At 71.9% G+C, this 55,611-nt stretch carries 52 protein-coding genes and 1 pseudogene (1 of these 53 only partly in view); 23 read left to right on the top strand and 30 right to left on the bottom strand.

The window, feature by feature from the left end; genetic code table 11:
* The 5 genes from ACLJQZ_RS38620 to ACLJQZ_RS38600 form a co-directional block, all read right to left on the bottom strand.
* A protein-coding gene (locus ACLJQZ_RS38620) for a GH12 family glycosyl hydrolase domain-containing protein (protein WP_410625446.1) crosses the window boundary here: on the bottom strand, window positions 1-20 show its 5' portion. Its footprint begins 742 nt before the window's first position; only the first 20 of its 762 coding nucleotides appear in the window; its start codon is at window positions 18-20; its stop codon lies off the left edge, out of view.
* Between the two features lie 82 nt (window positions 21-102).
* A complete protein-coding gene (locus ACLJQZ_RS38615; protein WP_410625444.1) occupies window positions 103-1,899 on the bottom strand; it encodes a glycoside hydrolase family 6 protein in 1,797 nt (598 codons plus the stop codon).
* A gap of 30 nt (window positions 1,900-1,929) precedes the next feature.
* Window positions 1,930-3,471 carry a cellulase family glycosylhydrolase gene (locus tag ACLJQZ_RS38610; RefSeq protein WP_410625442.1) on the bottom strand — a complete coding sequence of 514 codons (1,542 nt, stop codon included), beginning with the start codon at window positions 3,469-3,471 and terminating at the stop codon, window positions 1,930-1,932.
* A 10-nt stretch (window positions 3,472-3,481) separates the two neighbouring features.
* Window positions 3,482-6,397, bottom strand: a complete 2,916-nt coding sequence (locus tag ACLJQZ_RS38605) for a glycoside hydrolase family 48 protein (protein ID WP_410625441.1) — start codon at window positions 6,395-6,397, stop codon at window positions 3,482-3,484.
* A gap of 589 nt (window positions 6,398-6,986) precedes the next feature.
* Window positions 6,987-7,982: a LacI family DNA-binding transcriptional regulator gene (locus ACLJQZ_RS38600; RefSeq protein ID WP_326951552.1), complete on the bottom strand. Its 996-nt coding sequence runs from the start codon at window positions 7,980-7,982 to the stop codon at window positions 6,987-6,989.
* 249 nt (window positions 7,983-8,231) lie between these two features.
* Between ACLJQZ_RS38600 and ACLJQZ_RS38595 the strand changes: the two genes are divergently transcribed.
* The 6 genes from ACLJQZ_RS38595 (at window position 8,232) to ACLJQZ_RS38570 (ending at window position 15,100) form a co-directional block, all read left to right on the top strand.
* Window positions 8,232-9,533 carry an ABC transporter substrate-binding protein gene (locus tag ACLJQZ_RS38595; protein ID WP_410625439.1) on the top strand — a complete coding sequence of 434 codons (1,302 nt, stop codon included), beginning with the start codon at window positions 8,232-8,234 and terminating at the stop codon, window positions 9,531-9,533.
* 4 nt (window positions 9,534-9,537) lie between these two features.
* A complete protein-coding gene (locus ACLJQZ_RS38590) occupies window positions 9,538-10,527 on the top strand; it encodes a carbohydrate ABC transporter permease (RefSeq protein WP_410625437.1) in 990 nt (329 codons plus the stop codon).
* The gene (locus ACLJQZ_RS38585) at window positions 10,524-11,381 is read left to right on the top strand and encodes a carbohydrate ABC transporter permease (RefSeq protein WP_410625435.1); all 858 of its coding nucleotides are present in this window, start codon (window positions 10,524-10,526) and stop codon (window positions 11,379-11,381) included. Before ACLJQZ_RS38590 ends, ACLJQZ_RS38585 begins: the two co-directional genes overlap by 4 nt.
* A 2-nt stretch (window positions 11,382-11,383) precedes the next feature.
* Entirely contained in the window at window positions 11,384-12,805 is a 1,422-nt protein-coding gene (locus ACLJQZ_RS38580; protein ID WP_410625433.1) for a GH1 family beta-glucosidase, read from the top strand.
* Window positions 12,806-12,932: 127 nt separating this feature from the next.
* The gene (locus ACLJQZ_RS38575) at window positions 12,933-14,699 is read left to right on the top strand and encodes an IlvD/Edd family dehydratase (protein WP_410625431.1); all 1,767 of its coding nucleotides are present in this window, start codon (window positions 12,933-12,935) and stop codon (window positions 14,697-14,699) included.
* A gap of 98 nt (window positions 14,700-14,797) precedes the next feature.
* A complete protein-coding gene (locus ACLJQZ_RS38570; protein WP_410625429.1) occupies window positions 14,798-15,100 on the top strand; it encodes a DUF3040 domain-containing protein in 303 nt (100 codons plus the stop codon).
* 48 nt (window positions 15,101-15,148) lie between these two features.
* Here ACLJQZ_RS38570 and ACLJQZ_RS38565 read toward each other — a convergent pair whose 3' ends face one another.
* Together ACLJQZ_RS38565 and ACLJQZ_RS38560 are read right to left on the bottom strand one after the other, a co-directional pair.
* Window positions 15,149-16,090: a Ku protein gene (locus ACLJQZ_RS38565; protein WP_410625427.1), complete on the bottom strand. Its 942-nt coding sequence runs from the start codon at window positions 16,088-16,090 to the stop codon at window positions 15,149-15,151.
* Between the two features lie 52 nt (window positions 16,091-16,142).
* On the bottom strand, window positions 16,143-16,340 hold the full coding sequence (locus ACLJQZ_RS38560; protein WP_410625426.1) for a hypothetical protein: 198 nt from the start codon (window positions 16,338-16,340) through the stop codon (window positions 16,143-16,145).
* A gap of 182 nt (window positions 16,341-16,522) precedes the next feature.
* On the opposite strand from ACLJQZ_RS38560, the gene ACLJQZ_RS38555 reads away from it, so the two are divergent.
* A complete protein-coding gene (locus ACLJQZ_RS38555; protein WP_410625425.1) occupies window positions 16,523-16,729 on the top strand; it encodes a hypothetical protein in 207 nt (68 codons plus the stop codon).
* 49 nt (window positions 16,730-16,778) lie between these two features.
* Here ACLJQZ_RS38555 and ACLJQZ_RS38550 read toward each other — a convergent pair whose 3' ends face one another.
* The gene (locus tag ACLJQZ_RS38550; RefSeq protein WP_410625423.1) at window positions 16,779-17,510 is read right to left on the bottom strand and encodes an ANTAR domain-containing protein; all 732 of its coding nucleotides are present in this window, start codon (window positions 17,508-17,510) and stop codon (window positions 16,779-16,781) included.
* A 301-nt stretch (window positions 17,511-17,811) separates the two neighbouring features.
* Complete coding sequence (locus tag ACLJQZ_RS38545) at window positions 17,812-18,792, bottom strand: TIGR03557 family F420-dependent LLM class oxidoreductase (RefSeq protein WP_410625421.1); 981 nt, start codon at window positions 18,790-18,792, stop codon at window positions 17,812-17,814.
* 106 nt (window positions 18,793-18,898) lie between these two features.
* On the opposite strand from ACLJQZ_RS38545, the gene ACLJQZ_RS38540 reads away from it, so the two are divergent.
* The 3 genes from ACLJQZ_RS38540 to ACLJQZ_RS38530 all read left to right on the top strand — a co-directional run bounded on the left by ACLJQZ_RS38540 (window position 18,899) and on the right by ACLJQZ_RS38530 (window position 20,525).
* Window positions 18,899-19,228: a plasmid stabilization protein gene (locus ACLJQZ_RS38540; protein WP_410625419.1), complete on the top strand. Its 330-nt coding sequence runs from the start codon at window positions 18,899-18,901 to the stop codon at window positions 19,226-19,228.
* Between the two features lie 62 nt (window positions 19,229-19,290).
* The gene (locus ACLJQZ_RS38535) at window positions 19,291-19,737 is read left to right on the top strand and encodes an anti-sigma factor (protein WP_410625418.1); all 447 of its coding nucleotides are present in this window, start codon (window positions 19,291-19,293) and stop codon (window positions 19,735-19,737) included.
* The gene (locus tag ACLJQZ_RS38530; protein WP_410625416.1) at window positions 19,734-20,525 is read left to right on the top strand and encodes a SigB/SigF/SigG family RNA polymerase sigma factor; all 792 of its coding nucleotides are present in this window, start codon (window positions 19,734-19,736) and stop codon (window positions 20,523-20,525) included. The genes ACLJQZ_RS38535 and ACLJQZ_RS38530 overlap by 4 nt, the downstream gene beginning before the upstream one ends.
* A 45-nt stretch (window positions 20,526-20,570) precedes the next feature.
* Here ACLJQZ_RS38530 and ACLJQZ_RS38525 read toward each other — a convergent pair whose 3' ends face one another.
* Window positions 20,571-22,088 carry a CHAD domain-containing protein gene (locus ACLJQZ_RS38525; RefSeq protein WP_410625414.1) on the bottom strand — a complete coding sequence of 506 codons (1,518 nt, stop codon included), beginning with the start codon at window positions 22,086-22,088 and terminating at the stop codon, window positions 20,571-20,573.
* 124 nt (window positions 22,089-22,212) lie between these two features.
* Between ACLJQZ_RS38525 and ACLJQZ_RS38520 the strand changes: the two genes are divergently transcribed.
* Window positions 22,213-22,749, top strand: a complete 537-nt coding sequence (locus ACLJQZ_RS38520) for a hemerythrin domain-containing protein (protein WP_410625412.1) — start codon at window positions 22,213-22,215, stop codon at window positions 22,747-22,749.
* A 103-nt stretch (window positions 22,750-22,852) separates the two neighbouring features.
* A complete protein-coding gene (locus ACLJQZ_RS38515; RefSeq protein WP_410625411.1) occupies window positions 22,853-23,659 on the top strand; it encodes a GAF and ANTAR domain-containing protein in 807 nt (268 codons plus the stop codon).
* A 59-nt stretch (window positions 23,660-23,718) separates the two neighbouring features.
* Here the strand turns inward: ACLJQZ_RS38515 and ACLJQZ_RS38510 are convergent, their stop codons facing one another.
* Window positions 23,719-24,183, bottom strand: coding sequence for a hypothetical protein (locus ACLJQZ_RS38510; protein ID WP_410625409.1), 465 nt, complete (start codon window positions 24,181-24,183; stop codon window positions 23,719-23,721).
* Window positions 24,184-24,253: 70 nt separating this feature from the next.
* Complete coding sequence (locus ACLJQZ_RS38505) at window positions 24,254-25,093, bottom strand: aldo/keto reductase (protein WP_410625407.1); 840 nt, start codon at window positions 25,091-25,093, stop codon at window positions 24,254-24,256.
* 167 nt (window positions 25,094-25,260) lie between these two features.
* Here ACLJQZ_RS38505 and ACLJQZ_RS38500 point away from each other — a divergent pair, with 167 nt between their 5' ends.
* The 3 genes from ACLJQZ_RS38500 to ACLJQZ_RS38490 are packed head-to-tail and all read left to right on the top strand — an operon-like array spanning window position 25,261 to window position 26,236.
* A complete protein-coding gene (locus ACLJQZ_RS38500; RefSeq protein ID WP_410625405.1) occupies window positions 25,261-25,674 on the top strand; it encodes a phage holin family protein in 414 nt (137 codons plus the stop codon).
* On the top strand, window positions 25,671-25,976 hold the full coding sequence (locus ACLJQZ_RS38495) for a DUF3618 domain-containing protein (protein ID WP_410625403.1): 306 nt from the start codon (window positions 25,671-25,673) through the stop codon (window positions 25,974-25,976). The genes ACLJQZ_RS38500 and ACLJQZ_RS38495 overlap by 4 nt, the downstream gene beginning before the upstream one ends.
* The gene (locus tag ACLJQZ_RS38490) at window positions 25,973-26,236 is read left to right on the top strand and encodes a DUF4235 domain-containing protein (protein ID WP_247052183.1); all 264 of its coding nucleotides are present in this window, start codon (window positions 25,973-25,975) and stop codon (window positions 26,234-26,236) included. The genes ACLJQZ_RS38495 and ACLJQZ_RS38490 overlap by 4 nt, the downstream gene beginning before the upstream one ends.
* Window positions 26,237-26,278: 42 nt before the next feature.
* Here the strand turns inward: ACLJQZ_RS38490 and ACLJQZ_RS38485 are convergent, their stop codons facing one another.
* Complete coding sequence (locus ACLJQZ_RS38485) at window positions 26,279-26,665, bottom strand: STAS domain-containing protein (RefSeq protein ID WP_410625401.1); 387 nt, start codon at window positions 26,663-26,665, stop codon at window positions 26,279-26,281.
* 167 nt (window positions 26,666-26,832) lie between these two features.
* Here ACLJQZ_RS38485 and ACLJQZ_RS38480 point away from each other — a divergent pair, with 167 nt between their 5' ends.
* Window positions 26,833-28,119 carry an NAD(P)/FAD-dependent oxidoreductase gene (locus ACLJQZ_RS38480; protein ID WP_410625400.1) on the top strand — a complete coding sequence of 429 codons (1,287 nt, stop codon included), beginning with the start codon at window positions 26,833-26,835 and terminating at the stop codon, window positions 28,117-28,119.
* A gap of 16 nt (window positions 28,120-28,135) precedes the next feature.
* On the opposite strand, the gene ACLJQZ_RS38475 is transcribed toward ACLJQZ_RS38480, so the two are convergent.
* A complete protein-coding gene (locus ACLJQZ_RS38475; RefSeq protein WP_326949969.1) occupies window positions 28,136-28,330 on the bottom strand; it encodes a DUF2630 family protein in 195 nt (64 codons plus the stop codon).
* Window positions 28,331-28,389: 59 nt separating this feature from the next.
* Complete coding sequence (locus tag ACLJQZ_RS38470) at window positions 28,390-29,271, bottom strand: LysR family transcriptional regulator (protein WP_410625398.1); 882 nt, start codon at window positions 29,269-29,271, stop codon at window positions 28,390-28,392.
* 81 nt (window positions 29,272-29,352) lie between these two features.
* Here ACLJQZ_RS38470 and ACLJQZ_RS38465 point away from each other — a divergent pair, with 81 nt between their 5' ends.
* Both ACLJQZ_RS38465 and ACLJQZ_RS38460 read left to right on the top strand, forming a co-directional pair.
* The gene (locus ACLJQZ_RS38465) at window positions 29,353-30,681 is read left to right on the top strand and encodes a diaminopimelate decarboxylase (protein ID WP_410625397.1); all 1,329 of its coding nucleotides are present in this window, start codon (window positions 29,353-29,355) and stop codon (window positions 30,679-30,681) included.
* Window positions 30,682-30,721: 40 nt separating this feature from the next.
* Window positions 30,722-32,221, top strand: coding sequence for an ArnT family glycosyltransferase (locus ACLJQZ_RS38460; protein WP_410625395.1), 1,500 nt, complete (start codon window positions 30,722-30,724; stop codon window positions 32,219-32,221).
* 89 nt (window positions 32,222-32,310) lie between these two features.
* Here the strand turns inward: ACLJQZ_RS38460 and ACLJQZ_RS38455 are convergent, their stop codons facing one another.
* Window positions 32,311-34,662 (bottom strand): alpha-L-fucosidase, encoded by a 2,352-nt coding sequence (locus ACLJQZ_RS38455; protein WP_410625393.1) that lies wholly within the window; start codon window positions 34,660-34,662, stop codon window positions 32,311-32,313.
* 217 nt (window positions 34,663-34,879) lie between these two features.
* Between ACLJQZ_RS38455 and ACLJQZ_RS38450 the strand changes: the two genes are divergently transcribed.
* Both ACLJQZ_RS38450 and ACLJQZ_RS38445 read left to right on the top strand, forming a co-directional pair.
* Window positions 34,880-35,143, top strand: coding sequence for a hypothetical protein (locus tag ACLJQZ_RS38450; RefSeq protein WP_247052192.1), 264 nt, complete (start codon window positions 34,880-34,882; stop codon window positions 35,141-35,143).
* A 607-nt stretch (window positions 35,144-35,750) separates the two neighbouring features.
* Window positions 35,751-36,971, top strand: a complete 1,221-nt coding sequence (locus ACLJQZ_RS38445; protein ID WP_410625392.1) for an SGNH/GDSL hydrolase family protein — start codon at window positions 35,751-35,753, stop codon at window positions 36,969-36,971.
* Here ACLJQZ_RS38445 and ACLJQZ_RS38440 read toward each other — a convergent pair.
* The 9 genes and pseudogenes from ACLJQZ_RS38440 to ACLJQZ_RS38400 form a co-directional block, all read right to left on the bottom strand.
* Window positions 36,929-38,246: pseudogene (locus ACLJQZ_RS38440) on the bottom strand (MFS transporter). The gene ACLJQZ_RS38445 and the pseudogene ACLJQZ_RS38440 overlap by 43 nt on opposite strands.
* Entirely contained in the window at window positions 38,243-38,794 is a 552-nt protein-coding gene (locus ACLJQZ_RS38435; RefSeq protein WP_410625390.1) for a GNAT family N-acetyltransferase, read from the bottom strand. Before ACLJQZ_RS38435 ends, ACLJQZ_RS38440 begins: the two are co-directional and overlap by 4 nt.
* Before the next feature lie 73 nt (window positions 38,795-38,867).
* On the bottom strand, window positions 38,868-39,125 hold the full coding sequence (locus ACLJQZ_RS38430) for a hypothetical protein (protein ID WP_410625542.1): 258 nt from the start codon (window positions 39,123-39,125) through the stop codon (window positions 38,868-38,870).
* A gap of 35 nt (window positions 39,126-39,160) precedes the next feature.
* A complete protein-coding gene (locus ACLJQZ_RS38425) occupies window positions 39,161-39,739 on the bottom strand; it encodes a YbaB/EbfC family nucleoid-associated protein (RefSeq protein WP_410625388.1) in 579 nt (192 codons plus the stop codon).
* Window positions 39,736-40,080, bottom strand: a complete 345-nt coding sequence (locus tag ACLJQZ_RS38420; RefSeq protein ID WP_410625386.1) for a type VII secretion target — start codon at window positions 40,078-40,080, stop codon at window positions 39,736-39,738. Before ACLJQZ_RS38420 ends, ACLJQZ_RS38425 begins: the two co-directional genes overlap by 4 nt.
* Before the next feature lie 4 nt (window positions 40,081-40,084).
* Entirely contained in the window at window positions 40,085-42,163 is a 2,079-nt protein-coding gene (locus ACLJQZ_RS38415; RefSeq protein WP_410625384.1) for a hypothetical protein, read from the bottom strand.
* Window positions 42,164-42,171: 8 nt separating this feature from the next.
* Complete coding sequence (locus tag ACLJQZ_RS38410; protein WP_410625382.1) at window positions 42,172-42,642, bottom strand: hypothetical protein; 471 nt, start codon at window positions 42,640-42,642, stop codon at window positions 42,172-42,174.
* A gap of 19 nt (window positions 42,643-42,661) precedes the next feature.
* Complete coding sequence (locus tag ACLJQZ_RS38405; protein ID WP_410625380.1) at window positions 42,662-43,504, bottom strand: ESX secretion-associated protein EspG; 843 nt, start codon at window positions 43,502-43,504, stop codon at window positions 42,662-42,664.
* A 182-nt stretch (window positions 43,505-43,686) separates the two neighbouring features.
* Window positions 43,687-44,610: a ketopantoate reductase family protein gene (locus ACLJQZ_RS38400; RefSeq protein WP_410625378.1), complete on the bottom strand. Its 924-nt coding sequence runs from the start codon at window positions 44,608-44,610 to the stop codon at window positions 43,687-43,689.
* A gap of 369 nt (window positions 44,611-44,979) precedes the next feature.
* Here ACLJQZ_RS38400 and ACLJQZ_RS38395 point away from each other — a divergent pair, with 369 nt between their 5' ends.
* The gene (locus ACLJQZ_RS38395; protein WP_410625376.1) at window positions 44,980-45,891 is read left to right on the top strand and encodes a hypothetical protein; all 912 of its coding nucleotides are present in this window, start codon (window positions 44,980-44,982) and stop codon (window positions 45,889-45,891) included.
* Here the strand turns inward: ACLJQZ_RS38395 and ACLJQZ_RS38390 are convergent.
* The 5 genes from ACLJQZ_RS38390 to ACLJQZ_RS38370 form a co-directional block, all read right to left on the bottom strand.
* Window positions 45,848-46,570, bottom strand: a complete 723-nt coding sequence (locus ACLJQZ_RS38390; protein ID WP_410625374.1) for a flavin reductase family protein — start codon at window positions 46,568-46,570, stop codon at window positions 45,848-45,850. The two genes, ACLJQZ_RS38395 and ACLJQZ_RS38390, sit on opposite strands and share 44 nt — an antisense overlap.
* 118 nt (window positions 46,571-46,688) lie before the next feature.
* Window positions 46,689-47,507: an FAD binding domain-containing protein gene (locus ACLJQZ_RS38385; protein WP_410625373.1), complete on the bottom strand. Its 819-nt coding sequence runs from the start codon at window positions 47,505-47,507 to the stop codon at window positions 46,689-46,691.
* Window positions 47,504-47,974 (bottom strand): (2Fe-2S)-binding protein, encoded by a 471-nt coding sequence (locus ACLJQZ_RS38380; RefSeq protein WP_410625371.1) that lies wholly within the window; start codon window positions 47,972-47,974, stop codon window positions 47,504-47,506. Before ACLJQZ_RS38380 ends, ACLJQZ_RS38385 begins: the two co-directional genes overlap by 4 nt.
* Window positions 47,971-50,235 carry a xanthine dehydrogenase family protein molybdopterin-binding subunit gene (locus ACLJQZ_RS38375; protein ID WP_410625369.1) on the bottom strand — a complete coding sequence of 755 codons (2,265 nt, stop codon included), beginning with the start codon at window positions 50,233-50,235 and terminating at the stop codon, window positions 47,971-47,973. The genes ACLJQZ_RS38380 and ACLJQZ_RS38375 overlap by 4 nt, the downstream gene beginning before the upstream one ends.
* 66 nt (window positions 50,236-50,301) lie before the next feature.
* Window positions 50,302-51,063, bottom strand: a complete 762-nt coding sequence (locus tag ACLJQZ_RS38370; protein WP_410625367.1) for a sulfite exporter TauE/SafE family protein — start codon at window positions 51,061-51,063, stop codon at window positions 50,302-50,304.
* A 213-nt stretch (window positions 51,064-51,276) separates the two neighbouring features.
* Here ACLJQZ_RS38370 and ACLJQZ_RS38365 point away from each other — a divergent pair, with 213 nt between their 5' ends.
* Together ACLJQZ_RS38365 and ACLJQZ_RS38360 are read left to right on the top strand one after the other, a co-directional pair.
* Window positions 51,277-54,426 (top strand): discoidin domain-containing protein, encoded by a 3,150-nt coding sequence (locus ACLJQZ_RS38365; protein ID WP_410625366.1) that lies wholly within the window; start codon window positions 51,277-51,279, stop codon window positions 54,424-54,426.
* 65 nt (window positions 54,427-54,491) lie between these two features.
* Window positions 54,492-55,611, top strand: a 1,120-nt coding sequence (locus ACLJQZ_RS38360) for a LacI family DNA-binding transcriptional regulator (RefSeq protein WP_410625364.1), incomplete at its 3' end; no start/stop codon positions are given.

Genomic DNA, 55,611 nt, shown 5'->3' with positions numbered 1-55,611 from the left:
GCTCGTAGCCGGTTGCTCATGAAGACTCCTTCCGGTTGCGGAACGGGTGGAAACCCGGGCCGGACGGCGGCTGCGCAGGCACCGCCCGGCCCGGGAGATCGGTTACTGCACCGCCGGGTAGGCGTTCTGGACCAGCTGCTCGAACTGGGCCTCGAACCACTTGCCCGACAGCGGCGAGTTCGGCAGGGCGCCGGTCAGGTTGCCGCCGTTGGCCTGATCGCTGCCGTGGAAGGCCGGGTCGCACATCCCGTCGAAGCCCTTGCCTTCGTCGTTCGGGATCTGCTGGCTCGCGCCGTCGGACTCACCCGGCGGCTTGATCCAGACGTAGGCGTCGAAGTGCGCCGCGGGCGACGCGGTGGGCCGCACGCCGAGCCCGGCCCCGCTCTGGTTGCACCAGTTGCCGCGGTGCAGCCGCCGGTCGATCCGGCCGGAGTTCACATAGCTGTCCACAGTGGACCCCGACGCGCCGGTGGGCCGGGCCGAGCCGCCCCAGCCGTTGCGGGAGGTGTCGATCAGCATGCCGATGCCGCTCGGCAGGCCCGCGGCGACGAACGCGTTGTACATCGCCGTGGCGAACGGCACCTCGGCGAAGTACGGGTTCCACTGGTAGAACGTGGCCGACCGGAGGGGCTGGCCGCCGACGTTGAGGCTCGAGTCCGGCAGGTTCGGCTCGGTGAGCGGGGTGTAGTTCGCCGTGTCGCTGATGAAGCCGTCGATGCTGTTCACCCCGGCGGTCGTCCCCTGGAGCGTCTGCTTGACCAGGTTGACGAACGGGCCGAAGTTGCTGTCCCAGCCCAGCCACGCCGAGTGCGCGATGTCGAGGTAGTTGTAGACGTTCGAGATCGCGTGCAGCTTGTTCAGCGCGTACTGGATGCCCTGGGTGTACGCCCCGGTCGACTGCGCTTCGGCGCACTTGGCCGTCGCGGTGTTGGTGACCAGGTTGGGCAGCGAGTCCGGTTCGACGACCGCCACGACCCGCAGCGGCGCGTACTTCGAGTCCGACAGGATCGAGGCGATCGGGTCGATGTACTCGCTCTTGTACCGGGCCAGACCGCCCGAGCCGGCCTGCAGCTCACCGTTGGACGCCAGCGCCGCGCAGTCGCGGTTGGGCAGGTCGTAGACGACGATCTGGATCGTCACCGGCGTGCCGCCGCTCTGGGCGAGCGCCGCGTCGAGGTGCCCGCGCAGACCGCGGGCGCTCGACGTGCCCTCGATCGCCGCGATCCGGTCCAGCCACACCGCGGTCGAGGTGTTCGCCACCTTGGCCATCTGGGTGCCGAGCGTGCCGCCCTTGGCCGCGGCCGCGGCGGTCACCTCCGCGGACCAGTCCGGGTTCACGTACCCCTTGGCCCCGGCGTACGGGTTGTCCACGTGCGTCCCCGGCTGGGTCGGCGTGGTGGGCACCGTGGGCGTGGTCGGGGTGGTGGGCGTCGTCGGGGTCGTGGGCGTGGTGGTCGGCGTGCCGGTGCCGCCGTCGCAGTGGACGCCGTTGAGCGAGAACGACCCCGGGATGTCGTTGGTGCCGGTGTAGGAGCCGTTGAAGCCGAAGCTCGCGGTCGCGTTCGACCCCAGCGTGCCGCCCCACGACGGGTTCTTCGCGCTGACGTGCTTGGCGGTCTGACTGAACGTGGCGCTCCAGCCCTGCTGGACCTGCTGGTTGCCGGCGAAGTCCCACTGGACGTCCCAGCTCGAGACGGCGTCGCCCAGGTTGGTCACCGCGAGGTTCGCGGTGAAGCCGGTGTCCCACTGGTTGACGGTGTAGGTGACCTTGCAGCCGGTGGCGGCGACCGCCGGGCTGCCGCCGGCCACCACCAGACCGGCCACGACGGCCGCGGCCGTCACCGAGGACGCCACGGCGAGCCGTGACTTCCTCCTCGCGGACCAGAATTCACTCTTCATCGAGTGTGCTCCTTCTGTTCTGTTGACGGGTCAGGTGGTGCACGCGGTCGCGCCGACGGCGAAGCCACTGGGGTTCGGGGTCGAGGCGCCGGTCGCCTGGAAGCCGATCGACGTCGAGGCGCCGCCGGCCAGGTCGGGGGCCCAGGTGGGCGCCTTCGCGGTCGCCTGCGCGCCGGACTGGGTGACGGTGGCGCCCCAGCCGCCGGTGATCTGCGTCCCGGACGCCGCGGTCCAGCCGAGCGACCAGGCCTTCAGCGGGGTGGTGCCGGTGTTCTTCAGCGTCACGGAGGCGACGAATCCGCCTTGCCACGCGTTGTCGACGTGGTAGGTCACCGCGCAGCTCACCGCGGGCGGCGGATCCGTCGTGCCGCCGCCCCCGACCGGCGGGATCAGGTACGGCTGCAGGATCGCCTGCTTGGCCTGGTTGACGGTCGTCCAGTCGTCGTTGAGGATGCCGCCGGTGTCCCCGGAGTTCGGGTTCCACGACCAGTACGTGAAGCTCATCCCGGTGGTTCCGGTGCCGGCGTACTTCATCAGCTCCTGCAGCCAGACCTTGTCGCGCGGGTCGGCGAGCGTGGTGCCGAACTCGCCGAGCAGCACCGGCGCGATGTTCTGCTTCTGCAGGTAGCCGAAGAAGTGGTCCCACAGCGCGGGCAGGTTCGCCGGGAACGCCGGGTCGGAGAACCACGGCTGGGCGAACACCGACGTCGCGTACTCGTGCGCCGAGTAGACCAGCTTGTCCGCTTTGGACAGTCGCACCGGGAACTGCCGCGCGCCGGAGAGGTTGCCGCCCCACCAGCCGCACTGCGGGTCGCCGGTGACACTGACGCAGTCGACACCCTCCACGATGACCAGCCAGTCCGGGTTCGCGGCCAGGACGGCGTTGCCGCCGCGTTCGGCGGCGAGCCGCCAGTCGGTCGCGGTGTCACCGCAGCCCCAGCACGCGCCGCCGCCACCCTGGATCGAGTGCGGCTCGTTGTGCAGGTCGGCGCCGATCACCGTGGTGTTGCCCTTGTAGTGCTGGGCGAGCATCGTCCAGTCGGACAGCCAGCGGCTTTCGGGGTAGGCGCTGGTGTACCAGAGCGCGGACTGCGCGCCGGAGTCCGGCCGGTGCTGGTCGAGGATCACCCGCATGCCCTTGGTGCCGGCGTAGCCGATGATCTTGTCGAGCACCTGCAGCCCGGAAAGCCCTTGCAGGTCCGGGTTCTGGACGGCGTCGATGCTGTTCGGCTTGACACCCGGGTCGAAGAGCTGGTTGGAGTACGGCAGCCGCAGCGTGTTGTAGCCGAGGCTCGCCATCTGGTCGAGCATGTCCTTGTAGTTGCGGCTCCACAGGCCGTGCGGCGAGTAGTTGCCGGTCTCGGCGCCGAACCAGTTGACGCCGGTCATCCGGACCGGCGCGCCGGTGGCGTCGACCAGCTGGGAGCCGGAGGAGTGCCAGTACCCGGTGCCGGTGCCTGCGGCTTGTACCGCGGCTTGGGTCGTGGCCTGCGGGGCCGCGGTGGCCGGGGACGCCGTGAGAACGGCGCCCCCGACCAGTGCGGCGACCGCGAGTGCGAGCAGTCGCTTCATCGAGTGCCTTTCAGCCGAACAGGGCGACGTGGGCGGCGAACGCCGTGGCGATCTCCGACTGCGCCCAGAACCGGTGGTAGGTGAACGTCGGCGCGGCGCCACCGTCCAGGTAGGACTGGACCTTCGGCCACTGCGGGTCGTTCTTGTAGAAGGACCGCATCGAGGTGAACGTCGAGGAGGCGTTGATCGGGTCGCCGTTCGGCATGGTCCCGGTCCAGCCCGTCGGGACGTAGGGCCCCTGGTCCGTGGTGGCGTTGTAGGCGTCGTCGAACCGGTTGTAGTCCGTCCGGGTCTCCGGCACCGCGATGCCCTGGGTGTCCGCGTTCGCCGACAGCGCCGTCAGCAGCTGCTCCCCCACCGTCTTGGCCTGGGCGTTGCCCGAGCCGGACGCGTAGTAGAGCAACGTCTTCGACAGCGAAGCCGCGACACCGACGTCGGTGCTGTAGTTCTTCACCGTGACGTGCAGACCGGTGTTGCCGCCCGGGCTGGTGGCGTTCCAGGTGTCCGGCGCGCCGCTCCAGGTCAGGTCGGACGGGACCTGGAAGCTCCCGCCGGCCCCGACCGTGGTGCCCGCGATGGCCCACGGGACCCACTTGTCGAGGATCTTCTTGGCCCGGGCGTCCTTGGTGGCCTGGTAGTACTCGGCGATGCGTTCCATGCCCCAGGTCTGGAAGCCGAACCACTGGTTGCTCGGCGGGTCGTGCCAGACCGGCTGCTGGTCGTAGAACATGCCGTAGAACGTCGGCGTGCCGGACGGCGGCGTGCCGTACTGGCCTTCCCAGCTGTTGGTCGCGCCGCCGGCGAGGCCGCCTTCGGACGACTGGAGCCACTGCAGGAACTCCATCTGCCGGCCGAGGCTGGTCGCCCAGTCGCTCGCGCCGGTCGCCGACGTCACCTTCAGGCCGGCGTCGGCCGACAGCGCGTACGCGGCCAGCGGGTTCTGGTAGCCCTGGTGGGCCGCGCCGTCACCGATGCGCCACGCCCACGCGTTCTGGTCGAGCGAACCGCCCCAGGCGTAGTACCAGGAGATGAGGTAGTGCTCGCTGTCCTTGCCGCTGCCCGCCGCGCAGGTGGACGCGCCGACGCAGTTGCCGATCTTCTTGAAGTACTTGTCGAACAACGAGTACCGCAGGTAGTCGCCCATCTTCGACGCCTTCTTGACGACGGCCGCGACGTCGGCGCCCTTGCCTTGTGCCTGGGCCCACTTCTCGGCCTGGAAGGCCACCTGCACCGCGCGGGCGTCCGCGTCCGGCGCGTCGGTGTACTTCCACTGCTTGGCGTAGGACGAGTCGCCGGTGAACAGGTCGAGGTAGCCGTTCTTGCCGCCGAACTTCATCGTGTCGCAGCTCGGCTGCGTGATGGTCTCCCACACCGACTCCTGCGAGCCGCGCTGGAAGGTGTTGATGAACGCGGGCGCGGTGTTCGTGCCGTCCTCGCAGTGGCCGAACTTGTAGATGTTGTCGACGTCGAGCAGCCAGTGCATGCCGTAGACGTCCGGTGAGCCGTAGGCGGCCTTCAGCTCGGCCGCGATCGGGTCGCTGCCCACGGCCACGCCGGTCTGCAGCTGCGACGGGTACGACTTCGGGCTCGGGTACTCCGCCGCGTACGTCGCGGGCTTGCTCGCGTTGTACCCCGAGTTGCCGCTCTGGTCGGCCGCGGACGGGATCGCGTAGGTCTCGATCGACGTCCACGCCGCGTTGAACGGCGTCCAGTCCCCGGTGATCTGCCCGTAGGAGGCCTCGAGCCAGAGGTAGTAGCTGAACGCCTCCGACGTCGTCTCGTGGCCGTAGTCCGGCGCTTCCACCATCAGCGTCTCGATGGAGTGGTAGGGCACCAGGATGTTCCCGAACTTGCGGAAGTAGCCGTTGTTCGGGTCCTTGATCTTGTTGTACTGCTTGAGGAACTCGACCTGGTAGTCCGATGTGGACGCCGAGATCTCGGTGACCGTCACGGTGGCGGCGGTGTAGCCGGTGCCGCTCGCGGTGAAGGTCGCGCTGCCGAGCGCTCCGCCGTTGTCGGCGCTCTTCACGGTGACGTTCTGCGGGGTGCTCCAGTTCGCCGTCGTGAAGGTGAGGCTCGTGGGAGTGGCCGCCAGGTCGGCGCTGCCCGTGGTCTTGGCGATCGCGACGGTCACGGGGCTCGTCGGGGCGCCGGCGAGAGTGACGCCGAAGGTCGTCGTGCCGCCCTGCTTGACCTGCGCGGTCGCCGGGGTGGCGACGATCGTCGGACCGGACAGGACCTTGACGCTGACGGGGTTCGACGTGGTGGAGGCGTTCTTGTTGTCGTAGGCCTTGGCCGTGATCGAGTAGGTGCCGGCGGGAACGTTGCCCCAGCTGCCCTCGAACGGCGCGGACGTGTCGGTGGCGAGCAGCGTGTCCCCGGCGTAGAACTCGACCTTGCTCACGGTGCCGTCGGTGTCGGCCGCGGTCGCGGCGAGCGGGATCGTGGCCGGGGCGTAGTAGGTGCCGGTCGACGTCGGCGACGTCAGGCTGACGGTCGGGGCCTTGTTGGCGCCGGTGCACGCGGAGCCGTTGACGGAGAAGTCCGTCGGCGGCCGGTTGGCGGACCCCTTGGTGCCGTTGAAGCCGAAGGAGGTGCTGGCCCCCGTCCCGAGGTGGCCGTTGTAGGAGAGGTTCGTCGCCGTGACCGCGGCGCCGGTCTGGGCGAAGGTGGCGCTCCAGCCTTGCTGGACCTTCTGGCCGTCGGGGAACGTCCAGCCGACCTGCCAGCTGTCGAGGGGCGCACCGTCGTTCCGCAGTGAAACGCTGGCCGTGAACCCGGTGTCCCAGTCGTTGGTGGTGTAGGTGACGGAGCAGGCCACGTCGGCGGCGAGCGCCGGTGGCACGGGGACGAGCAGGGCGGCCAAGACCACCGAACTCGCGACCAGCGGCAGTACGCCGGCCTTGATGGGATGAGGGGAACGCATGGCTGCGGAACTCCTTTGTCCGTAGGGAGCCAGCGATCTGGGAGCGCTTCCAGGCGCAGACGGTAGCCAGCCGGAAACACCCCTGTAAAGAATCGAGTCAGAAGCACACCGCCATCGACGGCCTCGACGTTGCCGACCCGCGAGTAGTCAGCCCGCTGAACACTCCTGAACGGCCCCACCCGTTCGTCACCCCGTCACCCAACCGGCCCAGCGCGCCGGTCACCCGCCGTGCCTTTCCGGCGCCGGCTTGCGCCAAAGGCGTACACCTGGACTAGGAGCGCTCCCAGCCTCCCCAGCCCACTACTCGCCACCGTGTCGTCCCTCCCGGTGCGCCGTGTCGTCCCCCGGATCACGCGTGTCGACCCTCCAGACACGTGAGCCGACCCTCCAGGCACGCGAGCTGACCCTCCAGGTACGCGAACCGACCGTCCATGCACGCGAGTTCGCCCCTTCCGGCCGTGCGGGAAGGGGCATCACCCGTGATCAGGAGGCCGACACGCGTGATTGGAGGGACGACACGGCGCTCCGGGAGGGCGGCACACAAACCCGGGGGTCGGGTTGCGTGGCTGGAGGGACGACGCGGCGGGGGTCAGCTGGAGCCGCGGATGGCCAGGGAGACCGGGAGGACCTGCTGGCGGGGCTTGAGGGCCTGGTCGTCGAGGAGCTGCAGCATGGTCTCGACCATGGCGTGGACCTGCTCGCGCGGGTCCTGGTGCACGGACGTCAGGGGCGGGTCCATGGCCGGGGCGAGGGTGGCGTTGTCGTCGAAGCTGACCACCGCGACGTCGGCCGGGATGCGGCGGCCGGCCGCGTCCAAAGTACGCAAAGCGCCCACCGCCATCATGTCGCTCGCGACGAAGACGGCGTCGAGGTCCGGGTGGCGAGCGAGCAGCGCGGACATCGCGTTCGCGCCGCCCGAGAGCGTGAAGTCGGCCTCCGCGGCCAGGTCGACGGGGTCGAGACCGGCGTCGAGCAGGGTCTTGCGCCAGCCGGCGAGCCGGTCGATCGCGGCGCTCTGGTCCTGGGGGCCGGCGATCGTGCCGATCTTGCGGCGGCCGGACGCGACCAGGTGTTCCACGGCCAAGCGCGCGCCGCCCTCGTTGTCGAAGTCGACGACGTGGACGCCGCGGCGGATGCCCGCCGCCTGGCCGCCGAACACGACCGGGATGCGCAGCAGCCGCAACGCCTTGGGCAGCGGGTCGGCCCGGTGCGGGGCGAAGACCAGCGCGCCGTCGACGTGGCCGCCTTCGAGGAACCGGACGGTCTTGCTCAGGTCTTCGCGCGTGTCACTGAAGATCAGCACCATCTGCCGGCCGATGTCGGCGAGCTCGCGGTAGCCGGCGCGCATGACGGCCGTGCGGTACGGGTCGTCGAGCAGCCGGGCCTCCGGCTCCGAGAGCACCACGGCGATCGCCCCGGTCCGCCGGGTGACCAGCGAGCGGGCCGCCTGGTTCGGGGAATAGCCCAGGTCACGGGCCGCGGCCTGGACCTTCTCCCGCGCCGCCGCGCTGACGTACGCGTCGTCGTTCAACGCCCGCGACGCCGTCGACCGCGACACGCCGGCGAACGCCGCGACGTCCTCCAGCGTCGGCCGCTCTTCATCCCCTGCTCGAGGCCCCACGGCACCGCCCTCGCTCACCACACCCACCCGGACGCCCCCAGCTTATCGCCCGCGCATCCCAGGGTCCGGGAGCGCTCCTCGCAGGAAACGCTCCGGTTACAGCCCCTTGACACCGCTGGAGGCCACAAGCAGACTCTGCGACACCTGGGAGCGCTCCCAGACCGGCTCCCAGTAGTGAGAGCGCTCATTCCCGTCAACAAGGTGGTTGGACACGTGAGAACGATCCGGAACGGCCTGGTCCTCGCACTGGGCATCACGATGACGGCGCTCGGCGCCACGGCCTGCGGTGGCGGCGGTGACGCGACCCCGCCGGCGGCCGGCCCCAACGAGCACGTGGACCTGACGCTGGCGACGTTCACCGAGTTCGGCTACGAGGCCCTCATCCCGGAATACGAGCGGCTGCACCCCAACATCAAGATCACCCACCGCAAGACCGGCCAGGGCGGGCCCTACCACCAGGACCTGATCACCAAGCTGGCCGCGGGCTCCGGCCTCGCCGACGTCACGGCGGTCGAGGAGGGCCACCTGTCCGACGTCCTCGACAAGGGCTCGAAGTTCAACGACCTGACCAAGATCGGCCCCGCCGACGCCTCCCCCGACCGCTGGCTCGGCTGGAAGTACGACGCCGCGAAGACCAAGGACGGCAAGGTCATCGGCTACGGCACGGACATCGGGCCGCTCGCCATGTGCTACCGCAAGGACATGTTCGCCGCGGCCGGCCTGCCGACCGACCCCGAAGCCGTGAAGCCGCTGTTCGCCACCTGGGACAGCTACTTCGCCGCCGGTGCCGACTACGTGGGCAAGAGCAAGGGCAAGGCCTGGTTCGACTCCGCCGCGCAGAACTTCAACGCGATGGTCAACCAGCTCCCGCAGGGCTACATCGGCAGTGACGACAAGCTCGCCGTCGAGGGCAACCAGGGCATCAAGGACGCCTGGACGAAGGTCACCGACGCCGTCGCCAAGGGCGAGTCGGCCAAGCTCACCGCGTTCAGCAACGAGTGGAACTCCGGCTTCAAGCAGGGCGCGTTCGCCACGAAGGTCTGCCCGGCGTGGATGCTCGGCGTGATCAAGGAGCAGGCCGGCCCGGAGAACGCCGGCAAGTGGGCGGTCACCGCGGCCTTCCCCGGTGGCGGCGGCAACTGGGGCGGTTCGTACCTGACCGTGCCGACGCAGTCGAAGCACCCGAAGGAGGCCGCCGAGCTCGCGGCCTGGCTGACCGCGCCGGAGCAGCAGATCAAGGCGTTCCAGGCGAAGGGCACCTTCCCGAGCCAGGTCAAGGCGCTCTCGGACCCCGCGCTGCTGAGCCAGACCGACGCCTACTTCGGCAACGCGAAGGTCGGCGAGCTGTTCGCCGAGCAGGCCAAGAAGGTCCAGAAGCCGCAGTACAAGGGCCCCGGTGACGGCCAGATCCAGGAGAACGCCTCCAGCCCGGCGCTGCAGGCGGTCGAACAGGGCAAGTCGGCGGCGGACGGCTGGCAGCAACTGGTCGACTCGGCGAAGAAGATCACCCGCTGACCTCATGACCGTCATCGACAAGGTCGCGCCGGAAAGGAGTAAGGCCGGGGAGCGCACGTCTCCCCGGCCCACCTTCCGGCACAAGCTGAGCCGGTGGGACGTCAAGGTATCGCCGTACCTCTACGTCGCACCGTTCTTCATCGTCTTCGGTGTCGTCGGGCTGTTCCCGCTGCTCTACACCGCGTACGTGTCGCTGTTCAAGTGGAAGGCCGGGGACGACAACCCCGACTTCATCGGCATCGACAACTACAAGGAACTGTTCGCCGACGGGCAGTTCTGGAACGCGCTGGCCAACACCGTCAGCATCTTCCTGCTCTCCAGCATCCCGCAGCTGATCATCGCGATGGCGCTCGCGGCGCTGCTCGGCGGCCGGTTGCGCGGCGCGACCGGCTGGCGCGTCGGCATCCTGCTGCCGTACGCGGCCAGCCTCGTCGCGATCGGCATCATCTTCGCGAACCTGTTCGGCCCGAAGTACGGGCTGATCAACGGCGTCCTGCAGACGATCGGCCTCGACCCGGTCGACTGGCAGGCCAGCCGGTTCGGCAGCCACGTCGCGATCGCGATCATGGTGAACTGGCGCTGGACCGGCTACAACGCGCTGATCGTGCTGGCCGCCATGCAGGCCATCCCGAAGGAACTGCACGAGGCCGCGCTGATCGACGGCGCGGGGATGTGGCGGCGGTTCACCGCCGTCACGCTGCCGCTGTTGAAGCCGACGCTGATCTTCGTCACCATCACCTCGACGATCGGCGGGCTGCAGATCTTCACCGAGCCCAAGCTGTTCGACGCCATGCCCGGGTCGAACAACGGCGGTTCCACCAACCAGTTCCAGACCGTGACGTTGTACCTGTACCAATCCGCGTTCGAGAACTTCAACCTCGGGTACGCCTCGGCGATCGCCTGGGTGCTGTTCCTGATCATCGTGGTCATCGCGCTGGTGAACTTCTTCCTCACCGGCCGGCTGGCCCGCACCCCGGCGGTGAAGAAGAGATGACCACCATCCACAGTGGACTCCGCAGGAGCGTCGCGACGCTCGGCAAGCCGCGCAAGGCGACCTACTGGGTGCTCGCCATCTTCGTGCTCGGCTCGCTGTTCCCGTTCTACTGGTCGTTCCTGGTCGCCAGCCGCGACAACGGGATGCTCACCGAGCGCATCCCGCCGTTCTTCCCCGGCGGGAACTTCTTCGCCAACGCCGCCCGGGTGTTCGACACCGTGCCGTTCTGGAAGGCGCTGGCCAACAGCGTCATCGTGTCCGGCACGGTCACGCTCACCACGGTGCTGTTCTCCTCGCTGGCCGGGTTCGCCTTCGCGAAACTCCGGTTCCGCGGCCGCAACGGGCTGTTCGTGTTCATCGTCATCACCCTCGCCGTGCCCACCCAGCTCGGCATCATCCCGCTGTTCATCGCCATGTCGAAGCTCGGCTGGGCCGGCGGGCTGCAATCGGTGATCGTGCCCAACCTGGTCACCGCGTTCGGTGTGTTCTGGATGCGCCAGTACACCGTGGACGCGCTGCCGTACGAGCTGATCGAGGCCGCGCGCGTCGACGGCTGCAGCATGATCCGCATCTTCTGGAACGTCTGTCTCCCCGCGGTACGCCCGGCGGCGGCGATCCTGGCGATGTTCACGTTCATGACGTCCTGGAACGACTTCCTGTGGCCGCTGGTGGTCCTGGACGCGGGCAACCCGACCGTCCAGGTGGCGCTGGAGAAGCTGCAGAGCGGTTACTACGTCGACTATTCGCTGGTGCTGGCCGGCACGACCCTGGCCACCATCCCGATCCTCATCGTCTTCCTCCTCCTCGGCCGCCAGATCGTGGCCGGGATCATGCAAGGTGCCGTGAAAGGGTGAACATGTCCGTACATCCCGACAGCGTTCGGGCGGAAAACGTTCGGGCGGAGACCGCGTTGATGTTCCCGCCCGCCTTCGTCTGGGGCGCCGCCACCGCGGCGTTCCAGGTGGAAGGAGCCACCACGGCCGACGGGCGCACCGACTCGGTCTGGGACGTCTTCGCGCGCCGTCCGGGTGCGGTCGTGGGCGGCGACACCGGGGACCCGGCGGCCGACCACTACCGCCGCTACGGCGAAGACGTCGACCTGATGCGCCGCCTGGGCCTGGGCGCCTACCGGTTCTCGCTGGCCTGGCCGCGGGTGCGGCCCGACGGCGGCGCCGCCAACGCCGCCGGGCTCGCCTTCTACGACCGGCTCGTCGACCGGCTCCTCGAGGCCGGGATCGAGCCGTGGGCGACGCTCTACCACTGGGACCTGCCGCAGGCGCTGGAAGAGCAGGGCGGCTGGACGTCCCGGGACACCGCGTACCGCTTCGCCGAGTACGCCGAGACCGTGCTGGCCCGCCTCGGCGACCGCGTCGCCAGCTGGTCGACGCTCAACGAGCCGTGGTGCGCGGCGATGCTCGGCTACGCGGGCGGCATCCACGCGCCGGGCCGCACCGACCACACCGCCGCCGTCGCCGCCACGCACCACCTGCTGCTGGGGCACGGGCTCGCGATGGACATCATCCGGGCGCACGCGCCGGACGTCCCGGCCGGGATCACGCTCAACCTGTACCCGGTCGTCCCGCACGACCCGGCGAACGCGAGCGACGTCGCCGCGTGCCGCCGGATCGACGGCCTGCAGAACCGGCTGTTCCTGGATCCCGTGCTGCGCGGCGGATACCCGGACGACCTGGTCGAGGACCTGGCGCCGTTCGGCCTCGGCGACGTCGTCCGGCCCGATGACAGCGCTGTCATCGCCGCGCACGTCGACTGGCTCGGCGTGAACTACTACCGCGACTACCGCGTCGCGGGCCGTCCGGTGCCGGGCAGCGAGCCCGCGGGCCCGGAGTGGGTCGGCGCGGGCGACGTCCACTTCGTGCCGGACCCGGCCGCGGCCCGCACGGACTCCGGCTGGGAGGTCCAGCCGGCCGGGCTGACGGAGTCGCTGCTGCAGGTCCACCGGGGTTACCGCCAGATCCCGCTGTACATCACGGAGAACGGCGCGGCCTACCCCGACGTCGTCTCCGACGGCGGCGAGATCGTCGACACCGACCGCGTCGCGTTCCTGGACTCCCACCTGCGCGCGGCGCACGAGGCGCTGGCGGCCGGCGTCGACCTGCGGGGCTACTTCTACTGGTCGCTGCTGGACAACTTCGAGTGGGCGGAGGGCTACGCCAAGCGGTTCGGCCTGGTCCACGTCGACTACGAGACGCAGACGCGGACCCCGAAGCGCAGCGCCCACTGGTACTCGCGGGTGATCGGCCTCAACGGCCTGGGCTGACACCTCCGGGCCGCACCACAAGGAGGCACGCCGTGAGGGGCACCTTCAGGGACACCACGTCCCTGAAGGTGCCCCTCACGGCGTTCACGCGACCGCGTCGAGGCGCGCGAGTGACAGACTGGCCGGTATGGGACTGCGCAGCGAAGCTTGGTTCAACAACCCCGCCGACCCCGGGATGACCGCGCTCTACCTCGAGCGGTACATGAACTGGGGCCTGACCAGGGAAGAGCTGCAGTCCGGGAAGCCGATCATCGGGATCGCGCAGACCGGCTCGGACCTCACGCCGTGCAACCGGCACCACCTGCAGCTGGCCGACCGGACGCGCGAAGGCATCCGCGAGGCCGGCGGGATCGCCATCGAGTTCCCCGTGCACCCCATCCAGGAGACCGGCAAGCGCCCGACCGCCGCGCTGGATCGGAACCTCGCCTACCTCGGGCTCGTCGAGACGCTCTACGGCTACCCCATCGACGGCGTCGTGCTGACCACCGGCTGTGACAAGACGACGCCGGCGTGCCTGATGGCCGCCGCGACCGTGGACATCCCGGCCATCGTGCTGTCCGGCGGGCCGATGCTCAACGGCTGGCACAACGGCGAGCGCACCGGGTCGGGCACCATCGTCTGGAAGGCGCGCGAGCTGCTCGCCGCCGGGGAGATCGACGACGCCGGGTTCATGGAGCTGGTCGCGTCGTCGGCGCCGTCGCCCGGGCACTGCAACACGATGGGCACGGCCTCGACGATGAACGCGCTCGCCGAGGCGCTCGGGATGAGCCTGCCCGGCTGCGCGGCCATCCCGGCGCCGCACCGCGACCGGGCGCGGATGGCCTACCGCACCGGGCTGCGGATCGTCGAGCTGGTGCGGGAAGACCTGAAACCGTCGGACATCCTGACGCGGGCGGCGTTCGAGAACGCCATCGTCGTCAGCTCGGCCATCGGCGGGTCCACCAACGCGCCGATCCACCTCGCCGCGATCGCCCGGCACATCGGCGTCGACCTGCCGCTGACCGACTGGCAGCGGCTCGGGCACGCCGTGCCGCTGCTAGTCGACCTGCAGCCGGCCGGCAAGTACCTCGGCGAGGAGTTCCACCGCGCCGGCGGGGTGCCGGCCGTGGTGCACGAGCTGATGCGGCACGGGCTGATCCACGAGGACGCGCCCACGGTCAACGGCCGCACGCTCGGCGACAACTGCCGCGACGCCGAGGCGGGCGACCGCGACGTCATCCGGACGTTCGACACCGCGCTGGTGGCCGACGCGGGGTTCCTCGTGCTGCACGGCAACCTGTTCGACGCCGCGATCATGAAGTCCAGCGTGATCTCGCCGGAGTTCCGGCGCCGCTACCTCGCGGGTGGGGTGTACGAGGGCACCGCGGTCGTGTTCGACGGCCCGGAGGACTACCACGCCCGCATCGACGACCCGGATCTCGGCGTCGACGAGGAGTCGCTGCTCGTCATGCGCGGGACCGGCCCGCTCGGCTACCCGGGCTCGGCCGAGGTGGTCAACATGCGCCCGCCGGCCGAGCTGATCAAGCGCGGCGTGCACGAGCTGCCGTGCCTGGGCGACGGCCGCCAGTCGGGCACCTCCGGCTCGCCGTCGATCCTCAACGCCTCCCCCGAGGCCGCGGCGGGCGGCGGGCTCGCCGTGCTGCGGACGGGCGACCGGGTGCGCATCGACCTCACGGCGGGCACCGCGGACGTCCTGATCACCGACGACGAGCTCGCGCTGCGGCACAAGGAGCTCGACGACGCGGGCGGGTACCGGGTGCCCGAATCGCAGACGCCGTGGCAGGAGATCCAGCGCTCGATGGTCGACCAGCTCTGCGACGGCATGGTGCTGCGCCCGGCCGTGGCGTACCAACGGGTGGCGGCGACAAAGGGGATCCCCCGTGACAACCACTGACGGTAGTGCCCGAATACGGCACGTTCCCCGAAAGCGCTGCTTGGAAGCAGCGTCACGGGGGTACCTGTGGGATAAGCCGAGGCCGAGGAGGACCCCCGATGCTGCCGGACCGTGAACGCCATGCCCTTCGCGAGATCGAGGCGGAACTGCTGGCGAGCGACCCCACGCTCGCCGACGTGTTCAGCGGTCGCGACATGCGGCAAGCCCGGCGCTGGAGCCTCCTGCTGATCCTGTGCGACATCACGGCGGTGGTGATGCTCGTCGTCGGCCTGTTCGCCCGGGACGCCTCGCTGGTGCTCTGGGGCACGGTCAGCGCGGGCGCGCTGGTGGCGTGGCACATCGCCCGCTCGGAGACGACCCGCAAGGCCACCACCGGCGAAGCCGAGCCCGCCGCCCACTGAACGTGTCTCCCCCGCCTCGGTGGTCCGGGACCACCGAGGCGGTTCTCGTCAAGAAGCTTTAAGCGCCTTCTCCAGCTGGGTCCGCGACATCTTCGACCGGCCCTTGACGTTCTTCTCCCGCGCCAGCTTGTCCAGATCCGTCTTCGACAGGTCCGCCAGATCGGGCTGTTTCTTCGCGGGCTTCTTCTTGCCCTTCGCCGGCTTGCCGCCGCTCTTGCGGCTCTTCACGCTGCGCGAAAGGGCCTCGAACAGGTCGACGACGTCGGCCGACTGCGCCGGCTCCTCCTCGTGGGCGATCTCCTTGCCGGACTCCTTCGCCTTGATCAGGTCCTCGACGCGCTCGGAGTACTCGTCGCGGAAGTCCTCCGGGCGCCACGGCGCGGTCATCTCGTCGACCAGCGACAGGGCCATGTCGAGCTCCTTCGGCCGGGCCTTGGGCACCTTGGGCAGCCCGCCCATGACGTCCTTCGGCTTCCGGAGGTCCGCGACGAAGTGCAGCGTGTTGAGGACCATCACGTCCTCGCCCGCGCGGACCGCGCAGAGGTACTCCTTGCCGCGCAGCACGAACTTCGCGACGCCGGCCTTCTCGCTGCGGTCCATCGCCTGCAGCAGCAGGCCGTACGCCTTGGCGAAGTCCTCCTTCGCAGGCTTCAGCCAGTACGTCCGGTCGTAGAACCACGGGTCGATCTCGTCGAGCTCGACGAACTGCTCGATGTCGATCCGCCGCGACCGCTCGGGCGCGATCTCGTCCAGCTCGTCCGGCTCGACGAGCACGTGGTCGCCGCCGCCGACGTCGTAGCCCTTGACGATCTCGTCCTGGGTGACCTCGTCGCCGGTCCGCTCATTGACCTTGCGGTTGCGGATCCGGTCGGACGTCCCGCGTTCGAACTGGTGGAAGTGGATCGTGTGGTCCGCCACCGCGGGGTACAGCTCCACCGGAACGGTGACCAGCCCCAGGCTCAGCGCACCACTCCATACCGGTCTGGCCATGACGACCTCCTCACCGCCCTCCGATACCCGCGCGTGGGTATCGCGAAACGGCTCAGGCGACTTCGGTGCTCCTGCTGTCGCCGCGGTGCAGGCCCAGCATCTCGAGCAGCAAGGCGCAGTCGTCGGCGTCCCTGGCCCCCGCCGCGACGGCCAGCGCCGCCTTCCGGCGCAGCCGCTGCCGCTCCGGCGTGTCCTCGCCGTCGACCAGCAGGTCGACGACCGGCCGCAGATCGTTCCGCTTGTCCCTCATCCCGTGCTCCCCTTTACCCGGTTCCTTCCCCAGCCCGGCTACCCCGCATCACCGGACGAAACACAGGAGTCACCGGACCGGACGCCGGAGACACCGATCATTGGACCGAACGAGTGAAATCGCCCGGTCCCGGCGCCGGAACCGGCAAGGTAGGTGAGACCCACGTCACACCAGGAGGCCACATGGGCACTCAGATCCGCATCAGCCGCGAGGACGGCTCGCTGCCCTGCGAGGTCTGCGGCTTCCCCACGATGCACGTCGCGCAGGTCGTCGGCGACGACGGCCGGGTGCTCGGCCGCACCCTGGTCTGCACGACGTGCTCGCGCAGCCGGCAGCCGGACCCGGTGCCCCAGGCCGACGCGCCCCCGGACGAGGTTCCGGCGACCTGACGGGCCGTGTCGGCCTCCTCGCATGAGGCCGACGCGGACCTTCGACGCCTCAGCTGCTCGTCGTCGCCACCGCCGCGACGAACTCGGCCGCCACCTCGTGGAGCTTGCGGTTGCCGTCCTGGGAGCGCTTGACCAGGCGCTGGAACGCGTCCTCCGCCGTGATCCGGTGCGCCGCCATCAGGATCCCCTTGGCCTGCTCGATCACCGCGCGCGTCTCCAGCGCGCGGTTGAGCTGTTCGATCAGCTCCTGCGCCGCGAAGTACCGCCGCGCGCCGCGCAGCCCGAGGACCACCGTCGCGGTGTACAGCTCGAGGATCTTCGTACCCAGCTCGCTGAACCCGTGCTCGCCGAACCCGAACAGGTTGACCGCGCCGGACATGTCGTCGTCCACCGTCAGGGGCGCGGCGAGGAAACTCGCGACGCCCAGCTGCTCGGCCTTCGTCACGAACTGCGGCCACAGGTCCCCGACCGCGCCGACGCCGACCCGGACCGGCTGCCCGGTTTCGGCGGCGCGCAGACACGGTCCGTCCCCGATGCGGTACTGCTCGCGGTCGAAGTTGACCGCCCGCTGGTCGGTGCTGGCGACCGTTTCCGGTTCCCCGTCCCGGACCAGGGTGATGCTCGCCATGTCGGCCCCCGGCACCACCTGCACGGCGTGGTCGCAGACGGCCTGCAGCATCTGGCCCAGATCCAGCTTGGTGTCGAGCATCGCGGTCAGCGACTCCATCGCGACCGTCACATCGTCGAGCCGCGCGGTGAGCTGTTCATGCCCGCCCGTCATCCTGGTGACGCCCCTTACTTCTTGTGCTCAGGGCGCTCTAAGACCAGGGAGGACCCGGGCGCGCGCCACAGTGGGCCGCTAGCGCTTTAACGGGTCCAGCGCGAGATTACTGCATCCCCGCAGCGGCGGGCACAAGCGGTCACCACCTCCGCGCGCCGCACGTCCGTTCGGAGCAACGGACCCCGGACCGAACCCGGCACCCCGGCTCTGGGCGCACCCCCGGTGCGTCGACGTCGATCTGTCCGAAGTGGACTTCCCGGGCGTCGCGGGCGTCCGGGTGCTGCCCCGAGCCGGCGCCCGCCTAGGCCGATTCCCCGGCCAGGGCCGGCAGCAGCTCCTTCTCGGCGAAGTCGAGGAAGCCGTCCTGCTGGTCGCCGCCGATCTGGATCAGCGCGACGTCGGTGAAGCCCGCCTTCGCGAACTCGCGCACGCCTTCGACGATCGGCTCGACGTCCGGGCCGCACGGGATCGACCCGGCGACGTCGTCCTCGCGGACGAACTGGGTGGCGCCGGCGAACCCGGCCGGGCCCGGCAGCTCGGCGTTGACCTTCCAGCCGCCGGCGAACCAGCGGAACTGCTCGTGGGCGCGCTTCACCGCGGCGTCGCGGTCGGTGCCCCACGACACCGGCAGCTGCGCGATCTTGCGGGACGCCGGACCGGGCCGGGCGGCGTCCCACTCCCGCGCCAGGTCCGCCTTCGGCTCGACGGCGATCATCGCGTCGGCGACCGGGGCGAACCGGCGCACCGACTGCGCGCCGGACACCGCGACGCCGATCGGCATGCGCGTCTCCGGCAGGTCCCACAGCTTCGCGGAGTCGACGCGGAAGTGCGTGCCCTCGTAGCTGAAGTAGCCGCCATCAGAAGAGTCGAAGAGGCCGCCGATGATCTGGACGGCCTCGGCGAGCATGTCGTGGCGGACGTTCGCCCCCGGCCAGCCGCGCCCGACGACGTGCTCGTTGAGGTTCTCGCCCGCGCCGAGGCCGAGGGTGAACCGCCCGCCGGACAGCGCCTGGATCGTCGCCGCCTTCTGCGCCACCACCGCGGGGTGGTAGCGCATGGTCGGGCAGGTCACGAACGTCATCAGCTCGGCGCGTTCGGTGACCTGCGTGACCGCGCCCAGCACGCTCCAGGCGTACGGCGAGTGGCCCTGTTCGGCCAGCCATGGCGAGTAGTGGTCGCTCATGACCTCGAACGCGAAGCCCGCTCGTTCCGCGCCGGCGGCGTAGCGCACCAGGTCGTTCGGACCCGTCTGCTCGGTCATCAGGGTGTAGCCGATCCGCATCGGAGCTCCTCTCGTCCCGCGTCGCTTACCCGGCCCCGATGATGATCAACCGCGGCGTTTGCCCGGTCGCGGACCGGGTATCCGGAGAGCATCGAGGGGAGCGGTCATGCCTCAGGCCTGGAGCGGCAAGCGCGAGCGTCAGTACGAGCACATCAAGGACGCACAGGAAGATCGCGGCGCGAGCACGGAACGCGCCGAGGAGATCGCCGCCCGCACGGTGAACAAGAACCGCGCCCGGTCGGGTGAATCACGGGAAGCGAGCCCGTCGTCGCTGCGGGGCAAGTCGCCGCAGGAGCGTGGTGGTGAGCGGTCCGGGAACGGCAAGGGACCGGGTGGCCTGACCAAGGACCAGCTCTACAACGAAGCCAAGAAGCGGAACATCGACGGCCGCTCCAAGATGACCAAGAAGGAGCTCGAACGGGCTCTCGGCCGGTGACGGCGCCCTCGAGTCCGGATCGCGAAGTGTCAGGGTTCCCCCAGATGGGTAGACAGTCCGGTATGGAAGAAACACGAAGTGGCACGTCCGGCGGGCAGCCGGCGGCCGATGGCCTGCTCGACGAGGTGGTGGAGCTGCGGTTGCCCGCCATGGCCGAGCAGATCCCCCTGGTCCGGATGCTCACGCACGGCATGGTGTCCCGCGCGGACTTCGGGCTGGACGCCATCGCCGACGCCAAGATGGCGGTCGACGAGGCGTGCGCGCAGCTGGTCCAGCTCGCGGAGCTCGGCACCCAGCTGCACTGCCGCTTCCGGCAGTCGCTCGACGGGCTGCACGTCGTCGTCTCGGCCCGCTCCACCGATCCCCGGCCGCCCAGCGACCGGACGTTCGGCTGGCACGTGCTGACCACCCTGAGCCGGTCGGTGACCGCGCACTGCGACGTCCTCCCGGGCGGGGGCGCGGGCATCATCACGATCGAGCTGATGCTCAACCCGGGAACGAGCGCGTGAGCGGCGAGCGCAAAACCCTCCTCCACCGCCCCGACGAATACGCCCACTGCGAACCGCTGTTCGAGGAGCTGGGCGATCTCGCGGCGGACGACCCGCGGCGCGACGTCGTCCGGGGCAAGCTCGTAACCGAGCTGCTGCCGCTGGCCGAGCACATCGCGACCCGGTTCTCCGGGCGTGGCGAGCCGCGGGAGGACCTGGTCCAGGTGGCGCGGATCGGCCTGATCAACGCCGTCGACCGCTTCGACCCGGCGCGTGGGCACGACTTCCTGTCCTTCGCGGTGCCGACGATCATGGGTGAGGTCCGGCGCCACTTCCGCGACACCGGCTGGTCCGTCCGCGTGCCGCGCCGGCTCAAGGAGCTGCACCTCTCGCTGAGCCAGGGCTCCGCCACGCTGTCGCAGCGCCTCGGGCGCGCGCCGACGCCGACGGAGCTGGCCGAGCACCTGAGCCTGGACGTCGACGAGGTCCGCGAGGGCCTGCTCGCCGGCAACGCGTACCAGGCGCTGTCGGTGGACAAGCCGGTGCACGACGACGCCGAGGCGCTCTCGCTGGCCGACACCATGGGCGAGCCGGACCACGAGATGGCCATGGTGGAGAACCACGAGGCCCTCCAGCCGCTGCTGCAGGAGCTGCCGCCCCGCGAGCGCGCGATCCTCGTGATGCGCTTCTTCGGCGGCCTGACGCAGACCCAGATCGCCGACCGCGTCGGCATCTCCCAGATGCACGTCTCCCGCCTGTTGTCGCAGACGCTCGAGCAGCTGCGTGGCAAGCTCACCGGCGACGCCTGACGCCGTCCGGGGCGGCGGCCCTGTCCGAGCCGCCGCCGGCACCGGTCAGCCGAGCCAGCCGGGGCGGTCGCCCTTCCGGAGCCGCCGCCACTCCCCCGTGAACTCCGCACGCAGCCGCGCCGCCTTCGCCGCGTCCTGGCCGTGCAGGATCCCGAACGTGAACGTGTTCTGGCCCTCGCCGTGCCCGTCGACGGCGAGGTGGTGCAGGACCTCCCGGCCGATCACGGTGTCCTGGTGCGCGCCCAGCGTCTGCTGGACGGCCTTGACGTTCTTGCGCCACGCCCGCAGCTTCTTCCCGTATACCGGCTTCACGGTGTCGGCGGCGTAGCGGGCCCGCTTGGCCTTCTTGCGGACGTCGTGCAGGGCCGTCTCGAGTTGGACGCCCTCGAGGCCGCGGGTTGCGGCTTCGGCGCGGCGCAGCTTCTTCGCGGCCTTGCGGACGGGCTTACGCAGTGCCGACTTCGCGGGCTTGCGCCCGCTGTCGGTCAGGGCCGGGTCCGCCAGTACGGCGTCGAGCGCCCGCAGCAGGTTCCGGTACCGCTTGCCGGTCAGCGCCTCCAGCGCCCGGGTCCGGCCCTGCTCCTCCTCCCGCGCGAAGTAGCGCGTCAGGTACTGGCGCAGCGGTCCGAGCACCAGCTCCGGCGGCACGCCGTCCAGCTGCTTGCCCAGCCGGTCCTGCGTGACCTCGGTGTCGCGGGCCGGCGCCAGCTCGTGGCCGAGCCACTTCAGCTCGGCGGCGACCGGCGCCGTCGCCTCTTCGTCCACAACGGACCCGAAGGTGCGCAGGGCGCTGCGGAGCTTCCGGCTCGCCACGCGCATCTGGTGCACCGAGTCCGCGACGTCCAGCCGGACGCCGACGTCCGCGCGGCGCAGGTCGTCGAAGTGCGCGCGCAGGGACGTCAGCACGACGTCCGCGGCGGCGGGCTTCTTGCGAGCGCGGCGTGGCGTGGGCACGCGGTCGCCGATCAGGCGCCGCAGCTTCGACGGCCACGGCGACGCGGACGCGCCGGCCGCGGCCAGTGCCCGGTCGAACTCCTCCAGCAGGCCCGGCTCGGTGCCGGGGTCGAGCTCCAGTTCCAGCTCCCGCCACTCGTCGAGCCGCGCGGACTCGCCGCCGGCCTCGCCGGTCACGTGGTCGTCGGTCAGGACGGCGACGGTCCGGCCCTCGGCGTCGGCGAGGCGGTGGGCGAAGCGGTCGGTGCGCAGGTGCGCGATCGGCACCAGCTTCTCCCCCAGCGTGTAGGCCCGCACCAGGCGCTTGAGCCGGCCGGGCACCTTGTGGGCGTCGCCACCGAGCGGCAGCTGGATCTCCTGGCGCTCGTCGGCCGAGACGGGCAGCTTGACGTGCCAGCCCGCGTCATGGCCGCCGACCCGGCGGCGCAGGGTGATACCGGCCTGGGCCAGCCGGAAGGTCCGGGTGTCGTAGTACGACGCGTCGAGGACCTGCTCCACGGGATCATCCTGCGTCTCGACCCCGGCGACGCCGAGCAGCCTCGGCACCCCGCTGCCCGGGACGATCTCGTACTTGCGTTCGCGCTCGATCACCGTCGACGGCGCAGCCATGGACGTCCTTCCTGGTGGCGGTGGGTTTCCCCTCCGGCTACCCGGTGGACCCGGTGCCGACACGGGATTCGGCGCCCGGGCAGCGGGTAACCCGGAAGAAATCGAATCCGGACCAGGAGCGTGCATGAACCGCAGCCGGCCCGCAACCGACCTCACCACCGTCCTCGACGGCGACCACCGGGAGCTCGACCGGCTGTGCACCGAGCTGGAGCTCGGGCAAGGCAGCCCGGAGAACCGCAAGGATCTCGCCGACCACCTCATCGGGGCGCTGGTCCGCCACACCGTCGCCGAAGAGCCCTACCTCGACGGTGCCGGGGCTCTCGCCGAGGCGGACGGGCTGATGCGGCAGCTGGAGGGCGCGGGGCCGCAGGAGACGCGGTTCGAGCGGCTGCTGAGCGGGCTGATCCGCGCCGCCCGGCGACACGGGCGCGACGAGGGCCCCGAGGTGGTGGCGCGGATCCGGCGGGACTGGTCGCCGGAACGCCGCGGCGAGCTCGGCCGGGAGGTCGTCGAGGCCCGCGAGGCCGCGGCGACCCTGCCGCACCCGGGGCTGTCCCACCGGATGCCCCAGGCCGACCAGCTGCGGCCGGGTCCGGGGTTCGTCGACCGGGTCCGCGGCGCGCTCGACCCGGCATCCGGGGGAACCGCCTCTGCCGGTTGAGGCCACCTCGCGGCGCGGATCACGCCCGGCCCGCCCGGGGTGCACACTGGGATCGGGTTGAATGGGAAGGACCGCATCACGAGGGACGAAGGCAGCGAGGGAAATGAGCGTCGGCGAAGACGAATGGGCCGGAGAACGCACCTGGTTCGGTGTGGACGACGCGCGCCCGGCCGAAGCCGGTCCGCTGGCGCGCCAGTTCGCCGACCTGACCCGGACGCTGCTCGACGCGACCCCGACGGTCGGCGGCGTGCTGAAGCTGGTCGTCGGCGCGGCGGTCGAGATCATCCCCGACGCCGACCTGGTGAGCGTCACCCTGCGCGATCCGGACGGCCGGTTCCACACCCCGGTCGAGACGGACCCGATCGCCCTGGCGCTCGACGAGCTGCAGTACAAGCACGGTGAGGGCCCGTGCGTCGAGGCCGCCTGCCCGGACGGGCCGGCGATCGGCTGGTCGCAGGACGTGGGCCGGGACCCGCGGTGGCCGTCGTTCGGCCCGGGCACCGCGGCCCACGGCTACCACTCGGTGCTGGCGACCACGCTGATCCCGGACGCCCGGCCACCCCGGCTGTCCGGCGCGCTGAACATCTACTCGCGCAAGCCCGGCGCGTTCGACGGCGCCGCCATCGACGCCGCGCTGCTGCTCGCGACGCACGCGTCACTGGCACTGGCCCACACCGAGTCCGTCGTGTCCGCCGAGCTCGAAGCCACCCACCTGCGGAAGGCGGTCGAAGGCCGCGACGTGATCGGGCAGGCGAAAGGCATCTTGATGCAGCGCCGCGGCATCACGGCCGACGAGGCCTTCGACGTCCTGCGCAAGGCCTCGCAGGACCTGAACGTCAAGCTGGCCGACCTGGCGAGAACCCTGGCCACCCGGCACACCGAGCTGGACCTGCCGGTTCCCGAGCACTGACACGCCGAAAGGCGGCACCCTCCAGTGGGAGGTGCCGCCTTTCGGTGCGTGCGTGAGCCTTACGGCGTCGTGTAGGGCGGTCGCTGGTCCAGCGACGGGCTGACGTCCGGGTACCGGCCGTCCTGGCCCGCCACCGGCATGACCGTGGGGCCCTGCTGCTCCGGTTCGACCCGCTGCCGGCCGCCTCGCTGGACGACGGCTTCGACCTCCTGCTCGCCGCGGATGCGGGCCAGCGCGCCGAGCGTGATCGCGTGGGCCAGCGCCAGGATCAGCAGCAACACGCCGATCCGGGCGATGATGCTCGGCAGGTCGCCACCGATGTTGATGGTCGAGACGAGCGCCAGCACCCCCAGCGTCGCCAGGTGGAACAGCACCGTGACCAGGCGGGCCATCGACGCCCCGGCCGCCGGGTCACCGTAGGAGTTTTCGAGGTAGCGGCGGCCGCTGCGGTAGATGATCTGGCCGTCCGCGACGACCAGCAGCGCGCCGATCAAGAGAAACGCGAGGTAGGCGTTCGTGCTCATGCCGGACGCTCCTTCCTGGGGGACCTTCCCGGAAGAGGTACCCGGGTCGTCGCGCAGGGAAACGCGCCGGTCACCCCGTGAACGTGTCGGGGTCGGGACCGGTGCGGCGGCCGTCGTCGAGCCCGCCGATCGCCGCCATGTCCTCTTCGCCGAGCTCGAAGCCGAAGACGTCGATGTTCTGCCGGATCCGCTCCGGCGTCGACGACTTGGGGAACACGATGTTCCCGAGCTGGATGTGCCAGCGGAGGACGATCTGCGCCGCGGAGCGGTCGTGCTTCCCGGCGAGCCCGGTCAGCACCGGGTCCTCGAGCACCTCGGCCCGGGCCAGCGGGCTCCACGCCTCGGTCGCGATGCCGTGCGCGCGGTGGTACTCGCGCAGTTCCGCCTGCTGCAGCGCGGGGTGCAGCTCGATCTGGTTGACCGCGGGGACCGTGCCGGTCTCCTCGGCGAGCCGGTCGAGGTGCTCGGGCTGGAAGTTCGAGACGCCGATCGCGCGGGCCTTCCCGGCCCGCAGGATGTCCTCGAAGCCCTGCCACGTCTTGACGTACTTGCCGGTCTTCGGCAGCGGCCAGTGGATCAGGTACAGGTCGACGTGGTCGAGCCCGAGCCGCCGGAGGCTGCCCTCCAGCGCGGTGATCGCGTTGTCGTACCCCTGGGCGTCGTTGGCGAGCTTCGTGGTGACGAAGACGTCCTCGCGCGCCAGACCGGACTCCGCGATCGCCGCGCCGACCCCCGCCTCGTTCCGGTACATCTGCGCGGTGTCGATGTGCCGGTAGCCCGCGTCCAGCGCCGTCCACACGGCGCTCGCCGTGTCGTCGGCCGGGATCTGGAACACGCCGAACCCGAACTGCGGGATCCGGACGCCGTTGTTCAGTTCCACGGTGGGGACATCGGCTGTGGTGGAGGTCATGCGTCCGGCCTACCCGAGCCGTCCGGACGCGAAACGCCACGGGCCGGTACCCACTCCACGGTTTCACTCTTCCGAGTGACCTTCCGCGGGACAGCGCGGCTACCCGGGCAAATCCGGCGTGGTTATCCACGCCGGAACGCGGGTAGCCCGGCCTCAGGAGGTATTCCGTGATCGAAGAGGTGAACAAGAAGCCCGCGGCCGAACGCTCGGTCGGCGAGCTGGTGTCGGACCTGTCCGACGAGGTCAAGCGCCTCGTCCGGGACGAAATCCGGCTCGGGGTCTTCGAGCTGCAGCACAAGGGCAGGAAAATGGGCTTCGGCGCCGGGTTGTTCGGCGCCGCCGGGCTGCTCGCGCTGTTCGGCGTCGGGGCGCTCGTCGCGACCGCGATCCTCGCGCTGGCGCTCGTGGTCCCCGGCTGGCTGGCGGCGCTGATCGTCGCCGTGGCACTGTTCCTGATCGCCGGGGTCGCCGCCCTGGTCGGCAAGAAGGAAGTCACGCAGGCGGTGCCGCCGGTGCCGGAGGAAGCCATCGCCGGTGTCCGCGAAGACGTGGACACCGTGAAACAGGGAGTGCACTCATGAGCGGGGACTTCCCGAAGAACGCGGAAGAGGCGCGGCTCGACCGCGACGCCACCCGTGAAGAGCTGACCGAGACCCTGGACGCGCTCGGGCAGAAGCTCGACGTGAAGACCCGGGTCACCGAGAACATCGACGGTAAGCTCGACCAAGCCACGGTCAAGGTGGCCGGCATCACGAACGAGCCGACCGCGGTGAAGTTCCGCCAAGGCGCCGACGCCGTGCGCAGCAACCCGCTGCCGGTCTTCGCGGGCGTGCTGGGCCTGGTGATCGTGATCCGGTTGATCGCGCGACGGAGGAACTCGTGAACAAGGTCGTCTACAAACCGCTCAGCTGGGGCGTCGGTGCCCTCGGCGGGCTCCTGGCGGGCCAGGTCTTCAAGCAGGTGTGGAAACGCGCGGCCGGCGAAGAAGACGCCCCGGACGCGATCGACCGCGACTACACCTGGACCCAGGTGATCATCGCGGCCGCCGTCCAGGGCGCGATCTTCGGCGCCGTCAAGGCCGCTACCGAGCGAGCCGGCGCGGTCGGTTACCGCAAGGCGACCGGCGACTGGCCGGACGACTGACCCGGGCCCGACCGGCCACAGTGGACGGCCGGGCCGGCGCGCTCACGCGTCCGGGCCGGCTTCCGCGGCGGGCAGGCCCACGGCCGCCAGCGCGACGAGCGCGTCGCCCGTGCGGGGGTGGAGCTTCAGCAGCAGGTCGGCACCGGTCACTTCCAGCGACCGGGTGACCGCGTGCCCGCCGGCGACGACGGCCAGTTCGGCGCGGTCGTCCGCCTCGAGCAGGGACCGGACGCCGGCGCAGCTGAGGAAGCCGACCCGCGACAGGTCGGCGACCAGGCGGTCACCGGAGGCGAGGGCCTCGTCGAGGACTCCGACGGTGGCGGCGTCGATGTCTCCCACCAGGGTGAGGACACGGACGCCACCAGGGCGTTCGGCGGTCGTGACGGTCAACCCGCCGGTTTCGTCGATCGTGCGGAACAAGTGGTACATGGCGCTCCCATCGCAGCATGCAGGGGCGCTGACCGGAGCACGTGGTTGAACAACAGCCAACTTCCTTGACCGTACGCCCCTGCGCCGACAGGTCAACCCCGCGGGTTTTCTTTCCCCGACCTGGGGGAATCCGCCGGGACCAAGATCGGTGCCCCGGAAGGAGATCCATGCGTGTCGTGATCGTCGGCGGCGGGTTCGCCGGGTTCCACGCGGCGAAGAGCCTGCGGAAGGAAGCCGAGGACGTCGAGATCGTCGTGCTCAACCCGACGGACTACTTCCTCTACCTGCCGTTGCTGCCGGAGGTGGCGGCCGGGATCCTCGACCCGCGGCGGGTGACCGTGTCGATCCCGGAGACGCTGCCGGGGGTCCGGCTGCTGCTCGGCAAGGCGACGGCGGTCGACTTCGACGCGCGGGCCGTCACGTACACCGATCCCGAGGACGAAGAGCACCGGATCGGGTACGACCGGCTGGTGCTGGCCGCGGGCAGTGTGAACAAGCTGCTGCCGATCCCGGGGGTGCCGGAGTACGCGCACGGCTTCCGCGGCGTGCCCGAGGCGTTGTACCTGCGGGACCACGTCACCCGGCAGATCGAGCTGGCCGCGGCGGCCGAGGACCCGGCCGAACGCGACGCGCGCTGCACGTTCGTAGTCGTCGGCGCGGGTTACACCGGCACCGAGGTGGCCGCGCAGGGCCCGGCCTTCACCGACGCGCTGGCCGCGCGGCACCCCGAGCTCGCCGGGCAGCGGATCCGCTGGCTGCTGGTGGACGTCGCCGAGCGCGTCCTGCCCGAGCTCGACCGGCGGCTCGGGAAGACCGCCGGCGAAGTGCTGCGCTCGCGCGAGGTCGAGGTGCTGACGAAGACGTCGATCGACCACGCGGACGCCAAGGGGGTCACCCTCACCACCGGTGACCTGGTGCCGACCCGCACCCTCGTGTGGTGCGTCGGCGTCCGGCCCGACCCGCTGGTCTCGGGCCTCGGCCTGGAGACCGCGAAGGGCCGGGTCGTCGTCACGGCCCAGCTGACCGTGCCGGGCCGCGACGACGTGTTCGCCTGCGGTGACGCGGCCGCGGTGCCCGACCTCACCCGCCCGGGCCACTACACCGCGATGACCGCGCAGCACGCCGAACGCCAGGGCAAGCTCGCCGGGCGCAACGTCGCGGCGTCACTCGGCCAGGGCCGCACCCGCAGCTACCGCCACCACGACCTCGGGTTCGTCGTCGACCTCGGCGCCGGGGCCGCGGCGGCGAACCCGTTGCACATCCCGCTCTCCGGCCGCCTGGCCAAGGCCGTGACGCGCGGCTACCACCTGATCGCGATGCCGGGGAACCGCGTGCGCACGGTCGCCGACTGGGTCCTGGAGGCGCTGACCGGCCGCCAGACCGTCCAGCTCGGACTGGTGCGCGCGCGTTCGGTGCCGCTCGACACGGATTCCCCCGAGCTGCCCCACGTCTAGCCGGGCGAGACTCCGGTCACTCGTCGTCGAACGCGGACAGGGCCTGGCGGCGGTGCAGCAGCTCGAGGGCCGAGTCCAGCTGGCGCTCGAGGTCCTTGAGCCGGACGCGGTCGTCCGCGGTGAGCCCGCCGTGGTGGAGGGCGCCGGTGCGCAGCCGGTGTTCTTCGTCGATCAGGTCGGCGATGCGGTCGGTGATCTCGTGGCCAGCCATGGAATACCCTTCGACGGGAGCCTCCGAGAGCATAGCCCGGCCGGCCGGTGGGCGGATCTTCACGGCTTTCCGGCCGCGAGGTCCACGAACGCCTGCACCACCGACGACACCGACCCCGCGCGCCACGCCAGGCCCAGGTCGATGCGCGGCACCGGTTCCTCCAGCCGGCGCAGCACCACACCCTTGCGGCGCAACGCGCGGGCCCGGTGTTCCGGCACCGCCGCGATGCCCGCGCCCTCGGCGACCGCGCGCATCAGCTGCTCGTCCTCCGGCTCCTCGCGCACGATCGGCGGGACGCCCGCCGGCCAGACCTGGGCGCTGATCGCGTCGTACTGGCCCGGGCCGTTCTCACGCGGCCAGAAGACCACCGGCTCGGCCGCGATCCAGGCCCGCCGCAGGCGGCCGCGGCGGCGGGCGAGGACGTGGCCGGACGGCAGCGCGATCAGCACCTCCTCCGACCCGACCGCCGCCACCGCGACACCCGGGTGGGTGACCGGCGGGCGCACGAAACCGAGGTCGATCTCGCCCGCGGCCAGGCGGGCCAGGTTGAAGCTCGTCCAGCCCGTCTCCAGAGCCAGCTCGACGCCCGGGTGGCGGGCGCGGTAGGCCGCGACCAGGTCACCGGCCAGCGGGCCGGGCGCCGAGCGCGTGTACGCGATCCGGAGCCGTCCCGAGTCGCCGCGCCCGGCCGCGGTGATCACGCCCCGGGCCCGGTCCAGCCGGTCCAGCAGCTCCCGGGCCTCCGTCGCGGCGACCCGGCCCGCGTCCGTCAACGCGAACCGCGGGCCCGACCGGTCCAGCAGCGCGACGCCCAGCTCGGCCTCGAAGGCGCGGATCTGCTGGCTCAGCGACGGCTGCGACACGAACAGCCGGGCGGCCGCCCTGGTGAAGTGCATCTCTTCGACAAGCACGGCGAAGTAGTGCCAGCGGCGCAGGTCCACGCCGTCATTATAGGCGTGTCCTATGGATTCATCGGGTCCACGTCTTGGACCGGCACGGCCGTGCGCTGCTGTCCTTGGAGCATGACCACGACCAGCGCCTCCCCGGCCCGCACCGACCGCAGGCTGCTCGCCCTCACCGCCGCGGCGGACCGGCGGCTCGTCGACCCGATGGCCGGGTTCGTCGACCTCGCCGGCCTCCGCGCGGCCGTCGAGGAGCTGACCGAGGCCTTCGCCCCGCTCGGGCACGTCCAGCACACCGTCGCCGCCAAGGCGTGCGGCCTCGCGCCGCTGCTGCGGTTCCTCGGCGACCTCGGGATCGACGCCGAGGTCGCCAGCCCCGGCGAGACGGCGGTCGCCGAGGCCGCCGGGCTCCGCGGGCCGCGGCTGGTGCTCGACTCCCCCGCCAAGACCGTCGGCGAGCTCGCCCACGCCCTGGCCGAGGGCACCGCGATCAACGCCGACAACTTCCAGGAGCTGGCCCGGCTCGACCGGCTCGTCGGCTCGGCGCCGCCCCGCTCGGTGCTCGGGTTGCGGATCAACCCGCAGGTCGGGGCCGGCCGGATCGGTGACACGAGCACCGCGACGGCGGCGTCGAAGTTCGGCATCCCGTTGCGGGACCACGGGTATCGCGCGCTGCTGCTCGAGGCGTTCGCGCACCGGCCGTGGCTGAGCCGGCTGCACGTCCACGTCGGGTCGCAGGGCTGCCCGCCCGGGCTGATGGCCGACGGCGTCGCCGCGGTGCACGCGCTCGCCGAGGAGATCAACGCCGAAGCCGGGTACCGGCAGGTCACCAGCATCGACCTCGGCGGCGGCCTGCCGGTGAACTTCGACTCCGACGAGCCCGGACCGACCTATGCCGACTACGTCGAGACGCTGCTCGCGCGGGTCCCGGCGCTCGGCGACGGGCGCTACACCTACGTCACCGAGTTCGGCCGGTCCCTGCTGGCGAAGAACGGGTTCCTCGTCAGCGCCGTCGAGTACACGAAGGTCGCGGGCGGGCGCCACATCGCCGTGACGCACGCGGGGGCCCAGGTGGCCGCGCGCACGGTGCTGCAGCCGGAACACTGGCCGCTACGGCTCAGCGCGTACGACGCCGCGGGCGTGCCGAAGACCGGCCCCGACGTGCCGCAGGACGTCGCCGGGCCGCTGTGCTTCGCCGGCGACCTGCTCGCCCGGGAACGGCCACTGCCGCTGCTGGAGCCCGGCGACCTCGTCGTCGCCCACGACACCGGCGCGTACTACTTCGGCGCGCACTACGCGTACAACACCCTGCCGCGCCCGGCCGTCCACGGCTTCGACATCGACGTGGCCGGCGAAGTCCGGTTCACCCCGATCCGCCGGGCGCAGTCCCTCGACGAGCTGGTCGCGGACGCGGGCGGCGAATACGTCGGAGCGCTCCCGATCGGGTGATCAAAAGCGTACGATCCTCGGACGCCGAGGGGAGACTGCCATGGGGGCCGGTCGCGAATCCGGGTCATTGCCACGTTTTGCCGCGTTGCCGGTCGGTCTCGTCGTCGCTGTCCAGGCCGTGGTGCTGACGCTGCTGTCCGGCCGCTACGGCTTCCACCGCGACGAGCTGTACTTCCTCGCCGCCGGAAAGCGGCCGGCCTGGGGGTACGTCGACCAGCCACCGATCACGCCGTGGCTCGCGCGGGCGTCGACGGCGTTGTTCGGCGAGACCCCGATGGGCCTGCGGGTCGCCGCGACCCTGCTGGGCATGGCGACGGTGGTGGTCGTCGTGCTGATCGCCCGCGAGTTCGGCGGCGGCCGCGGTGTGCAGGTGTTCACCGCGGTGGCGACGGCGCTCTCGACGTACGTGCTGGTCGTGTCGCACATGCTCGCGACGAACTCGGCCGACGTGCTGCTGTGGTCGCTGATCGCGTTCACCGGCCTGCGGCTGCTGCGCACCGGCGACGGCCGCTGGTGGCTCGCCGTCGGCGCCGCGGCCGGGCTCGGCATGATGAACAAGTGGCTGGTGCTGCTCCTGCTGTCCGGGCTCGGCATCGGCGTGGCCGTCGCCGGGCCGCGCCGGGTCTTCCGGACGTGGTGGCTCGCGGCGGGCATCGGCGTCGCCGCCGTGCTCACCGCGCCGGTGGTGCTCTGGCAGGCGTCGCACGGCTGGCCGATGCTCACCGTCGCGGGCGGGATCAGCGACGACGACGGCGGCGAGAACCGCGTGCTGTTCGTGCCGATGCAGCTGGTCTACCTGTCGCCGGTGCTGGTGCCGGTGTGGATCGCCGGGCTCGTCCGGCCGTGGCGTGACGCCGGCGTGCGCTGGGCCCGCGCGCTCGCGATCGCCTACCCCGTGGTCTGCGTCGAACTCCTGGCGCTGGGCGGGAAGCCGTACTACTCGGTGCCGTTGCTGCTGCCGCTGGTGGCGCTCGGAGCCGAGCCCGCGCTGCGGTGGCCGGCGCGGACCGGGACGGTCCTGCGGGCGTCGATCGGCGTGGTGACGGCGGTGTGCGTGGTCGTGTCCGTCCTCATCGGACTCCCGGTGGTGCCGGCCACGGCCCTGAACGGCGTGCTGCTGGCGGTGAACAAGGAGCCCGGCGAGCAGGTCGGCTGGCCGGAGTTCGCCGACACGGTCGCGACGGCGTGGGCTGAGGTCCCCGACAAGGACACCGCCGTCATCCTCGCCGACAACTACGGCGAGGCCGGGGCGCTCGAGTACTACGGGCCCGAGCGCGGGCTGCCGCAGCCGTACTCACCGCACATGTCCTACGCCGACTGGGGACCGCCGCCGGACCGGCTCGTCGGGCCGGTGCTGGTCATCGGCCGGATCGAGCGCGGCTCCCCCGCGTCGCGGCTGATCACCGGCTGCCACGCCGTGGCGACGCACCACAACGCCGAAGGCGTCGACAACGACGAGGACGGCGTCACGATCTCGCTGTGCGACACGCTGACCCGGCCGTGGTCGGCGGCGTGGCCACAACTGCGGCGCTTTTACTGATTTGCCGGTGGCTCGCGCTGCTCGCGGAAGCTCCGCCGTGAGGGGCACCCTCAGGGCTCTGACGTCCCTGAGGGTGCCCCTCACGACAGTCAGCTCCAGGCGATCTTGAACACCCAGGCGAAGCGGCCCGCCTGCCGGGCCGCAGCCGGGACGTCGATCACCAAGGCGCCGTTTTCGACGCTCCAGTGCAGGTTTCCGCGGTAGCCCAGCAGCGTCACGCGGTCCCCGGAACGGATCGGGACCGGCGCGTCGACCACCAGCCTGCTGCCCGGCGCGGCGAGCGAGTGCACGTAGAACGCCTCGTTCTGCTTGACCGTGAACCGCAGGTCACCGAGCTGGGCCATCCGCGACCAGTACGTCGTGCCGTAGATCGCCTCGCCGTTGACCTTCAGCCACGCGCCCGCGTCGCGCAGGTGCTGCTGCATGACGGCCGGGATGGTGCCGTCGAAGTCCGGGCCGATGTCGAGCAGGAAGTTGCCGTTCTTCGACACGATGTCGACGAGCGTGCGGACGACCTCCTCGGCGGTCATGTACTTGTCGTCCGGGGTCGCGCGGTTGTAGCCGTAGGAGAACGGGTCGAGGCCGCGGCTCGCCTCCCACTTCGCCACCACCGTGTTCGGGTACGTCGTGTACTCCGGCGTGGTGAAGTCGTGGTCCGGGATGCCGCCGCGGTCGTTGTAGGTGACGTCCTTGGGGTGGCGGCGGTTCTTCGCGCGGTTGAAGTACTCCGTGAGCACGTCCCGGCTGTCGTTGTCGCCGCCGATGTCGAACCACAGCACGTCCGGGTCGAACTCGCGGATCAGCTCCAGCACCTGCGGCGCCTGGTAGTCCCGGACGAAGTCCTTGCCGGCGGTGTACCCGGTGTAGGGCAGCGGCGCGCCGGTGTACGGGTTGCGCGGCGCGTGGCCCATCCACGGGTTGTCGGGGTTGAACCATTCCGGCAGCGAGAAGTACAGGCCGTTGCGCAGTTGCGGGGTGTACTTGCGCGAGGCCGCGAACAGCTCGGCGATGACATTGCGCTTCGGGCCGAGCTTGACCGAGTTGCGGTCGCTGACCTTGGTGTCCCACAACGCGAAGCCGTCATGGTGCTTGGACGTCAGGACGTAGTACTCGGCGCCCGCGTCCGCGATCAGCTTCAGCCAGGCGCGCGGGTCGAACTTCTTCGCCGTGAACATCGGGATGAAGTCGTCGTAGACGAAGTTCTCACCGTACTTCTGGGCGTGGTAGGCGTACGTGGCGCCGCTGGGGTCCTGCTGGTTCTGCCAATACCACTCCGCGTACTGCTGCCCGACCGGCGCCCACGCGGGCACGGCGTAGACGCCCCAGTGGATGAAGATGCCGAACTTGCTGTCGTCGAACCAGTACGGCGCGCGGTGCGTCGAGAGCGACGCGTCGGTGGGCCGGAAGTCCGGGACGCCGAGGGTGATCGGCACCTGCTGGGTGGCGAGCGTGCCGCGCCCGTCCGTCACGCGGAGCTGGCCGTTCGTGGTGGTGCCGGGCGGGACGGACGCGTTCGGCGCCAGGCCGAGCCGCACGGTCGCCTGCTCCCCCGGCGCGAGCGCGCGGATCGTCGCCGGGACCGTGGTGCGGCCGCCGGGGACGTCGAGGGTCACCGTGACGCGGTCGCGGGCCCCGAGCCAGACGGTGCCGGCGTTCACCACGGTCGCCTCGGCGGCCTGCGGACCGCCGTCGGTCAGCAGGTTCGCCGTCGACCGGCCGTCCAGCACCAGCGCGGACCGGCCGACGGCGACGGGCTGCAGGGTGAGCGCGAAGACGTGCAGGCTGGAGACGTTCGGCGCGGGTGCCGCGGTCGTCGGCAGGGTCAAGGCGACGGCGTCACGGGCCGGGTCGACCCAGACCTGGCCGGTGGCCAGGGAAACCGGGTTGGCGTCGACGACGCCGCCCGGCGCGTAGCGGAACGACGAGACCAGCGCGCCGCTGCCGGTGTACCAGTCCGGGCCGGAGAGCGAGCCGACGCTGGTGCTGCCGTCGGCGTAGTGCACGGTCGCCGTGCCGCCCGTGGTGCCGTAGCTGGCGGCGACCAGGAAGTACGCGACGAAGTAACGGCCTTTCGGCAGGTCGAGCTTCTGGCCGGTGGCGACGACGTTGTTCTTCGCCCCGGCGGCCGCGGAGCCGAGCAGGAACGGGACGCCGCCGACGGTCGCCGTCCGCCCGACCGGCAGCTGCTCGGCCGGGAAGGTGTAGCCGGACCCGTCGAAGTCGCCGCCGGTGGCGGCCGCGCTGTCGATGCCGTCGTTGGAGAACCAGGCGTCGAGTGCGACCGGCACGGGCGGCGGGGGCGGGACGATCGGGGTGTCGGGTGTGTCGCCGGCGGCGTCCGCGGCTACGGCGGCACCGGCGGGCGTCAGGCCGGCCGCACTCAGCGCCACGGCGGCGCCGGCGGCCATGCCGAGGGCTTGACGGCGAGGGAAGGTCGTCACTGAACCTCCAGGGATCGGATGAGTACGGGCAGACTGGCCCCCCAGTGGGTCAATCTGTGATTGATGGAGCTGATTCATCCGATGACTGACCCTGCTCGTCCGGGTTCGCCGTGTCAAGAGGGGCGATCAAAGTGAACCGGGCTCACATCCGGCGCGTGGTTCTCAGTGACGAGCTGCAGCACTCGCACCAGACCCAGCCGGACCGAGAGGCCAGACCATGTCCACCCACCCGAGCGCGCTGAGCCGCCGCGCGATCGCCATGCTCAAGGCGGTCGGCGAAGGCCGTGCCGAACTCCGCTGCAGCTGCGAACCCGACCTCCGCGTCGACGGATTGTCGTGCTGCGACCAGAACGCCGCCCACGACCTCGCCCGCGCCGGCTTGATCCGCGCCGCGGTCCTGGCGGCGCCCGGCCAGTGGACGCCCGCCGAACTGACCGACGCCGGGCACCGCGCACTGGACGTGGTCCCCGCCGCCGCTTGAGCCTCCCGTTCGAAAGCCGTGAATGGCACATCGAGGGACTTGACGTCCCTCGATGTGCCATTCACGGCTTTCGGGGGTCACTCGCGGTGATGAGAATCCCGGCACGCGCGACCCCCGACGAGCCGACCCGTCCGCCGGAACGGCCAACTCACCGCCCGGAGCAGCCAACACAACGCCCGGAGTGGCCAACACGCCCGGGGCTTCGGCGTGTTGGCCCTTGCGGGCAGCGTGTTGGCCGCTCCGGCGCGCGCGTTGGCTGCTCCGGGCGGTGGGTTGGCGCTCGCGGGCGAGAAATCCGGCGGCCCGGGTGAACCGGGCCGGGGCAGCGGCCGTGCTTGGGAGTGAGGGCGTTCTCGCACACGCCCTCCGGGGTTGCCCCGACGCAACGATCCGGGCCAGCCTCCGCTTCGGATCGGGACCGGGGCACTCCGGCGAGCGGCCGTCGCGGCAACGGCCACCTCGCGCGGGCCCGCCCGGCATCCCCAGAATCCCGGGCGGGTCCGCCCAGGGGGAAACAGCAACTTGCCGTTACTGTCCGGGATCTTGTCCGGTTCGCTCACCTGATCAGCGGTCGCTGGTTCGAGTGACAGACGCGACCGTGTGGGGCATGCGACGCTTCCTGGCCGTGGGCACGGCCGTCCTGGCGGGGTTGGCCATCCTCACGACGTCCGGTGGTGCGAACCCGGAAAGCGCTGTCCCGGCCCTCGCGCAGCAGTCCGTCGGCGGCTGGGCCGGCACCTGGGCCGCGGCTCCCGCGTCCGGTGTGCCGAACACCCCGGACGGCTACCCGGGTTACTCGATCCGCAACGTCGTGCACACCAGCGTCGGCGGCGGGCGGGCCCGGATCCACCTGTCGAACGCCTTCGGCACCACCGCCGTCACCTTCGGGCACGTCACCGTCGCGGTCGAGGCGACCGGCGCCGACGCCGTCCCCGGCACGCTGCGGTCGCTGACGTTCGGCGGTGCGCCCAGCGTCGTCGTCCCGAACGGTGCCGAGGTGCTGAGCGACCCGGTCGGCCTGCGGGTCCCAGCGGACGCCAACCTGCTCGTGACGACCTACGTGCCGACGAAGTCCGGGCCGGTGACCTACCACCCGGCCGCGGCGCAGACGTCGTACTTCACCCGCGCCGGCGACTTCACCGCCAGCGAGTCGGGCGCGCCCTACACCGAGCAGACGTCCGTGTGGCACTACGTGTCCGGCGTCGACGTCCAGGGCGGCGCCGAAGCCACCGTGGTGACGCTCGGCGACTCGATCACCGACGGCGTCGGCTCCACCACCGGGGCCAACCACCGCTGGCCGGACTACCTGGCCGACCGGCTGCACGGCCGCTTCGGCGTGCAGAACGCCGGCATCAGCGCCAACCGGCTGCTGCTCGACGTCCCGGGCAGCGGCGCGGGCCAGAACGCGCTCTCCCGGTTCGACCGCGACGTGCTCGGCGTCGGCGGCGTGCGGACGCTGATCGTGCTGGAAGGCATCAACGACATCCAGCAGGACCCGCACCAGACCGACCCGAACGCGATCACCTCGGCCTACCGCCAGCTGGTCGCGCAGGCCCACGCCCGCGGCATCCGGGTCCTCGGTGGCACGCTCACGCCGTTCAAGGGCTGGGCCGTCTACGACGAGACCCTCGAAGCCACCCGCACCGCGGTGAACCGGTTCATCCGCACCAGCAACGTCTTCGACGCCGTGGTCGACTTCGACGCGGCGGTCCGCGACCCGGCCGACCCGCTCCGGATGCTGCCCGCCTACGACTCCGGCGACCACCTCCACCCCGGCGACGCCGGCTACGAGCGGATGGCCGCCGCGGTCCGCCTCGACCGCCTGTGATCACTCACGCGGGATGAAGGCCACCGCCACGAGACTCAGCACGGCGACTCCGACCAGGTAGAGCGACACCGACAACGACGTCCCGGTCGCGGTCTGCAGCGCCGTCGCGATCAACGGCGCGAAACCGCCGCCCAGCACCGCACCCACGGCGTAGGAGAACGACGCGCCGCTGTAGCGGAAACGCGGCTCGAACAGCTCCGCGAACAACGCCGACTGTGGACCGTACGTCGCGCCGAGGCCGATGTTCAGCACCACCACGGCGACGATCAGCCACACCGTCTGGCGGGTGTCGACCAGCAGGAAGAACGGGATCGGCCACACCACGAGCAGTACCGAACCCCAGAGGTACACCGGTTTGCGGCCGACGCGGTCCGACCACGCCGCCGTCACCAGGATGCTCGCCAGCCACGTGACGCTGCCGACGATCACCACCACCAGCAACGTGGTGCGGTCGATCTTCAAGACGGAAGTGCCGTAGGACAACAGGTACGCGAGGAAGATGTAGCCGATCGCGGTGTTGGCGATGAAACTCCCCGACGCCACCAGCAGCGCCCGCGGCCGCTCGCGGAAGACGTCGACCATCGGCCGCCGGCTGCGCGCGGCCGAGTCCCGTAGCCGCGCGAACACCGGGCTCTCCTCGATCCGCAGCCGGATCACCAGCCCGACGCCGACGAGCAAGATGCTCAGCAGGAACGGCACCCGCCAGCCCCACGCCGCGAACTGCGCGTCGGTCAGTGATTTGCCGAGGACGAAGAACACCAGCTGCGCGAGGATCAGCCCGGCCGGGACGCCGATCTGCGAGAACGCGCCGTAGCGGCCCCGCCGGCCCTCCGGCGCGTGCTCGACGGCCATCAACGCCGCGCCGCCCCACTCGCCGCCCGCGCTCAGGCCCTGCAGCAGCCGCAGCACGAGGAGCAGGATCGGGGCCCACACGCCGATCGCGCTGTAGGTCGGGAGCAGGCCGACGCCGACCGTCGCCACGCCCATCAGGAGCAGCGACAGCACGAGCATCGCCTTGCGGCCGGCGCGGTCGCCGAAGTGGCCCCACAGGATCCCGCCGACCGGGCGGGCCAGGAAGCCCACCCCGAGCGTCGCGAACGCGGCCAGCGTGCCGGACGCGGGCGAGAGCGTCGTGAAGAAGAGCTTGCCGAAGACCAGCGCGGTCGCCGTGCTGTAGATGAAGTAGTCGTACCACTCGATCGTGGTCCCGATGGCGCTGGCCACGGCGACCCGCCGCAGCTGCCCGGGCGCGGCGGGCACCGCCTGCGTGCTCACGCGCCGGCCATCGCGGCGACCGGCACCAGATCCTCGGCGAGCAGGTCCATCAGCAGGCCGTCGTGCCAGCTGCCGTCCGGCCCGCGCTCGTAGGAGCGCATCGTGCCGACCGGCCGGAAGCCGAGTGCCTGGTAGAGCTTGATCGCGGACTTGTTGTCCGCGGCCGGGTCGATCACCACGCGGTGGTGCCCGCGCACCGTGAACAGGTGCTCGGCCAGCGCCCGGATGGCGTCCGAGCCGAGGCCGTGGCCCTGGAAGTCCGGGTGCACGGCGATGTCGATCCCGGCGTGCCGGTACTGCGGGTCGGCTTCCTCGAAGGCGAGCTCGACGCCGATCACGGTGTCCGTGCGGTCGTCGAGCTCGATGGCGTAGGTCGTGGTGCCCTCGTCGGGGTCCAGCAGATAGGACACCTGGGCGGCCACCGGCTCCTCGGCGTCGGCCCACCAGCGGGCGACATCGGGATGCGACAGGATCTCCTCGAACCGGGCGGCGTCCGTGACTGCGGCGGGCCGCAGCCGGACACGGCTTCCGGTGATCAGGCCGGTCATCGGCCCAGTGTCGACCCCCGGGCGCCCACTGTCGAGCAACACCGCCCGGCTGGCGGCCGGGGCGGTACCGCCGTCAGTCGTCCATGTCGACGTCGGAACCCTGCCGCGGGCGCTTCGAAGGCCGGGAGTCCTCCGGGGAGTGCACCGGCTTCGAGCCGGACGGGCCCGCCGCCGGCGGCGCGGACGGCCCGGCCTGCGGACCACCCATCGCGACCGAGGCCCAGTCGCCCGACTCGATCGCGGACTTCAGGTCGGCCGCCGACTCCAGCAGCGACACCCCCGAGTAGGCCTTGGTCGAGTCCTTCGTTTCCGCGACCAGCGGGTTCGCCACCGAGTGACCTTCCTCGTGTCCAGGGGCGAATCAGTTCACCACGGGTTGTTGTCCTGCTCGTCCGGGTCGGCGCCCGGCCGGCGGCCCGGCGGCGGCGAGGCCTGCGGGCCCGACGGCGCCGGCGGGATCCCGGTGCCTCCGGCCGCCGGGGCGGGCGGCACGGGCGGCGGGACCGGAGCCGGCGGCGCGGCCGGGTCGTCGGGCTCGTCCGGGTCGGGGAACCGGCCGCGGAGCGAGTCGAGCATGACCGAGCGGGTCTCGCGGTCCTCGTCGCCGAGGTTCTCGGCCATCACGCCGGCCACGCGCTCGGCGATGCCGGACTGCGCGCGGCGCATCGTGGTGAGGATCGCCCGCGACAGCTCTTCGAGGGGGAACGACTTGACCTTGTTCGAGAACGTCAGGTCGGTGACGGTGCCGTCCGCGCCGACGGTGACGCTGACCGCGCCGTCGCCGCTCGTGGCGGTCAGCCGCAGCCGCTCGGTCTCCGCCTGGGCCGCCTGGTAGCGCTCGGCCTTGGCCGCGAACCCGGCCGCCCAGTCGTCCATCCGGCGGATCGTCTCGTCGGGGTCCCGCATCAGGTCCCCGAGCCCGTTCGAGCCGTTCGGGCTCGTCATGAATTCACCTTCGCTTCAGCTTCTCGCGGCGCGGCCGCGAGCTGACGCTCGAACGGCTGCTTGTTGCCTTCTTCACCGTCGCGGTAGGACTGCGCGGCCGTCCGGACGTTGTCCGAAAGGCCCTGCACGCCCTCGACCGACGCCTTGAGCGTGTCCTGCGCCTGCTCACCCGTCGGACGGATGATCGGCGGCAGGAACGCGCACAGCAACCCGTACGCGTGGTCCGACATCGCCGAGTCGGACGCGGAGACCGCCGTGTTCAGCCGGTCCACCAGGCCGTCCACGTGACTCGCGTGCGCGACCAGGTCGTCCGGTTCGACCTCGAAGCCGCCCGCCGTCATGTGCTCACTTCCAATCCTGGTTCTTCCAGTCGCCGATCACCGGCGGCGCCACGACCTGCTCGCCGTCGAAGAAGTTCGGGTCGTCGTTCTCGACGTAGTCGGCCGACTTGTGTTCCTTGTCGTCTTCCTTCTTGCCGCCCTTGGCACCGGCGCCCATGCCGCCCATGCCCGGGGAGCCCGGCGCCCCGGCCTTGCCACCGGCCGCCGCGTTGCGCGCCGCCATCGCCTCGGCCTCGGCGGCCGCACCCGACGCGGCGCCGCCGCTCAGGTTGCCCGCCCCGGTGCCGCGCAGGCCCGCGCCGCCGGCCCCGGCACCGCCGGTGCCCGAGCCGCCGATGCCGCCGAGGGACCCGCCCCCGGCGCCGGAGCCGCCGCCGATGCCACCGAGACCGCCGAGGCGGCTCGCGATGCTCTCGCCGTTGATCCCGCCGCCGCGGCCGATGGTCGGCATCTTGCCGAGCCCGCCGCTACCGCCGGAGCCGCCACCGGGGATGCCGTTGCCGCCGAGCCCGCCGCCCGTGGGCAGGCCGGTGATCGGGTCGATGCCGGGCGGGGTGAAGCCGCCGCCCAGGCCGCCGCCGCGGATGCCACCGCTGCCGCCGCCCGGGATGTCGGGGACGGTGAACGACGGCGGGGTGTACCCGCTGCCGCCGCCGGTGCCGCCGCCACCGCCGATGCCCGACGGGGTGAAGCCGGACGACGTCGTCGAGTCGCCGCCGCCGGGGATCGAGGAGCCGGGGATGCCCGCGCCGCTGAAGCTGCCGCCGCCGGGGGTCTCCGGCATGTCGAAGTTCGGCGGGGTGAAGCTCCCGCCACCGCCGCCCGACCCGCCCGCGCCGCTGCCCGGGATGCCGCTGCCGGAGAAGCCCGAACCGCCGGTGCCGTCGCCCGGGATGCCGCTGCCGGAGAAGCCGGAACCCCCCGAGCCGGAGCCGCCGCCCGGGATGCCCGCGCCGCCGTACCCGCCGCTGCCGCCGGCCCCGCCGCCGATCGGCCGGCCGGTGGCCGGGTCAATGGGCAGGCCGGTGGCCGGGTCGATCGGGAAGCCGGTGGCCGGGTCGATGGCGGGGGCGCCGTTGGCCGAAGCGGCCGGGAGGCGCGCCAGCGACGGGTCGGTGCTGCCGTTCGGGTCCAGCTGCCCGTTGGGGAGCATGCGGCCCGTCAGGCCCTGCGGTGCGCCGCCGGACGACATCGGGGTGCCCATGGTGCGCGCGCTCGCCGTCGCGGTCGGCAGCTTCGGCGGAGCCGGGAACTTCGGCGTCGCGACCGCGCCGGCGATGGTCTGGTCGTACTGGGTCATGATCTGCGCCGCGTGCTCGCGCGCGACCTGCTGCGCCCGGTAGGTCTGGATCGCCTCGCCGGCCGCCGACGCGTACTGCACCGGGTCGGTCATCGACTGCAGCTTCTGGTTGGTGGCCTGCAGGTCGAACTGCACCGGCGGGTTCGCGCCCATCTGCCGCTGCGTCTCGTTGAGCGCCTGGGAGTGGATCTCCTGCTGACGGCCGGCGAGCGTCGCGCCCTGCGCGGTCGCGCCCAGCCACTTGCCGACGCCGGCGAGGTGCTCGCGGACGGCGTCACCGGCGTCGCCCTGCCAGTTGCTCGTGCTCGCGGTGATCGAGTCGGCCAGGTTCTTCTGGTGGGTGCCGAGGTCGTTGCCGACCTGCACCCACTCCTCCGACGTCTCCGCGACGGTCGCCGGGTTGGCGTCCAGCGTGATGGCGTCGTTCATCTGCTCGTGACTGGCGTTGCTCCACAGCATGTGCGGCGGCTCGCCGGTCTCGCGCATGGACAGGCCCTCGTCGAGCCCGTTCTTCGAGTTGTCCAGGTGCTGCTGGTACAGCTCCTGGATCTTCTGGTCGCGCAGTACCGGGTCGACGGCCGGACCGAGCCAGCCGGCCCGGATCTCGTCGTCGATCTGCTGGGTGGCCATCTCGCGGATCTCGTCGCCCGAGGGCGTGTCGTCGGTCTTCAGCGGCCCGACGTAGTACTTCGACGACGAGTCCGCCGTCGGGTCGTACAGCGGGCTGCGCCGGTTGTAGTCCGGGGACGACGGGTCCGACACGGACTCGGCGGTGGGTGCCACGGTCTCCCTCAGCTCTGGTCGGCGGACGGGAGTGCGACGAGCGTGGCCCGTGTCTCCTCTTCCCGCGTCTTGTAGTTCTGCTTCGCCAGCTTGATCGCTTCGATGTAGGTCGGGAACTCCTGCCGCGCGGCCTGCAGCTGGGTGACCAGGCCGTGGTCGTCGGCCGCGGTGTTCACCATGTGGCCGGAGACCCACAGGCCGACCGCGGTCCGGCTGAGCGCCGGCTTGTCGTGCAGGCGCTGCAACGCCGACCAGCGCGCTTCCAGCGACTCGAGCACGCCTTCGAGCGACTCGATCAGCCGGTTGCCGGTGGTGTCGTCGACCGCGAAGCTGCCGGTCTGGGCCAGCCGCTTCAGCTGGGCGCCGGCGAGGCCGACGCGGACCGCGGACATCGCCTGCAGCTGCGGGGTCTCCGCGGCCTGGAACTGCTCGGTCGCTTGGAGCGCGTCGGTGGTCGCCGCCGTCACTTCGTCGGTCATCAGGAGGTTCCTTCCCGGGTCAGTAGACCGCAGCGATCGCGTCGCGGATGGCGCGGGCCAGCTCGGCGCGGCCCGCGGGCACGTACTCGGCCGTCAGCTCGCCGGCGTCGCCGGTCTTGGTGCGCACGAGGTAGCGGCCGTCGGCGGTGTCCAGCCAGCTCAGCGGGTCGCCCGCGAGCCGCTCGCCGCGACGGCTCTGCGCGGTGACGGCGATGTGACCGCCGCCGAGGCGCGGTTCGGCGAGCACGCGCTCCAGCACGGCGACGTCGGACGAGGGCCGGGCCGGCGGGCGGCGGCCCGGCCGCACCACGGCCTTGACCTCGATCATGCCGAAGGCGTCGGTCTCTTCTTCTTCGAACTCCGCGTCGGCGCGCCGCTTGGCCGCCATCGCCGAGACCTCGCGGCCGGCGGCGCGGTGCACGACGTGCCTGCCGGTCGTCGCGGCGGGCGCCGGGGGCAGCACGCCGGTGACGACCTCGACCAGGTCCTCGTCCGCGAAGAGCGAGAACAGCAGCTCGTCGGTGTCCGGGGCCTGGGTGACGCCGAGCGCCTGCGCGCCGTCGGTGACCACGAGGACGGCGACGTCGGCGCCGAGGCCGTCGATCCCGCTCACCGCGACCGACACGCGCGGGCTGGCCAGCAGCTCGAAAGCCGTGCGCACACCCGGGTGCAGCTCACCCGACACCGAAAGACGCCGCTCCTCGAGCGCGTCGTAGACCCGCCGGGCGACGTGGACGAACCGCACCGGATCGGCCGGGAGATACCCGGCCCGCAGTGGGTACCGCCGGACATCGCCACCGGTCGCCTGCCCGACCACCAGGGCTTCGACGACCTCGAGGACGAACTCGAACCTGTCCGCCATTTCCCCTCGCCTGATTCCACTCAGTCAACCGCAAACGCCGGACATCCAAGACGTCAAACCTTCAAGCAAGTTCCCTTACGAAGAGTAGCAGTGCCGCATGATCGGGGTTCGGCACCGCCACCCGGATGCCCGAAAGACCACGATCCCTGTCCTGGGCGGGCAAGGCGCCCACGGTGGCCGTATCACCCGATGCGGTGGTTGTGCACGCGAAGCTGCAGAGTGATGAGATCCAGCAGGGGCACGGAAACGCCCAGCTCACGGGCACGCGCGGTGAGATCGCCGAAGATCTGGTCTCCCTCTACCGAGTGACCGCCGAGAAGGTCTCGATACAGCGAAGAACCACCCGTTCCGGGGTCGGTCACCGTTCGGCGTGTCGCCTCGAGATCCGCGGCGGGCACGGGATATCCGGCGGCTTCGGCGACGGCCGCGGCCTCCGCCACGACCGCCTCGGCGAACTCCGCGCCGCCGGGCACCGCGACGACGTCGCCGGTCGTGCCGCGCATCAGGCTGTTCACCCCGCCGATGGACGCGATGAACACCCACTTCGCCCACATGGCCCCGGTGATCGCGTCGTCGCGGGCCGCCGGGAAGCCCGCGCCGGTCAGCGCCGCGTCCACGTCGGACAATCGCGGCGGGACGGGTTCGACGCGCGGGCCGTAGGTCAGGTTCTGCAGCGGCCCGAGCCGCCGGATGTCGCCGTCGTCGTCCACCGTGGTCACGACTTTCGCGACACCGCCCAGAACCGCCGCGTCGCCGAAGCGCGCGGCGAGGGCGTCGATGTGCGCCATCCCGTTGAGGAACGGCAGAATCAGCGTTCCCGGGCCGACGGCGGGCGCGAAATCGTCGATGGCGCTCCTCAGCGCGGTGGCCTTCACCGCGAGCAGCACGAGGTCGTAGGTTTCGTCCAGGGCCCCGGTTTCCACGAGCGGCGGGTCGAGCACGGTCTCTTCGCCGAGCCCGACGATCCGCAGCCCGCGCTGCCGCAGCAGCTTCGCCCGCCCGGGCCGGACGAGGAACGTCACGTCCCGACCCGCCTGCAGCAGCCGGCCACCGAAGTACCCGCCGGTCGCACCGGCACCCACCACCAGGATCCGCACGTCGTCCACGCCTGCGACGCTACGCCGGGCGGGTACCCGGCCGCCGCCGTCCCGATGGGTGGCGGGCGGTGGGACTCGCCACACCACCGATCCCCCGCGGCCGGGCCGGTCGGTGCGCCTCACGAGTGCGGTGATCCGGCCCGGCGCACCGGTTCCCGCCGCCGGGCAATCCGCTTCGCCACGCGAACCGCCGCTCGACGGCCGGGCCGGCCCCCGCAAACCGCGGTCGCGGACCCGGCCGAACTCGGATTCCGCGGCCGTGACCCGCGGTCACCACGCAACCCGCCGGCGCGGGGCCACAGCGTCCGCACAGCAAGACACAACGAACGGACAGGTGGAATACGCTGCCGGACGGGTACCGCGAGGCGTTGACCAGGCATGGGAAGACCGATCCGGGACCTGGGCCTCACCTCCGCGCTCGCCGCGACCCTGCTCGTGGCGGCCTGCGGGCAGGCGGTCACGCCGGCCGCGCAGAGCACCACGACGGCCCCGGATCCGCCGCAGGACACCGAGGTCGGGCCGCCGGCGCCGAGCACCACCGCGGTCCCCTACCCCGACCTCACCGGCGTCGCCGACGGGGTCGCGGACGCCGTGACCGCCGCCTCGCGCGGCACGGATGTCGGGTTCGTCCTCTTCGACCGGGAGTCCGGAAAGGAGCTGGCCTCGCTGGACCGCGACACGCCGTACTACACGGCTTCGGTGGTGAAGCTGCTGATCGCCATCGACGAGGTGCGCGGCACCGACGGCGGCTGGGCGCTCCCGGACGCCGGCACGGTCGACGACCTGACCGACATGCTCGCCGGCAGCGACGACGCGATCGCGTCGCAGCTCTGGGAACGCAACGGCGGCAACGAGATCGTCACCCGCACCGCGGGCCTGATCGGCCTCACGCACACGACCCCGCCGGCCGACCCGACCCAGTGGGGCATGGCCAGGACGAGCGCCGCCGACGTCGTCGCGACCTACGAGTTCCTCGAGGACACCGTGCCCGACGACGTTGCGCAGCCGCTGCTCACCGCGCTCGGCGACGCCCGCAACCCCGCCGACGACGGCTGGGACCAGTACTTCGGCATCCCGGACGGGCTGCCCGGGACGTCGTGGCAGGTCAAGCAGGGCTGGATGATCCTGCGCGACGCCCTGGTCCTGAACACCACGGGTGTCGTCAACGACCGCTACGTCGTCGTGCTGCTGACCCAGCAGCCGCCGGTCGGCTCGGCGAAGGGCCGCGCCGCCGTGACCGCGGGGATCACGACGCTCGCTCCCCTGCTGAAGCAGCTGAGCGCGACGTGACGTCACGGGCGCGGTCGATGTCCGGGCCGCGGTAGAGCCGTTCCGGGATCCGGGCCAGCGTCGACGGGTGGACCTGCGGGCCGAGGCCGTACAGCTTCTGGAAGCTCATGATCAGCGGCCGCCAGGCGTCCGGGTCGATGCGGTCGTCGCTGCCGGGCAGGCGGATATCGTCGTGCACGAACACGCGCTGCACGCGCACCTCGATCGCGACGATCCCGCCGCGCTGCCGCTCGTCGGCGTCCGCGACCGGGTGCACGGCCTCGACGACCGCCTCCATCGCCACCGGGCATTCGGCGACGCGCGGCGGCGCCACGGTCTCCGACGCCACCGGCGTCAGCCCGGCCCGTTCGAACTTCTCCGCGAGGTGGAAGTAGCCGCGCTGCTGCTTCCCGGGCGGCACGGGGTCCGAGCCGGTGGTCATGGCGAGCCGGTCGACGTGCGCCGCGAGCGCGTCGGAGGGCAGGTTGAGCACGCATTCGCGGGTGCGCAGCAGGTTGTGGGTGGTGTGCGAGCGCGCGCTGAGCCCGAGCATCGCGCGCCAGCCGAGCCAGAACGCCGACGACATCGGGGCGAGGTTGGCCGAACCGTCCTCATTGGTGCTCGAGATCAGCACCACGGGGGTGCCGAAGTAGAGGATTCCGGGCTCGATGGGCGTGTGCGCAAGGGTTTCCGTCTTCACGCCGTCCATCCTCGCGCCCCGCCCGCTGCCCTCGCTGGCGGAAATCGGCCGTCGCGATCACCAGCCGTGAATGGCACATCGAGGGACTCTGAGTCCCTCGATGTGCCATTCACGGACTTCAGGAGCGAGCGGCGGCCTGGGTGAGGGCACGGCGGGTGAGGACGCGCGCCAGGTGGCGGCGGTACTCCGCCGTCGCGTGGGGCTCGTCCGGCGGGTTCGTGTCCTCGGCCGCCAGGGCCGCCGCGTCCTCGATGGACGCGCCGGACGCCAAGGCCGCCTCGGTCGCCGACGCGCGCAGCGGGACCCCGGCCATGTTGACCAGGCCCACCTTGCCGCCGACCACGGCCACGCCGACCATCGCCCAGTCGAGCGCGCGGCGGGTGAACTTCTCGAAACCCCAGCCGAGGCCCGTCTGACGCGGCAGCCGGATCTCCGTCAGCAGCTCGTCCGGCTCCAGCGGCGTCGTGAACGGGCCGAGGAAGAACTCCGACGCCGGGATCCGGCGCTCGCCCGCCGGGCCGCGCGCGACCAGCACGGCGTCCGACGCCAGGATCGCCGCCGGGAGGTCGGCCGCGGAGTCGGCGTGCACCAGGGAACCGCCGAGGGTGCCGCGGTGACGGACCTGGCGGTCGCCCACCTCCCCCGACGCGTGCGCCAGCAGCGGCGCGTGCTCCCGCAGCACCGGGTCCTGCTCCAGGTCGCTGTAGCGCGTCAGGGCGCCGATGACGACGTCGTCGCCGTCCAGCCGGACGTACCGCAGCTCGTCGACCGGCCCGATGTCCACCAGGTACTCCGGCGTGGCCAGCCGCAGCTTCATCAGCGGCAGCAGCGAATGCCCGCCGGCCAGGACCTTGGCGTCGTCGCCGTGCTCGGCCAGCCGGGCCAGCGCCTCGTCCACTGTGGACACGCGCTCGTAGCGGAACTCGGCGGGGATCACCGGTCCACCTCCTGACCCGAAGCGTCCATCACGGAGCTGACGATGTTGTGGTAACCCGTGCAGCGGCACAGGTTCCCTTCGAGCCCGGCGCGCACCTCTTCACGCGTCGGCTTCGGGTTGTCCGCAAGCAGCGACACCGACGCCATGATCATCCCCGGGGTGCAGAACCCGCACTGCAGGCCGTGCTGCTCCCGGAACGCCCGCTGCACCGGGTGCAGCTCACCGCCGGTACCGGACAGTCCCTCGACGGTGGTGACGGCGTGGCCGTCGGCCTGCGCGGCCAGCACCGTGCACGACTTGACCGACTCGCCGTCCAGCAGCACCGTGCAGGCGCCGCACGACGTCGTGTCGCAGCCGATGTTCGTGCCGGTGAACCCGGCCGTGTCGCGCAGGAAGTGCACCAGCAGCGTCCGGTCCGGCACCTCCTCGGCCACCGGCCGTCCGTTGACCTCGATCGAGACCTTCACCGCGGGTTCTCCTTCTGGGCGTCTTCCAATGCGGCCCAGACCCGGATCGGGGTCGTGGGCATGTCCAGGTGCCGGACGCCGCGCGTGGCCAGCGCGTCGACCACGGCGTTGTGCACCGCCGGCGTCGAGCCGATCGTCGCCGCCTCGCCGATCCCCTTGACGCCCAGCAGGTTCCGGTCGGTCGGGGTGGCCATGTCGACGAGCTCGAAGTCCGGCAGCTCGACGGCCGTGATGAACGAGTAGTCCGCCAGCGTCGCGGTGGTCGGGTTGGCGTCCTCGTCGTAGGTGACGACCTCCATGAGCGCCTGCGCGGCGCCCTGGCCGAGCCCGCCGTGGCGCTGGCCGCGGAAGGTCAGCGGGTTGACGATCGGCCCGGCGTCGTCGACGGCGATGATCCGCCGCAGCACGACCTTGCCGGTCTCGGTGTCGACCTCGACGACGGCGAGGTGCGCGCCGAACGGGAACGTCGGCTTGCCGCCGCCGAACCAGACGTCCGCGGTGAGCTTGCCGTCCCCGGCGGTTTCGGCGACCTGCGCCCAGCTGAGCACCGCACTCGACGGCGCGCCGCGGACCTGCCAGACGCCGCGTTCGACGTCCAGCTCGAGGTCGTCGGCCGACGCTTCCAGCAGGTTGGCCGCCAGTTCGCGGGCCTGCGCGATCACCTCGTCGGCCGCCTGCCGGATGGCGGACCCGCCGAGCTGCAGCGAGCGGGAGCCGAACGTGCCGATCGCCTTGGGCACCTCGTCGGTGTCGCCGTGGCGGACCGTGATCTTCTCCAGCGGCACGCCCAGGCGGTCCGACAGCAGCATCGCCAGCGACGTGCCGAGGCCCTGCCCGTGCGGCGAGCTGCCGGTCCAGGCGACGACCGAGCCGTCCGGGTGGATGTCGACGCGGCCGCTCTCGCCGCCCCCGTCACCCCCGGTGATCTCGACGTACGCGGCGATCCCGAGGCCCAGCTCGACCGGGTCGCCGGCCTCGCGCCGCCGCCGCTGCTCGGCGCGGAGCTCGGTGTAACCGCCCGCTTCGAGCACCTTGTCCAGCGCCGTCGCGTACTCGCCCGAGTCGTAGGACGCGCCGGTCGGCGTCTGGTACGGGAACTCTTCGGGCCGGATGAAGTTGACCCGGCGGACCTCGGCCGGGTCCAGCCCGATCTCGGCGGCGAAGACGTCCATCGCCCGCTCGAGCGCGGCCGTCGCCTCCGGGCGGCCCGCGCCGCGGTAGGCGGCGATCGGGGTGGTGTTGGTGACGACGCCGCGGCTGCGCGTCTCGACCGTCGGGAACCGGTAGACGCCGACGGCCATCAGCTCGGTGAGCGTCGGCAGGAACAACGTCCGCGGGTAGGCGCCGGCGTCCTGGACGACGTCGAGGCGGTACGCGAGCACCGTGCCGTCGCGCTTCCCGCCGATGGTGACGGTGTTCTGCTGGGCGCGCCCGTGCGTCATCGACGTCAGGTTCTCGCTGCGCGTCTCGATCCAGCGCACCGCGCGGCCGATCCGCTTGGCGGCCCAGCCGAGGACGGTCGCCTCGGGGTCCGCGCCGATCTTCGCGCCGAACCCGCCGCCGACGTCCGGGGCGATGACCCGCACCGCCTCCTCGCCGACGCCGAGGCCGCCGGCCAGCTGCGACCGGGCGATCTGGGCGTTCTGCGTGGACAGCCACGCGGTGAGCCTGCCGTCCTCGCCCCACACGCACGACGCGCCGCGGACCTCGAGCGGCGCGGGGGCGACGCGCTGGTTGACGATCGTCTGCGTGACGACCGCGTCGCAGCCGTCGAAGAGCGCGTCGTCGAACTCCTCGGCGCCGTGGACCTGCATGACGTTGCTGCCCGTTTCCGGGTACAGCAGCGTTTCCCCGGCCAGCGCGGCGTCGATGCTCGCGACGGCGTCGAGCGGGTCGTAGTCGATGTCGACCAGCTCGGCCGCATCGGCCAGCTGGTAGCGCTCCTCGGTGAGGACGAGCGCGACGGGTTCGCCGACATAACGGACGATTCCGTCGGCCAGCCACGGTTCCTTCACCGGCCCGGCGTCGTGCGGCGCGAGCCCGAGGTCGGCGGCGGTGAACACGCCGAGCACCCCGGGCGCCGCGAGCGCCTCGCTGACATCGATGCCGCCGATCCGCGCGTGCGCGATGGGACTGCGCACGAACACCGCGTGTGCGGCACCGGAAAGCGCTTCCTCCCGCAGATCGTCGACGTAGGTCCCGCCTACGGTGATCAAGTTCTGATCCTCTTGGCGGACCACCCTGGTCCCGACAATGCTCATCTGGTCTCCTGCTCGCCGATACCCGCCCGATCATGCCCTCTCCGGCGGCCCGGCGTCAGCATGGATCTAGGCGAAGGCCTGCCAGCCCAGGACGACCGCCAGCACGAGCCCGGCGACGCCGATCCCGATCCGCAACGGCGTCGCGGGCAGGTGCCGCACGATCGTCGCGCCGAGCCACGCCCCGCCGAGGGAGCCGAGGCAGACGGCGAGCGCCGCCGTCCAGTCGACCTTGCCGGTGACCGCGAACACGAGCGCGGCGAGCAGGTTCGCCGACCCGGTGACCAGGTTCTTCGCCGCGTTGGTCCGGGCCAGCGGCTGGCTCCACACCGACACCAGCAGCGCGAGCATGAGTACGCCCGCGGCGGCGCCGAAGTAGCCGCCGTAGATGCCGATGACGAAGGCGAACGCGCCGGTCACCGGCCTGAGGCCGTGGTGCTCGGCGCCTTCGCCCAGCCGGCGCAGCCGCGGTCCCACCATCAGCACCACCGACGCCCCGCCGATCAGCCACGGCACGATCACGGTGAAGGCGTCGGCCGGCGTCACCAGCAGCACGACGCCGCCGACCGCGCCGCCGATCGTGGTGATGACGCAGAGCGGGAGGATCCGGTCGCGCTGCCCGGCGAGCTCGGGCCGCGCCCCGGCGGCCCCGCCCGCGGTGGTCCCGAGCATGGCGACGGTGTTGGTCACGTTCGCGACGACGGGCGGCAGCCCGGCGGCGAGCAGCGCGGGGTAGGACACGAGCGACGCGAGCCCGGCAGTGGCGCCGGTCAGCCCGGCACCGACCCCGGCGAGCACGAGCAGGAGCAGCACCCCGGGGTCCGTGATCACGTTGTCATCTCAACACGCCCCGGCCCGCGCCCGGCGGTGAGCTTGCTCCCACCGTTCACGTCCGTGAATGGCATTCACGGAGTTCCCAGGTCATCCCCGACCGGGCAGCGCGGGTATAGGTTGTTATACGAATTACCCAGGCCTTGTCCGAAACCGGACGAGATCGGCCGGCGGGGTTGCCCGGGGCGGGCGGGCCGTCCCAGAATCGCCGCGATGACAAGGTTGTCAGAGAGCGGAGGCCGGACCATGGGCGAGCTGAACCGGCGACGGGCCCTGGGCCTGCTGGGTGCGGGCGGTGCGGCGGCGATGCTGGCCTCGGGGCTGCTGCCGGGTGTCGCCGGAGCGGCGGCGGGCGGAGCGCCGAAGAGCGGCCCGCCGGACGCCGTCGCGGCGACCTACCTGCGGGTCCTGCTCCGGCACACGCGCTGGGCCGAGGCGCAGTTCGACAAGACGGCCGGGATCTACCCGGCCACGGACTTCACCTTCGCCGTCGTCCTCGGCAACGCCCTGCTGCTGACCCGCGACGGCTACGACGCCGCCGTCGCCGGGGTCGACCAGGCCACCCTGAAGACGCACACCCTCGACACGATCAGGCACTTCGCCGCGTCGAACCTGCTCACCGGCGGGACCGAGTGGGGCCGGCGGCTGTTCTTCGACACCACCTTCCAGTCGTACTTCCTGCTCGCCTCGCGTCTGCTGTGGACGGACCTGGACGCGGCCACGCGGGCGAACGTCGAGCGCATCACCACCGAACAGGCGGCCTACACCACGGCGCTGGGCACCGAGGACGACCCGGCGTCCGGCAGCTGGACGCCCAACGGCCTGCTCGGCGGCCACGTCGGCGACACCAAGCTCGAAGAGATGGGCGTCTACGCCCAGTCTCTCGCCCCCGCCCTCGCCTGGGCCCCCGGTGACGCCCGCGCCGCCGCCTGGCGGGACGCTTTCGGGTCGTGGAGCCGCAACGAGGGCGGGTTGCCGGCCGCCGACCTGGCCAACCCGCGGCTCGTCGACGGTCACCCGATCAACGCGAACACCGCGACCAACCTCTACGACACGTTCCTCGTCGAGAACCACGGCTCCTTCGGGCCGCACTACCAAGAGGAGCTGTGGCGCACGTCCGGCCGCAACTCGATGCACTTCCTGCTCGCCGGGAAGCCGCTGCCCGAGGTGCTCACCGCGCAGCCGAACGGCGAACTGCTCTGGCGCACCATGCTGCTGATGACCAGCGACGCCGGCGAGCCGCTGATGCCGATGGTCGCCGACCGCGAGCACCTCTACGGCCGCGACGTCATCCCGCTGGCCTTCCGCGCGCAGGTGCTCGGCGACCGGTACGCCGCCCGCGCCGAGGCCGACCTGGCCGCCCGGCTCGAGCCGTACCAGGCCTACGCGCCCGCCGACCGGATCACGAAGTTCTCCGGCGAACCGAAGTACGAGCCGGAGGCGCGGGCCGAGGTCGCCATCAGCTACCTGCTGCACGAGTGGCGCGCCGCGCACGGCGGCCCGGTCGTCCCGGTGAGCGGGACGGAATTCGACGCGCACGCCGCCGGCGTCGCCGACTTCGGCGCCGGGCCGGGGCTGCTCGCCCACCGCTCCCCCGCCGCTTGGGCCGCGACGGTGAGCAAGGCCGGGTTCGTCAAGTTCGCCTGGCAGCCCCACCACGACGACTGGCTGTTCGCACTCGGCGGTGCGACGCCGATGCTGCTGCCCGCGTCGAACCTGGCCGTCCGGGAACGCCACGCCACGACGTGGACGCGCGTCCGGGACGGCTTCGACGGCACCTTCGGCGTGCTGCGCTTCGACACCGGCTACGCCGCGTTCGCCACCCTGCCGACCGGCGCCGCGGTGTACGCGAGCACCGGCATCGGCGGCGGCGAAGGCGCGTTCACCGTCTACAACCTGGCCATGCCCGGCGTTCCCGGGCTCGACGGCGACCGCACCTACACCGCGGCCGAGGGCAAGGTGACGGTGTCCGCCCAGGACGCGCCGGCCGGCGGCCCGCGGACCGACGACCTGAGCTTCACGCCGGTCACCGCCCGGTTCGTCCGCATGCTCGGCGTCCGTCCGGATCCGGCGTACGGCTATTCGCTGTACGCCTTCGAGGTCCACGACGGCACCGGCCCGGACCTGGCCCGCACCGGCACCGCGTCGGCGTCTTCGGCCACCGCGAGCAAAGAGGCGAAATACGCCAACGACGGCAACGCGACCACCCGCTGGGCGGTGTCCACATCGGACCGGCCACGCGCGGACAGCTGGCTCGCGGTCGACCTCGGCGCGGCGAAGGCGTTCGACCGCGTCGTCCTGAGCTGGGAAGCCGCCGCCGGACGCGGCTACCGCATCGAAACGTCCCCCGACGGCTCGGCCTGGACGCCGGTGGCGAGCTTCCCGAAGCCCGCGCTGAGCAGCACCCGCGGCTGGCTCGACGTCGACGGCCGGGCCGGGCTGGTCGTGTCCGGGCCGAACCCGCTCACCGTCGTCGGCACCAGCGTCACGCTCTCGGACGGCCCGGCCGCGCCGCTGCTGGCCGAGCTGTACCCCGGCACCGCGGGCCTGGCGAAGCTGGCCGGACGCGCTCGCGCGAGCACCACCGCGGCCGCCGTCCGCGCGAGCGTCACCGACGGATTCCTCGTGCTGGCCAACCTTTCCGCCGCCGCGGCGACCGGGACGGCGAACCTCCCGCAGGACCGTTCGGCGCTCGAGCTGTACCGCGGCGAGCAGGTCGTCGCCGCCACCGGCACCGCGTTCACCTTCACGCTCGCGGCCGCCGAAGGCCGGATCGAACCACCGCGGTTCACCCTGCGCGGCACGTTCGGCCGCGCGATCCCGACCGGGCTCAAGGCGGTCGTGCGCGATGCCGGCCGGGTCGACCTCACCGCCGCGTCCGGGCTCCCGGTGATGATCACGGTCGAACCGGACGGCGGCCACGCACGGCCCGTGCTGCTGATCCCCGGCCTGACCGTGCCCGTCCTCGTCCCGGAGGTCCGGCCCTACCCCCTGGCCGACCTCGCGCTCGGCGCCGTCACGTTCCCGGCGGAACCCCTGCCCCCGGGCATGTCGAGCCCCGCCGCCGCGGTCGACGACGACCCGGCGACGGCGTGGCGGCCGGGACCGGACGGCCGGCTGGTCGTGGATCTCGGTGCGGTACGGCCGGTTTCCGCGGCCGACCTCGCCTGGACGTCCGGTCGCGTCCCGGCCTGCGCCGTCGAAACCAGCACCGACGGCGTCACCTACACGACCGCCGCGAAGGCGGCCCGGACCCGCACGGCGACCGCCGCCGTCACCGGCCCGGTTCGGTACCTCGCGGTACGCACGCTCGACTGGCGAAGCGGCGACGCGAGCCTCACGCGGTTGTCCGTCCGGACCTGATCGATTTCCTACGGTGCCCGGGGCGAGTACCTTGGCACCACACGAGGCACCCGCCGGGAGGTCGCATGCGCGTCACGATCGCCGAGGTCGCCCGCCGCGCGCGGGTGAGCAAGACGACCGTGTCGAGGGTGCTCAACAACAAGGCCGACGTGGACGCGGCGACCGCCATCCGGGTGCGCGAGGTGATCGCCGCGACCGGCTACATCCCCAGTGCCGGCGCGGTCGGGCTGGCGCGCGGGGTGACCCGCACGGTCGGGATGCTGGTGCCCGGGCTGACCTGGCCGTGGATGGGCGAGGTGCTCCAAGGCGTCGCCGACGTCGTGGAGTCGAAGGGCTACGGCCTGTTGCTGTCCACCGCGAACCGCGGCGCGGACTCGCTGGAGGAGTTCTCGCGGCAGGTGTCGGCGAAGGCGTTCGACGGGCTGCTCCTGGTCGAACCCCCGGACGCGGTGCGGCACCTGCGGGTGCTGCACGACTCCGGGCTCCCGGTCGTGGTGATCGACGATCGCGGCCGGCGGCCTTCGTTCCCTTCGGTGGGCACGAGCAACCGCCAGGGCGGCGTGGACGCGGCCCGTCACCTCCTCGAAACCGGCCGCACCCGGCTCGCCACCGTGACCGGGCCCTGCGACTTCGGCTGCACGAGCGACCGGCTCGACGGTTTCCGCGACACCATCCTCGAAGCCGGCCGGAACCTCGACCTGCGGCTGATCATCGAGGGCGACTTCACCGGTGAAAGCGGGGAAGCCGCGATCCTGCAGCTGCTGGAGACCGGCCCGGAGTTCGACGCGGTCTTCGCGCACAACGACCTCACGGCGGCCGGTGTGCTGAGCGGGCTGCGGAAGGCCGGGCGCGCGGTGCCGGCGGACGTCGCCGTGATCGGCTTCGACGACATCCCCCTCGCGGCGCACACCCAGCCGCCGCTGACGACGGTCCGCCAGCCCCTGCGTGCGATGGGCGAGACGGCGGCCCGGCAGCTGATCGCCCAGCTGGCCGGGGCGCCGTCGCCGAGCGCACCCCTGGTGGTGCCGACAACCCTGGTGATCCGCGAGTCCACGGCCGTGGGGGGGGGGGTGGGGGGGGGGGGGGGGGGGGGGGGGGGGGGGGGGGGGGGGGGGGGGGGGGGGGGGGGGGGGGGGGGGGGGGGGGGGGGGGGGGGGGGGGGGGGGGGGGGGGGGGGGGGGGGGG

Origin of the sequence: Amycolatopsis sp. cmx-8-4 (assembly GCF_046548675.1) — a bacterium.
Lineage (GTDB): Bacteria > Actinomycetota > Actinomycetes > Mycobacteriales > Pseudonocardiaceae > Amycolatopsis.
Note: the sequence above shows the minus strand (reverse complement) of the source record. Positions and strands in the feature narration are given on the sequence as shown.

Excerpts from the sequence above, each read along its gene's own strand:
- ACLJQZ_RS38450 (WP_247052192.1), top strand. The coding sequence starts at position 34,880 with ATGTCCACCCACCCGAGCGCGCTGAGCCGCCGCGCGATCGCCATGCTC.
- ACLJQZ_RS38585 (WP_410625435.1), top strand. The coding sequence starts at position 10,524 with ATGACCACCATCCACAGTGGACTCCGCAGGAGCGTCGCGACGCTCGGC.
- ACLJQZ_RS38610 (WP_410625442.1), bottom strand. The coding sequence starts at position 3,471 with ATGAAGCGACTGCTCGCACTCGCGGTCGCCGCACTGGTCGGGGGCGCC.
- ACLJQZ_RS38405 (WP_410625380.1), bottom strand. The coding sequence starts at position 43,504 with ATGGCGGACAGGTTCGAGTTCGTCCTCGAGGTCGTCGAAGCCCTGGTG.
- ACLJQZ_RS38375 (WP_410625369.1), bottom strand. The coding sequence starts at position 50,235 with ATGAGCATTGTCGGGACCAGGGTGGTCCGCCAAGAGGATCAGAACTTG.
- ACLJQZ_RS38435 (WP_410625390.1), bottom strand. The coding sequence starts at position 38,794 with ATGACCGGCCTGATCACCGGAAGCCGTGTCCGGCTGCGGCCCGCCGCA.
- ACLJQZ_RS38560 (WP_410625426.1), bottom strand. The coding sequence starts at position 16,340 with ATGAGGGACAAGCGGAACGATCTGCGGCCGGTCGTCGACCTGCTGGTC.
- ACLJQZ_RS38445 (WP_410625392.1), top strand. The coding sequence starts at position 35,751 with ATGCGACGCTTCCTGGCCGTGGGCACGGCCGTCCTGGCGGGGTTGGCC.
- ACLJQZ_RS38510 (WP_410625409.1), bottom strand. The coding sequence starts at position 24,183 with ATGAGCACGAACGCCTACCTCGCGTTTCTCTTGATCGGCGCGCTGCTG.
- ACLJQZ_RS38565 (WP_410625427.1), bottom strand. The coding sequence starts at position 16,090 with ATGGCCAGACCGGTATGGAGTGGTGCGCTGAGCCTGGGGCTGGTCACC.
- ACLJQZ_RS38545 (WP_410625421.1), bottom strand. The coding sequence starts at position 18,792 with ATGCGGATCGGCTACACCCTGATGACCGAGCAGACGGGTCCGAACGAC.
- ACLJQZ_RS38465 (WP_410625397.1), top strand. The coding sequence starts at position 29,353 with ATGACCACGACCAGCGCCTCCCCGGCCCGCACCGACCGCAGGCTGCTC.
- ACLJQZ_RS38570 (WP_410625429.1), top strand. The coding sequence starts at position 14,798 with ATGCTGCCGGACCGTGAACGCCATGCCCTTCGCGAGATCGAGGCGGAA.
- ACLJQZ_RS38540 (WP_410625419.1), top strand. The coding sequence starts at position 18,899 with ATGCCTCAGGCCTGGAGCGGCAAGCGCGAGCGTCAGTACGAGCACATC.
- ACLJQZ_RS38485 (WP_410625401.1), bottom strand. The coding sequence starts at position 26,665 with ATGTACCACTTGTTCCGCACGATCGACGAAACCGGCGGGTTGACCGTC.
- ACLJQZ_RS38460 (WP_410625395.1), top strand. The coding sequence starts at position 30,722 with ATGGGGGCCGGTCGCGAATCCGGGTCATTGCCACGTTTTGCCGCGTTG.
- ACLJQZ_RS38520 (WP_410625412.1), top strand. The coding sequence starts at position 22,213 with ATGAACCGCAGCCGGCCCGCAACCGACCTCACCACCGTCCTCGACGGC.
- ACLJQZ_RS38420 (WP_410625386.1), bottom strand. The coding sequence starts at position 40,080 with ATGACGGCGGGCGGCTTCGAGGTCGAACCGGACGACCTGGTCGCGCAC.
- ACLJQZ_RS38495 (WP_410625403.1), top strand. The coding sequence starts at position 25,671 with ATGAGCGGGGACTTCCCGAAGAACGCGGAAGAGGCGCGGCTCGACCGC.
- ACLJQZ_RS38535 (WP_410625418.1), top strand. The coding sequence starts at position 19,291 with ATGGAAGAAACACGAAGTGGCACGTCCGGCGGGCAGCCGGCGGCCGAT.
- ACLJQZ_RS38580 (WP_410625433.1), top strand. The coding sequence starts at position 11,384 with ATGTCCGTACATCCCGACAGCGTTCGGGCGGAAAACGTTCGGGCGGAG.
- ACLJQZ_RS38525 (WP_410625414.1), bottom strand. The coding sequence starts at position 22,088 with ATGGCTGCGCCGTCGACGGTGATCGAGCGCGAACGCAAGTACGAGATC.
- ACLJQZ_RS38475 (WP_326949969.1), bottom strand. The coding sequence starts at position 28,330 with ATGGCTGGCCACGAGATCACCGACCGCATCGCCGACCTGATCGACGAA.
- ACLJQZ_RS38480 (WP_410625400.1), top strand. The coding sequence starts at position 26,833 with ATGCGTGTCGTGATCGTCGGCGGCGGGTTCGCCGGGTTCCACGCGGCG.
- ACLJQZ_RS38410 (WP_410625382.1), bottom strand. The coding sequence starts at position 42,642 with ATGACCGACGAAGTGACGGCGGCGACCACCGACGCGCTCCAAGCGACC.
- ACLJQZ_RS38590 (WP_410625437.1), top strand. The coding sequence starts at position 9,538 with ATGACCGTCATCGACAAGGTCGCGCCGGAAAGGAGTAAGGCCGGGGAG.
- ACLJQZ_RS38395 (WP_410625376.1), top strand. The coding sequence starts at position 44,980 with ATGGGAAGACCGATCCGGGACCTGGGCCTCACCTCCGCGCTCGCCGCG.
- ACLJQZ_RS38575 (WP_410625431.1), top strand. The coding sequence starts at position 12,933 with ATGGGACTGCGCAGCGAAGCTTGGTTCAACAACCCCGCCGACCCCGGG.
- ACLJQZ_RS38515 (WP_410625411.1), top strand. The coding sequence starts at position 22,853 with ATGAGCGTCGGCGAAGACGAATGGGCCGGAGAACGCACCTGGTTCGGT.
- ACLJQZ_RS38605 (WP_410625441.1), bottom strand. The coding sequence starts at position 6,397 with ATGCGTTCCCCTCATCCCATCAAGGCCGGCGTACTGCCGCTGGTCGCG.
- ACLJQZ_RS38425 (WP_410625388.1), bottom strand. The coding sequence starts at position 39,739 with ATGACGAGCCCGAACGGCTCGAACGGGCTCGGGGACCTGATGCGGGAC.
- ACLJQZ_RS38550 (WP_410625423.1), bottom strand. The coding sequence starts at position 17,510 with ATGACGGGCGGGCATGAACAGCTCACCGCGCGGCTCGACGATGTGACG.
- ACLJQZ_RS38615 (WP_410625444.1), bottom strand. The coding sequence starts at position 1,899 with ATGAAGAGTGAATTCTGGTCCGCGAGGAGGAAGTCACGGCTCGCCGTG.
- ACLJQZ_RS38505 (WP_410625407.1), bottom strand. The coding sequence starts at position 25,093 with ATGACCTCCACCACAGCCGATGTCCCCACCGTGGAACTGAACAACGGC.
- ACLJQZ_RS38365 (WP_410625366.1), top strand. The coding sequence starts at position 51,277 with ATGACAAGGTTGTCAGAGAGCGGAGGCCGGACCATGGGCGAGCTGAAC.
- ACLJQZ_RS38555 (WP_410625425.1), top strand. The coding sequence starts at position 16,523 with ATGGGCACTCAGATCCGCATCAGCCGCGAGGACGGCTCGCTGCCCTGC.